The 56071-nt window shown below is 69.1% G+C and carries 63 protein-coding genes (2 of these 63 cut by a window edge); 40 read left to right on the top strand and 23 right to left on the bottom strand.

Annotation, left to right across the window (positions count from 1 at the left end; genetic code table 11):
• The 20 genes from AB0G04_RS01315 to AB0G04_RS01410 all read left to right on the top strand — a co-directional run.
• On the top strand, positions 1-676 hold the 3' portion of the coding sequence (locus tag AB0G04_RS01315) for a CheR family methyltransferase (protein WP_360974420.1). It extends 170 nt beyond the left edge of the window; the window shows 676 of its 846 coding nt (coding positions 171-846); its start codon lies off the left edge, out of view; the stop codon is at positions 674-676.
• Between the two features lie 5 nt (positions 677-681).
• The gene (locus AB0G04_RS01320; RefSeq protein ID WP_173476755.1) at positions 682-1068 is read left to right on the top strand and encodes a response regulator; all 387 of its coding nucleotides are present in this window, start codon (positions 682-684) and stop codon (positions 1066-1068) included.
• Positions 1065-1550, top strand: a complete 486-nt coding sequence (locus tag AB0G04_RS01325) for a chemotaxis protein CheX (RefSeq protein ID WP_360974423.1) — start codon at positions 1065-1067, stop codon at positions 1548-1550. The genes AB0G04_RS01320 and AB0G04_RS01325 overlap by 4 nt, the downstream gene beginning before the upstream one ends.
• Positions 1511-1909 (top strand): response regulator, encoded by a 399-nt coding sequence (locus AB0G04_RS01330; protein ID WP_360974426.1) that lies wholly within the window; start codon positions 1511-1513, stop codon positions 1907-1909. Before AB0G04_RS01325 ends, AB0G04_RS01330 begins: the two co-directional genes overlap by 40 nt.
• Before the next feature lie 7 nt (positions 1910-1916).
• Positions 1917-2405, top strand: coding sequence for a hypothetical protein (locus AB0G04_RS01335; protein ID WP_360974429.1), 489 nt, complete (start codon positions 1917-1919; stop codon positions 2403-2405).
• 144 nt (positions 2406-2549) lie between these two features.
• The gene (locus tag AB0G04_RS01340; protein WP_360974432.1) at positions 2550-2984 is read left to right on the top strand and encodes a flagellar hook capping FlgD N-terminal domain-containing protein; all 435 of its coding nucleotides are present in this window, start codon (positions 2550-2552) and stop codon (positions 2982-2984) included.
• 86 nt (positions 2985-3070) lie between these two features.
• Positions 3071-4393, top strand: a complete 1323-nt coding sequence (locus AB0G04_RS01345; RefSeq protein ID WP_360974435.1) for a flagellar hook protein FlgE — start codon at positions 3071-3073, stop codon at positions 4391-4393.
• Between the two features lie 194 nt (positions 4394-4587).
• Positions 4588-4875 (top strand): flagellar FlbD family protein, encoded by a 288-nt coding sequence (locus AB0G04_RS01350; protein ID WP_360974438.1) that lies wholly within the window; start codon positions 4588-4590, stop codon positions 4873-4875.
• The gene (locus tag AB0G04_RS01355; protein ID WP_360974441.1) at positions 4875-5666 is read left to right on the top strand and encodes a MotA/TolQ/ExbB proton channel family protein; all 792 of its coding nucleotides are present in this window, start codon (positions 4875-4877) and stop codon (positions 5664-5666) included. Before AB0G04_RS01350 ends, AB0G04_RS01355 begins: the two co-directional genes overlap by 1 nt.
• A gap of 5 nt (positions 5667-5671) precedes the next feature.
• The gene (locus AB0G04_RS01360; RefSeq protein ID WP_360974444.1) at positions 5672-6712 is read left to right on the top strand and encodes a flagellar motor protein MotB; all 1041 of its coding nucleotides are present in this window, start codon (positions 5672-5674) and stop codon (positions 6710-6712) included.
• 17 nt (positions 6713-6729) lie between these two features.
• The gene (locus AB0G04_RS01365) at positions 6730-7188 is read left to right on the top strand and encodes a flagellar basal body-associated FliL family protein (protein ID WP_360974447.1); all 459 of its coding nucleotides are present in this window, start codon (positions 6730-6732) and stop codon (positions 7186-7188) included.
• Positions 7189-7298: 110 nt separating this feature from the next.
• Positions 7299-8249, top strand: coding sequence for a flagellar motor switch protein FliM (locus AB0G04_RS01370; RefSeq protein ID WP_360974450.1), 951 nt, complete (start codon positions 7299-7301; stop codon positions 8247-8249).
• A complete protein-coding gene (fliN, locus tag AB0G04_RS01375) occupies positions 8246-8995 on the top strand; it encodes a flagellar motor switch protein FliN (protein WP_360974453.1) in 750 nt (249 codons plus the stop codon). Before AB0G04_RS01370 ends, fliN begins: the two co-directional genes overlap by 4 nt.
• 5 nt (positions 8996-9000) lie before the next feature.
• A complete protein-coding gene (locus AB0G04_RS01380; RefSeq protein ID WP_360974456.1) occupies positions 9001-9423 on the top strand; it encodes a flagellar biosynthetic protein FliO in 423 nt (140 codons plus the stop codon).
• Positions 9424-9428: 5 nt separating this feature from the next.
• Positions 9429-10187: a flagellar type III secretion system pore protein FliP gene (gene fliP / locus AB0G04_RS01385; protein WP_360974459.1), complete on the top strand. Its 759-nt coding sequence runs from the start codon at positions 9429-9431 to the stop codon at positions 10185-10187.
• A gap of 4 nt (positions 10188-10191) precedes the next feature.
• Positions 10192-10956: a flagellar biosynthetic protein FliR gene (gene fliR / locus AB0G04_RS01390; protein ID WP_360974462.1), complete on the top strand. Its 765-nt coding sequence runs from the start codon at positions 10192-10194 to the stop codon at positions 10954-10956.
• Positions 10957-11045: 89 nt separating this feature from the next.
• Positions 11046-12137: an EscU/YscU/HrcU family type III secretion system export apparatus switch protein gene (locus AB0G04_RS01395; RefSeq protein WP_360974465.1), complete on the top strand. Its 1092-nt coding sequence runs from the start codon at positions 11046-11048 to the stop codon at positions 12135-12137.
• Positions 12138-12367: 230 nt separating this feature from the next.
• Positions 12368-14359, top strand: coding sequence for a flagellar biosynthesis protein FlhA (locus AB0G04_RS01400; RefSeq protein WP_360974468.1), 1992 nt, complete (start codon positions 12368-12370; stop codon positions 14357-14359).
• Positions 14337-15887 (top strand): hypothetical protein, encoded by a 1551-nt coding sequence (locus AB0G04_RS01405; protein ID WP_360974471.1) that lies wholly within the window; start codon positions 14337-14339, stop codon positions 15885-15887. The genes AB0G04_RS01400 and AB0G04_RS01405 overlap by 23 nt, the downstream gene beginning before the upstream one ends.
• Before the next feature lie 12 nt (positions 15888-15899).
• Complete coding sequence (locus AB0G04_RS01410) at positions 15900-16148, top strand: hypothetical protein (RefSeq protein ID WP_360974474.1); 249 nt, start codon at positions 15900-15902, stop codon at positions 16146-16148.
• 48 nt (positions 16149-16196) lie between these two features.
• Here AB0G04_RS01410 and AB0G04_RS01415 read toward each other — a convergent pair whose 3' ends face one another.
• The 14 genes from AB0G04_RS01415 to AB0G04_RS01480 all read right to left on the bottom strand — a co-directional run bounded on the left by AB0G04_RS01415 (position 16197) and on the right by AB0G04_RS01480 (position 29746).
• A complete protein-coding gene (locus AB0G04_RS01415; protein WP_360974477.1) occupies positions 16197-18488 on the bottom strand; it encodes a flagellar hook-length control protein FliK in 2292 nt (763 codons plus the stop codon).
• Between the two features lie 40 nt (positions 18489-18528).
• Entirely contained in the window at positions 18529-19506 is a 978-nt protein-coding gene (locus AB0G04_RS01420; RefSeq protein WP_360974480.1) for a transglycosylase SLT domain-containing protein, read from the bottom strand.
• Entirely contained in the window at positions 19503-19961 is a 459-nt protein-coding gene (locus tag AB0G04_RS01425; protein WP_360974483.1) for a cell envelope biogenesis protein TolA, read from the bottom strand. The genes AB0G04_RS01420 and AB0G04_RS01425 overlap by 4 nt, the downstream gene beginning before the upstream one ends.
• Positions 19962-20275: 314 nt before the next feature.
• Positions 20276-21583, bottom strand: coding sequence for a FliI/YscN family ATPase (locus AB0G04_RS01430; protein WP_360974486.1), 1308 nt, complete (start codon positions 21581-21583; stop codon positions 20276-20278).
• Between the two features lie 10 nt (positions 21584-21593).
• Entirely contained in the window at positions 21594-22262 is a 669-nt protein-coding gene (locus tag AB0G04_RS01435; protein WP_360974489.1) for a FliH/SctL family protein, read from the bottom strand.
• A complete protein-coding gene (gene fliG / locus AB0G04_RS01440; RefSeq protein ID WP_360974491.1) occupies positions 22246-23271 on the bottom strand; it encodes a flagellar motor switch protein FliG in 1026 nt (341 codons plus the stop codon). Before fliG ends, AB0G04_RS01435 begins: the two co-directional genes overlap by 17 nt.
• A gap of 16 nt (positions 23272-23287) precedes the next feature.
• Complete coding sequence (gene fliF, locus AB0G04_RS01445; RefSeq protein ID WP_360974493.1) at positions 23288-24898, bottom strand: flagellar basal-body MS-ring/collar protein FliF; 1611 nt, start codon at positions 24896-24898, stop codon at positions 23288-23290.
• Between the two features lies 1 nt (position 24899).
• Positions 24900-25262, bottom strand: coding sequence for a flagellar hook-basal body complex protein FliE (locus AB0G04_RS01450; protein WP_360974496.1), 363 nt, complete (start codon positions 25260-25262; stop codon positions 24900-24902).
• The gene (locus tag AB0G04_RS01455; protein WP_360974499.1) at positions 25259-25651 is read right to left on the bottom strand and encodes a flagellar basal body rod C-terminal domain-containing protein; all 393 of its coding nucleotides are present in this window, start codon (positions 25649-25651) and stop codon (positions 25259-25261) included. Before AB0G04_RS01455 ends, AB0G04_RS01450 begins: the two co-directional genes overlap by 4 nt.
• A 2-nt stretch (positions 25652-25653) precedes the next feature.
• Positions 25654-26001, bottom strand: a complete 348-nt coding sequence (locus AB0G04_RS01460; protein WP_360974502.1) for a flagellar basal body protein — start codon at positions 25999-26001, stop codon at positions 25654-25656.
• 184 nt (positions 26002-26185) lie between these two features.
• Positions 26186-26524 (bottom strand): hypothetical protein, encoded by a 339-nt coding sequence (locus AB0G04_RS01465; RefSeq protein WP_360974505.1) that lies wholly within the window; start codon positions 26522-26524, stop codon positions 26186-26188.
• Entirely contained in the window at positions 26521-26895 is a 375-nt protein-coding gene (gene fliS, locus AB0G04_RS01470) for a flagellar export chaperone FliS (protein ID WP_360974508.1), read from the bottom strand. Before fliS ends, AB0G04_RS01465 begins: the two co-directional genes overlap by 4 nt.
• A 47-nt stretch (positions 26896-26942) precedes the next feature.
• Complete coding sequence (gene fliD, locus AB0G04_RS01475) at positions 26943-28379, bottom strand: flagellar filament capping protein FliD (RefSeq protein ID WP_360974511.1); 1437 nt, start codon at positions 28377-28379, stop codon at positions 26943-26945.
• 152 nt (positions 28380-28531) lie between these two features.
• Positions 28532-29746, bottom strand: coding sequence for a flagellin (locus tag AB0G04_RS01480; RefSeq protein WP_360974515.1), 1215 nt, complete (start codon positions 29744-29746; stop codon positions 28532-28534).
• A gap of 279 nt (positions 29747-30025) precedes the next feature.
• On the opposite strand from AB0G04_RS01480, the gene AB0G04_RS01485 reads away from it, so the two are divergent.
• From AB0G04_RS01485 to AB0G04_RS01515, 7 genes are all read left to right on the top strand, one after another.
• Positions 30026-30511, top strand: coding sequence for a flagellar protein FlgN (locus AB0G04_RS01485; protein WP_360974518.1), 486 nt, complete (start codon positions 30026-30028; stop codon positions 30509-30511).
• Positions 30511-31998, top strand: coding sequence for a flagellar hook-associated protein FlgK (flgK, locus tag AB0G04_RS01490; RefSeq protein ID WP_360974521.1), 1488 nt, complete (start codon positions 30511-30513; stop codon positions 31996-31998). Before AB0G04_RS01485 ends, flgK begins: the two co-directional genes overlap by 1 nt.
• A gap of 60 nt (positions 31999-32058) precedes the next feature.
• Positions 32059-32970 carry a flagellin gene (locus AB0G04_RS01495; protein ID WP_360974524.1) on the top strand — a complete coding sequence of 304 codons (912 nt, stop codon included), beginning with the start codon at positions 32059-32061 and terminating at the stop codon, positions 32968-32970.
• 41 nt (positions 32971-33011) lie between these two features.
• On the top strand, positions 33012-33410 hold the full coding sequence (locus AB0G04_RS01500; protein ID WP_360974527.1) for a flagellar assembly protein FliW: 399 nt from the start codon (positions 33012-33014) through the stop codon (positions 33408-33410).
• A gap of 76 nt (positions 33411-33486) precedes the next feature.
• The gene (gene csrA / locus AB0G04_RS01505) at positions 33487-33729 is read left to right on the top strand and encodes a carbon storage regulator CsrA (RefSeq protein ID WP_360974530.1); all 243 of its coding nucleotides are present in this window, start codon (positions 33487-33489) and stop codon (positions 33727-33729) included.
• A 137-nt stretch (positions 33730-33866) separates the two neighbouring features.
• A complete protein-coding gene (locus tag AB0G04_RS01510; RefSeq protein ID WP_360974533.1) occupies positions 33867-34616 on the top strand; it encodes a hydrolase in 750 nt (249 codons plus the stop codon).
• 81 nt (positions 34617-34697) lie between these two features.
• On the top strand, positions 34698-35369 hold the full coding sequence (locus AB0G04_RS01515) for an SRPBCC family protein (RefSeq protein WP_360974536.1): 672 nt from the start codon (positions 34698-34700) through the stop codon (positions 35367-35369).
• Positions 35370-35422: 53 nt separating this feature from the next.
• Here AB0G04_RS01515 and AB0G04_RS01520 read toward each other — a convergent pair whose 3' ends face one another.
• Positions 35423-37183, bottom strand: coding sequence for an ATP-binding protein (locus AB0G04_RS01520; protein ID WP_360974539.1), 1761 nt, complete (start codon positions 37181-37183; stop codon positions 35423-35425).
• Between the two features lie 76 nt (positions 37184-37259).
• A complete protein-coding gene (locus AB0G04_RS01525) occupies positions 37260-37472 on the bottom strand; it encodes a hypothetical protein (protein ID WP_360974542.1) in 213 nt (70 codons plus the stop codon).
• A 256-nt stretch (positions 37473-37728) separates the two neighbouring features.
• Between AB0G04_RS01525 and AB0G04_RS01530 the strand changes: the two genes are divergently transcribed.
• Positions 37729-38946, top strand: a complete 1218-nt coding sequence (locus AB0G04_RS01530) for a S8 family serine peptidase (protein WP_360974545.1) — start codon at positions 37729-37731, stop codon at positions 38944-38946.
• A 138-nt stretch (positions 38947-39084) separates the two neighbouring features.
• Positions 39085-39489 carry a response regulator gene (locus tag AB0G04_RS01535; RefSeq protein WP_360974548.1) on the top strand — a complete coding sequence of 135 codons (405 nt, stop codon included), beginning with the start codon at positions 39085-39087 and terminating at the stop codon, positions 39487-39489.
• Here AB0G04_RS01535 and AB0G04_RS01540 read toward each other — a convergent pair.
• Together AB0G04_RS01540 and AB0G04_RS01545 are read right to left on the bottom strand one after the other, a co-directional pair.
• Complete coding sequence (locus AB0G04_RS01540; protein ID WP_360974551.1) at positions 39486-40241, bottom strand: class I SAM-dependent methyltransferase; 756 nt, start codon at positions 40239-40241, stop codon at positions 39486-39488. The genes AB0G04_RS01535 and AB0G04_RS01540 overlap by 4 nt on opposite strands.
• 2 nt (positions 40242-40243) lie before the next feature.
• Entirely contained in the window at positions 40244-40999 is a 756-nt protein-coding gene (locus AB0G04_RS01545) for an SDR family NAD(P)-dependent oxidoreductase (RefSeq protein WP_360976198.1), read from the bottom strand.
• 153 nt (positions 41000-41152) lie between these two features.
• Between AB0G04_RS01545 and mshA the strand changes: the two genes are divergently transcribed.
• Positions 41153-42448 carry a D-inositol-3-phosphate glycosyltransferase gene (gene mshA / locus AB0G04_RS01550; protein ID WP_360974554.1) on the top strand — a complete coding sequence of 432 codons (1296 nt, stop codon included), beginning with the start codon at positions 41153-41155 and terminating at the stop codon, positions 42446-42448.
• Positions 42442-42924: a YbjN domain-containing protein gene (locus AB0G04_RS01555; protein ID WP_360974557.1), complete on the top strand. Its 483-nt coding sequence runs from the start codon at positions 42442-42444 to the stop codon at positions 42922-42924. The genes mshA and AB0G04_RS01555 overlap by 7 nt, the downstream gene beginning before the upstream one ends.
• A 757-nt stretch (positions 42925-43681) precedes the next feature.
• On the opposite strand, the gene AB0G04_RS01560 is transcribed toward AB0G04_RS01555, so the two are convergent.
• Complete coding sequence (locus AB0G04_RS01560) at positions 43682-44923, bottom strand: MFS transporter (RefSeq protein WP_360974560.1); 1242 nt, start codon at positions 44921-44923, stop codon at positions 43682-43684.
• Between the two features lie 136 nt (positions 44924-45059).
• Between AB0G04_RS01560 and AB0G04_RS01565 the strand changes: the two genes are divergently transcribed.
• Positions 45060-45809: a phosphoglyceromutase gene (locus AB0G04_RS01565; RefSeq protein WP_360974563.1), complete on the top strand. Its 750-nt coding sequence runs from the start codon at positions 45060-45062 to the stop codon at positions 45807-45809.
• Between the two features lie 81 nt (positions 45810-45890).
• Here AB0G04_RS01565 and phoU read toward each other — a convergent pair whose 3' ends face one another.
• A complete protein-coding gene (phoU, locus tag AB0G04_RS01570; RefSeq protein WP_360974566.1) occupies positions 45891-46544 on the bottom strand; it encodes a phosphate signaling complex protein PhoU in 654 nt (217 codons plus the stop codon).
• A gap of 206 nt (positions 46545-46750) precedes the next feature.
• Between phoU and AB0G04_RS01575 the strand changes: the two genes are divergently transcribed.
• Both AB0G04_RS01575 and AB0G04_RS01580 read left to right on the top strand, forming a co-directional pair.
• On the top strand, positions 46751-48007 hold the full coding sequence (locus tag AB0G04_RS01575; protein WP_360976201.1) for an ATP-binding protein: 1257 nt from the start codon (positions 46751-46753) through the stop codon (positions 48005-48007).
• A 73-nt stretch (positions 48008-48080) separates the two neighbouring features.
• Positions 48081-48764, top strand: a complete 684-nt coding sequence (locus AB0G04_RS01580; RefSeq protein WP_360974569.1) for a response regulator transcription factor — start codon at positions 48081-48083, stop codon at positions 48762-48764.
• A 33-nt stretch (positions 48765-48797) separates the two neighbouring features.
• On the opposite strand, the gene AB0G04_RS01585 is transcribed toward AB0G04_RS01580, so the two are convergent.
• Complete coding sequence (locus AB0G04_RS01585) at positions 48798-49625, bottom strand: hypothetical protein (protein ID WP_360974572.1); 828 nt, start codon at positions 49623-49625, stop codon at positions 48798-48800.
• A gap of 85 nt (positions 49626-49710) precedes the next feature.
• On the opposite strand from AB0G04_RS01585, the gene AB0G04_RS01590 reads away from it, so the two are divergent.
• Positions 49711-50520, top strand: a complete 810-nt coding sequence (locus AB0G04_RS01590) for a sugar phosphate isomerase/epimerase (protein WP_360974575.1) — start codon at positions 49711-49713, stop codon at positions 50518-50520.
• Here AB0G04_RS01590 and AB0G04_RS01595 read toward each other — a convergent pair.
• Complete coding sequence (locus AB0G04_RS01595) at positions 50507-51046, bottom strand: CGNR zinc finger domain-containing protein (RefSeq protein ID WP_360974578.1); 540 nt, start codon at positions 51044-51046, stop codon at positions 50507-50509. The two genes, AB0G04_RS01590 and AB0G04_RS01595, sit on opposite strands and share 14 nt — an antisense overlap.
• Positions 51047-51131: 85 nt before the next feature.
• On the opposite strand from AB0G04_RS01595, the gene AB0G04_RS01600 reads away from it, so the two are divergent.
• The 5 genes from AB0G04_RS01600 (at position 51132) to AB0G04_RS01620 (ending at position 54868) form a co-directional block, all read left to right on the top strand.
• Positions 51132-52052: a proline dehydrogenase family protein gene (locus tag AB0G04_RS01600; RefSeq protein ID WP_360974581.1), complete on the top strand. Its 921-nt coding sequence runs from the start codon at positions 51132-51134 to the stop codon at positions 52050-52052.
• Positions 52053-52232: 180 nt separating this feature from the next.
• Positions 52233-52445 (top strand): helix-turn-helix domain-containing protein, encoded by a 213-nt coding sequence (locus AB0G04_RS01605; RefSeq protein ID WP_014447695.1) that lies wholly within the window; start codon positions 52233-52235, stop codon positions 52443-52445.
• 167 nt (positions 52446-52612) lie between these two features.
• On the top strand, positions 52613-52714 hold the full coding sequence (locus AB0G04_RS01610) for an AURKAIP1/COX24 domain-containing protein (RefSeq protein WP_007465623.1): 102 nt from the start codon (positions 52613-52615) through the stop codon (positions 52712-52714).
• A gap of 76 nt (positions 52715-52790) precedes the next feature.
• Entirely contained in the window at positions 52791-53873 is a 1083-nt protein-coding gene (locus tag AB0G04_RS01615) for an NAD-dependent epimerase/dehydratase family protein (RefSeq protein ID WP_360974584.1), read from the top strand.
• Entirely contained in the window at positions 53870-54868 is a 999-nt protein-coding gene (locus AB0G04_RS01620; protein ID WP_360974587.1) for a lysophospholipid acyltransferase family protein, read from the top strand. Before AB0G04_RS01615 ends, AB0G04_RS01620 begins: the two co-directional genes overlap by 4 nt.
• 125 nt (positions 54869-54993) lie before the next feature.
• Here AB0G04_RS01620 and AB0G04_RS01625 read toward each other — a convergent pair whose 3' ends face one another.
• Positions 54994-56071, bottom strand: the 3' portion of a protein-coding gene (locus tag AB0G04_RS01625) for a DUF5667 domain-containing protein (protein ID WP_360974590.1). The gene runs 71 nt beyond the window's last position; only the last 1078 of its 1149 coding nucleotides appear in the window; the start codon falls outside the window, past its right edge; its stop codon occupies positions 54994-54996.

Raw genomic sequence — 56071 nt, forward strand, 5'->3', positions numbered from 1 at the left:
TCCCAACCCCACGCACCAACGCAAGATCATCGACGCGCTGACCACCAACGAGACGTCGTTCTTCCGGGACCGCGAGCCGTTCTCGGCGCTCACTGACGTCGTCCTGCCCGAACTGATCAAGTCTCGGGCGAGCGTACGCAAGTTGCGCTTCTGGTCGGCCGCCAGTTCCAGTGGGCAAGAGGCGTACAGCCTGGCCATCACGCTGCAGGAGACACTGCCGGCCGGATGGTCGTACGAGATCGTCGGCACTGACATCTCCACCGCGATGGTCGAGCGGGCGCAGAAGGCCGAATACAGCCAGGTCGAGGTGAACCGCGGTCTGGCCGCCACCCAGCTCGTGCAGTACTTCGAGCGGGCCGGTGCGCACTGGCGGATCGTCCCGTCGCTGCGCAAGAACGTCACGTTCAAGCACATGAGTCTGACCGCGCCGTTCCCGCCGATGCAGCCCTTCGACGTGATCTTTCTGCGCAACGTCCTCATCTACTTCGATGTGGCCACCAAGCGTCAGGTGCTGCAGAACGCCGCCAGGATCCTGCGCCCGGACGGATTGCTCTTCCTCGGAGCGGCCGAGACGACGATCGGTATCGACGACAACTACGAGCGGGTGGCCGCCGGCCGCACCTCCGCCTACCGGACTCGCAACGCGGCGCCCGTCGGTGCCGCGAGAAGGGGATGACGCCGATGCGCGCCATGGTGATCGACGACTCGCGTGCGATGCGCATGATCCTCAAGCGCATTGTCACGAAGCTCAACTTCGAGGCGGTGGAGGCGGGGGACGGCAAGGAGGCGATGGACCTTCTCGCCGATATGACCGAGGTGCCGGAACTGGCCCTCATCGACTGGAACATGCCGAACATGAACGGGCTCGAGTTCGTCACCAAGGTCCGGGCCGATCCACGGCTGCGGGAGATGACTCTCGTCATGGTCACCACCGAGAGCGAACAGAGCCAGATCGTACGGGCGCTCGCTGCGGGCGCCCACGAGTACGTGATCAAGCCCTTCACCGAGGGCGCCATGATCGAAAAGCTGGCCCTGCTGGGCCTCGTCCCGACCGGAGCAAACTCATGAGCGTCGAAGTCGAGGTCGACGAGAGCGACCTCGCCGAGATGGTGGAACAGGTGTGGGAGTCATACCTGGATCCCGAGGGCGTCAGCCCGCTGATCCCCACGTACGACGAGAACCAGCCGTCCGAGGTGCATTCCTCGGTCTCCATCACCGGGTCCTGGAACGGGCATGTCGTCTACGCCTCATCCCGTGCCGCCGCCCAGCGCGCCGCGGCCGCCTTCCTCGCCATGGAGCTTGAGGAAGTGAGCGACGACGACATCTCCGACACGCTCGGCGAACTGGCCAACATCGTCGGCGGCAACGTCAAGGCGATGTTGCCGCCGGGGGCACATTTGTCGCTCCCCCAGGTGAATCTCGCGCCGGAGTCGTCGGCGCGTTTCCCGAACACCCAGCGGATCACCGGGGTGTACGGGGTGTGGGAAGGGGAACCGGTGTCCATTTCGATGTGGCAGAGCAGCACCGACAACAAGGAGGAGGGTGCATGAAGATCCTCATCGCCGACGACAGCCGGGTGATGCGGCAGATCGTCGTCCGGACCCTGCGGCAGGCCGGTTTCGGAGACCATGACCTGATCGAGGCGGCGGACGGCCAGGAAGCCTTCGACAAGGCCACCACGGAGAATCCCGATCTGGTCATCTCGGACTGGAACATGCCGCACCTGACTGGGATCGAGGTGTTGCGGCAGCTCCGTGCCGCCGGCAACAACGTCAAGTTCGGCTTCGTGACCTCGGAGTGCACGCCGGAGATGAAGACGGCGGCCGAGGCGTCCGGATCCGCGTTCTTCATCGTCAAACCCTTCACTGCTGAGCGATTCGATGAAGTGTTCGCTCCTATTTTGGGATGATTAAGACATGTCAGACGTCTCGGTTCTTCCCGGCTCTCTAGCCGTACGCAACCTGTTCGAGGACCTCCTCGGGCGAGAGGTGACCGTCAGTCCCGGCGACCCCATCGGCGCGCCGGAGGTACCTCTCACGACATGCGCGATCTTCACCGACAACAGCCAGAAGATCTACGCGGTCATGGGCATGACGCTCAGCCTCGCCGCCAACGCGGGAGCCGCGCTCGGCCTGCTGCCGGCCGGCGCCGCCGAGGACAGCATCGACGAGAAGCAGCTCTTCCCGAACCTGGCGGAGAACGTCTTCGAGCTGTGCAACGTGTTCACCAGCCTCCTCAACCGTGAGGGTGCCCCGCACGTGAAGCTGTACCAGGTGATCTACCCGAACCAGGAGCTGCCGGGTGACGCTCGCGCGGTCCTGCTCGCTCTGGGGCGCCGCCTGGACCTGAGCGTCGAGGTCAACCGCTACGGAAAGGGCAAGCTGAGCCTGTCCCTCGCACCCTGACCCTGCAGAGCATTAGGCGTACCAAATTGAAGATCTTCCGTTGCGGGCCCGCCGAGTCATCGGCGGGCCCGCAAATTTGTCTCTAAGTAATCCGGGGCCCGGGCCGAAGCTTAGGTTGAGCCTGATACGGGACAGGAGAAGTCGATGACCTCACCGATGTCCGGACCAACCGGAGCCGATGCCGCCAAGGCCTTGGCCGCGGCCAAAGCCTCTGAGGCCAAGAGCAAGTCGCTCGGCGACAAGGACACCTTCATGAAGCTCCTCGTCGCGCAGCTGAAATACCAGGATCCCACCAAGCCCGCCGACTCGACCGCGTTCCTTGCGCAGACCGCGCAGTTCACGCAGGTCGAGAAGCTTGAAGACATGATCGACATGCTGCAGTCGCAGCGGATGATCGGGGCCAGCTCGCTGGTCGGCAAGACCGTCACGTACCAGGACGCCCTCGGCGCCCTGCAGACCGGCGTGATCACCTCGGCGAAGCTCAACGGAGACAGCGAACCGACGCTCAGGGTCGGGAACACGGATGTGCAGCTGTCAAAGGTCACGGAAATCTCGACGACCGAGAACAAGACCGCATGATCTCCCATCCGACCGCCGCCCTGCCCGCCACCCGAAAAGCGGAAGCAGGGCTCGTTGTTCCTCCCACCGCGAAGGATTCCGTCTAAATGCTGCGTTCTCTCTACTCCGGTATCAGCGGCCTCAATGCCCACCAGCGGATGATCGACGTCACCGGTAACAACATCGCGAACGTCAATACCACCGGTTACAAGTCGTCGCAGGTGCAGTTCAACGACACCATGAGCCAGATGCTCGGTGCGGGCGGTGCGCCGCAGAACGGGATGGCCGGTACGAACCCGGCCCAGGTCGGCCTCGGCGTGCGCGTCGGTGGCATCACCGCGAACTTCAGCCAGGGCTCGGCGCAGACCACCGGCAAGTCCGGCGACATGATGATCCAGGGCGACGGCTTCTTCATCACCCGCAGCGGCAACGAGAACCTGTACACGCGTGCCGGCTCGTTCTTCTTCGACGCGAACGGGACGCTGGCCACCGCCACCGGCGAGCCGGTGCAGGGCTGGACCGCGGACGCCAACGGCGTCGTCAACTCGGGTGTGCAGCCGGGCGACATCAGGATGCCTCTCGGCGCGACCATCCCGCCGAAGCAGACCACCGAGGTCACCCTCAAGGGCAACCTGACGAGCGACTACCCGGCCGACCCGCTGGCGCTCAAGGACGTGGTCACCATCCCGGTAAAGATCTTCGACGACAAGGGTGCGACCCGCACGGTCACCGCCGTGTACAGCCGCAACGTCCCGGACCGGACGACCGTGGTGACCGACTGGACCATCGACCTGTACGAGCACTACGACCCCACCGGCCTCACCGCGAACGTCCCGGTCGCCGGTACGAGCCAGATGGCCCTCGACATGTCGAAGGGCAAGCCGACGATCGAGCAGACCGACACGCCGGCAGCCGGAAACCTGGACTCCGACGGCAACATGGTCTTCCGTCCGGCCAACCCCAACGCCACTCCTCCGGACCCCGGCCTGAAGATCAACATGGCTGACCTGACCATGTACTCGGGCCTCACCGACGCGCGGGTCTTCAACGTCGACGGCCAGACGGCCGGCGCTCTCACCTCGCTCTCCTACACCGTGTCCGACAGCGGGGAGATCATCGGCGTCTACAGCAACGGCCTGAAGCAAACGCTGGGCCAAGTCGCCATGGCAACCTTCAAGAACGTCGCCGGCCTGGAGAAGGTGGGCAACTCCCTGTTCCGGACCACGGTCAACTCCGGGTACCCACAGGTCGGCGAACCCGGCAGTGCCGGCATGGGTCAGGTCGTCTCCGGCGCGCTGGAGATGTCCAACGTCGACCTCGCGCAGGAGTTCACCAACCTGGTCGTCGCCCAGCGCGGTTTCCAGGCCAACAGCCGCATCATCACCACCTCTGACGAGATCCTTCAGGAGCTCGTCAGCATGAAGCGCTGACCCTAGCTGTACCCGGACGGCCGGGACAGGCATACGTGCCTGTCCCGGCCGTTCTGTGATCTCTCCGGGTGATCGCAGTCGCACCCGAACAGCGACCACCTCGATCTCATCGGCAACCGGGATCGGGCCGAAGTAACAGGCGAAGGGCCACGGACGGCCCCACCAGCCAAGGACGACCCAAGGACGGAACTGTCTTGATCCTCGTAACTCGTATCAACGGCGCCGTGTTCGCTCTGAACCCGGACCTGGTCGAGCGCGTCGACTGCACGCCCGACACGGTCGTCACCCTGGTGGACGGCACCAAGTACATCATCGCCGAGTCCGTGCCCGAATTCATCGACTCGGTGCGTCACTACCGCGCCTCGCTGATCGCCCAGGCGAGTCGCATGGAGCCCGAGCCCTCGGCCCTCACCACTTCCTCGTCCTCCTCGGATGACGAGCTCGATGCCAAGGTGCTCCCGCTGCACCGGAAGGAACGCTGATGGACCTCGCTACGATTATCGGTGTCGCCGCCGGCCTGGCCGTCGTCTTCCTGGTCCAGATCGTGGAGGGCGGCTCACCTCTCTCCATCATGCTGTGGCCGTCGATGCTGCTGGTCTTCGGTGGCGGCTTCTTCGCCGCCATGGCGGGTGGCGTCATGAAGGACACGAAGGCTTTCGGCGATCAGCTCAAGAAGGGCTTCACCAAGAAGGTCATCCCGCCCGCCGAGCTGCTCGACAGCGTCGTGAAGCTGGCTGAGCGGGCGCGCCGCGAGGGCCTGCTGGCCCTCGAGGACGCCGTCAAGACCGTCCAGCATCCCTTCCTCAAGCGGGGTCTGCAGCTGGCCATCGACGGCACCGACCCGGACGAGCTGCACGACATCCTGCACGCCGAGGTCGGTGCCAAGAAGAAGGCCGACAAGGCCGGTGTGAAGTTCTTCGAGTCCTGGGGCGGTTACGCCCCGACGATCGGCATCATCGGCACGGTCATGGGTCTGGTGCTCGTCATGGAGAACCTGGACAAGCCCGAGACGCTCGGCCACTCGATCGCCGCGGCGTTCTGCGCCACCCTCTGGGGCGTGCTCAGCGCCAACATGATCCTCCTCCCGATGGGCGCTCGCCTGGCTCGGCTGAGCGCGATCGAGGCCGAGGAGATGGAACTGGTCATCGACGGTGTCCTGGCCATCCAGGCCGGCTCGAACCCGCGTCTGGTCGCCCAGAAGCTGCGCAGCCTGCTGCCGCCCGACGAGATGAAGAAGGCCGAAGCTGCGGCCTCGAGCAAGAAGGCGGCCTGACCTAGATGAGTTCCGGCGGGGGCAAGCGTAAGCAGAAGCACGAGGAGCACGAGGAGCACGCCAATCACGAGCGCTGGCTCGTGTCGTATGCCGACATGATGACCCTGCTGTTCGTTCTCTTCGTGGTGCTCTTCTCCATGAGCGACGTCAACAACAAGAAGTTCGCCCAGCTGGCGGCCGGTCTCTCGGCGGGGTTCGGAGCTCCTAGCCCGGCCTTCCAGGGCAACAGCGCTCCGCTTGACGGATCGGCCAACAACGCGCAGGTGGTGCAGATCGACCCGGGTTCCAACCCGGGGGACGGCACCTCCGGCACCGAGGGCCTGAACCAGAAGCAGAAGGAAGCGGTCGAGCGGGCCATCGTGGCGGAGAACCGCAAGAAGGCTTCGGCCAACGCGGAGAAGGCCGCCAAGGAGGTCGAGGATCTGAAGGCCATCGAGCGGAAGATCGCCGACGCGCTCCTGGCGCAGAAGATGCTCAACAGCGCCAAGTTCACCATCGATCAGCGCGGTCTGGTGGTCACCATCGTCACCAACGAGGTGGTCTTCGCCGGCAACCGGGCCGAGCTCCAGGAAGGCGGCGAGAAGATCCTCAAGGCGATCTCACCGACCCTGGCCGGGCTGCCGAACAACATCGAGGTGGACGGGCACACCAACCAGCTCAAGGCGCGGACCACGTACTACCCGAGCGGCTGGGAACTGTCCGCGGCGCGTGCGTCGACCACGGTCCGGTTCTTCACCGACCACGGTCTGGCGAAGAAGCGGCTCAGCGCGGTGGGCTTCTCCGACACCAAGCCGCTGATCGATCCGAAGGACCCGCGCTCGGTCCAGATGAACCGCCGGGTGGACGTCGTCGTCCTGACCCAGCTCACCGCGGACCAGGCGGCGCTGCTGCCCTCCGCGGCAGGCAAGGACGGGCAGCTGCACACCGGCCAGACCACGGCCGAGTACCTGGCCGAGCAGAAGGCCGCGGCCACGAAGGCCGGCACCGGCGCGACTGCCCCGGCCACCACGACCAAGACCACGACCAGCACCACCGACCACGACTGAACTGAGGGGGAGTTCTGATGGCTGACGAGAAGGAAACGGCTGAGGCGCCGAAGAAGTCGAAAAAGATGCTCATGATCGTCATCGCGATGACACTTGTCGTCCTCGGTGGCGGTGGAGCGGGGGCGTTCTTCATGCTCCGCGGCGACTCGGCCTCGGCGGCCGAGGAGAAGCCGGTCAAGGGCGCGGTTGTCGCGATCGACAGCACGCTGACGGTCAACCTCGCGGACGGGCACTACCTGAAGTTCGGGTTCTCCCTCCAGATGACCGAGGCGGCCGGCCACGAGGAGATCGACGCCTCCCAGGCGCTGAACCTCGCGATCGAGCAGTACACCGGCCGTCCGATCGCCGAGCTCTCCACCGAGGAGGGCCGCAACAAGCTCAAGGCCGAGCTGCTCGAGAAGATCGAGAAGGCCTACGAGCACGACGGGACGCCGATGGTGATGGACCTGTACTTCACGTCCTTCGTCACCCAGTAAGGCACTGCCGCCGGGCGGGTCTCCCCAGGGAGATCCGCCCTTCGGCGCGAGAACTGGATGAAAACGCCGCCACGGCTCAGCGGTTCGGTAACTGAGCCGATGAGGACGACGTGACCACCGCACAACGATCCCCCGGCAGGATTTCACGTCGCGGCCAAGGCGGAGGCCCGACCGCGTACGACTTCCGGCGCCCCATCAAGCTCTCCCGCGAGCACGTCCGTACGCTGCAGATGGTCTTCGAGTCGTACGCACGGAGTTGCGGCACCCTGCTGACCACCCGTCTCCGGGTGGTCAGCAACGTTTCCCTGATCTCCATCGAGCAGCTGAACTACGACGAGTACGTCGCCGCGCTCGCCAACCCGACGATCATCGGTGTGGTCACACTGGACCCGTTGCCCGGCACGGTCCTGCTGGAGATCGCCCAGTCGGCAGTGATGACCGCGATTGATCACATGCTCGGCGGCCCCGGAGGCACCCAGCCGGAGCGGCCGTTGACCGAGGTCGAGATGCCGCTGCTGCGTGGTCTGATCGAGCGGATGCTCGGCGAGCTGCGCTACGGCTTCGAGAGCATGGTCGACCTCACGCCCAAGCTCAAGGAGATCGAGTACAACGCGCAGTTCCTGCGTGCGCATGCGCCCGGTGACGCGGTCGTGGTGGCCTCGTTCGAGACCAAGATCGGCGCCGAGGAGTGCATCTCCACCATCTGCCTGCCGTTCAACACCATTCTGCCGGTGCTGTCGCGCACCGAGACGATCGTGCTGAGCGCGGCCGAACGGCAGGTGAAGGACACCGCCCTGCGGAACCTGACCGCCGGACTTTCCGCCGCTCCGATCGACGTAGCAGTGCGATTCCAGCCCATTCGGATGCGCACCGATGACATCGTGGATCTACGCCCCGGTGACGTCGTCCCGCTCGGACATATGACCAGCCGGCCGCTCGAGGTGACCGTAAACGACATCGTTTTCGCTCATGCAGTTCCCGGTAATCAAGGCGCCCGGCTCGCGTGTCTCGTCGTGCCGTCGCCCAACGAGAGCTCGTCCAAGGAGTCTGGCCGCCCATGACCGCGCCCACCATGACCGCGCCTCAGCTCGCACTGGCCCGGAACGCGGCCGAGGCCGCGCTGGCCGTCCTGCCCACCAGCCGTGCCCTGGTGGCCGCCGACCCGGTCATACCGGACGCCGGGACGGTGATCGAGGGCCAGGCGATCACGGCGCGGTTCACCGGCGCGGCCTCCGGTGAGGTTCTCGTGGTGGTCGGGCAGGACCTGGCGGACGCCCTCCGGGAGAGCCCGCTCGGCGAACTGGACCTCACGGCGGCGGTCCGGCCGGCTCTCGAGGCGGCCGCCCGGGTCTTCGGTCCGGTGGTGCTCGATCCCGGCCAGCTGATGGAGCCGGAGGTCGCGCTCAGCGCGCTGGCCGCGAAGGAGGGCGCGATAGCGGTCCCGCTCCGCGACGAGTCGGCGGTACGAGCCGTGCTCGCTCTCGCCCTGAGCCAGTGGCCGGGCGACGACCCGGGGGCGGTGAACATCTCTCAACGGGCGGCTCCCGCGCGTTCCGGAGGCCGGGGCGGACTGGACATGTTGCACGACGTCGAGATGGAGGTCTCGGCCGAACTCGGCCGGACCCGGATGAGCGTGCGGGAACTGCTGTCGCTCACGCCCGGCGCGATCGTGGAACTGGACCGGGCCGCCGGCAGCCCCGCCGACCTGCTCGTCAACGGCCGGCTGATCGCCCGGGGCGAGGTTGTCGTGGTGGACGAGAACTTCGGCATCCGGATCACCGAGATCGTCGCGCCAGGAGCGGAGTAACGATCTTGATTCCGCTCGTCCTCCGGGTAGCCCTCGCCCTCCTGGCCGTCCTCCTGCTGATGTGGCTGCTGGCCAAGGCGGTGCGCCGGCCGTACGTCATGCGCCGTCACGGTCCGCTGGCGGTGCTCAACCGCCAGCAGCTGGGCCGCGGCTCGGCCGTTGCCGTGGTCCGGGTGGCGGACCGGGCGTTCGTGCTCGGAGTAACCGAACAGCAGGTCAACCTGCTCGGCGAGGCCGACATCGAGGCGTTCGAGACCGAGCCGGAGGAGCATCGCGACCACCTCGAGGTGGAGCCGGACGGCCTGCACGCGAAGGTGCCCGGCCGGCATCCCTCGCGCCTCGGCGAGCGGCTGGAGGGCTCCCTGCTCTCTCCCCGCACCTGGGGCTCCACACTCGAATTCCTGCGCGAGCGAACCACAAGGCGATGATTCCGATGAGGCGCGCTTTCCCGTTGCTCATGCTGGCGGCCATCGTGGTCCTGCTGCCGGCGGCCGCCGACGCGGCTCCCGCGCCTCCCTCGCCACCGAGCATCGACATCCAGATCAACGGTACGAACCCGGACGGCAGCCGGCCGGCCTCGTCCCTCGTGATCGTCCTCGGTCTGACCCTGCTCTCGGTGGCGCCGGCCCTGTTGCTGCTCTGCACGTCTTTCACCAAGGTCTTCATGGTCCTCGGCATCACGCGCAACGCGCTCGGGCTGACCAGCATGCCGCCGAACCAGGTGCTGGCCGGACTGGCCCTGTTCCTGAGCATGTTCATCATGGGCCCGACCGTGTCCGCCATCAACGATCTGGGTGTGCAGCCCTATCTGAACGGCGACAAGACCCAGTCGCAGGCGTTCAAGGACGGGGTCGAGCCGCTGCGGCAGTTCATGTACGAGGTGACCCGTGAGGACGAGATCGCCCTGCTGACCAAGGTGTCCGGCGACGAGCGGCCGGCCAACATCGAGTCGGTTCCGCTGACCACCCTGATCCCGGCGTTCGTGCTGTCCGAGCTGCGGGCCGCCTTCATCATCGGGTTCGTCATCTTCATCCCGTTCCTGATCATCGACCTCGTGGTGTCCGCGTCGCTGATGTCACTGGGCATGATGATGCTGCCACCCGTCACGGTGGCGCTGCCGTTCAAGTTGCTGCTGTTCGTGCTGGTCAACGGCTGGGCTCTGATCATCACGGCGCTGGTCGGCTCGTACTGAAGCGATGAACTTCGACATCGCCATCGCGGAGTTCCTGGCGGTCATGCTGGGAGCGGTCCGGACCGGCGCGTGGATGATGCTGTGCCCCCCGTTCAACTCCCGGCTCATCCCGGGACAGGTGAAGGCGCTGCTCTCGGTGGGTCTGACCATCCCGATGGCGCCGTACCTGACCAGCACCGTCCCGTCCCTGGAGACCAAGGATCTGATCGCCACCGCCGCTCTGCAGGTCCTCGTCGGCGCGGCGCTCGGCTTCTTCACGGCACTGCTGTTCGCGGCCCTGCAGGCGGCGGGTGACCTGCTCGACCTGTTCAGCGGTTTCACGCTGGCCGCGACGTACGACCCGTTCTCGCAGAGCAGCGCCTCGATCTTCGGGCGGTTCTACAACCTGGTGGCGCTCACCCTGCTCTTCGCCAGCGACGGCCACCAGATGATCCTCCGTGGCTTCCTGCAGAGCTTCCGTACGCTGCCGCTGGATGCCTCGTTCTCGATGGAGATCTTCAGCCGGCTGCTGCTGAAGGGCATCGGCGAGATGTTCCTGGCCGCGATCCAGATCGCCGGTCCGCTGATCGCGGTGCTGTTCCTGGCCGACGTGGCGCTGGGCCTGCTGAACCGGGTGGCGCCCGCGCTCAACGCGTTCCAGCTCGGCTTCCCCATCAAGATCTTCCTGGTGGTGACCCTCTCCGGGCTCGCCGTCGCGATGCTGCCGACGGTGCTCGACACGCTCGTCGAGAAGGCCGTCACCGCGGTGGTCCGGCTCAGCGGCGGCTGAACCAGGCCGTCACCGCGGTGGTCCGGCTCAGCGGCGGCTGAACCACGCCGAAAAGCGTGAGGAAGGCCGCGAGCGCGAGGAGGTGAGAGATGTCGGGCGAGAAGACCGAGGAACCCACTGAACAAAAACTGAAGAAGGCCCGCCAGGAGGGCCAGATCGGCCGGAGCCAGGACATCGGCGCCTGGGTCGGCATGCTCGCCGCAAGCATCATGCTGCCGCGCACCCTGAGCCAGGCCATGGAGCACGCCCAGGACCTGATGGCGAAGATCCCGGACACGATCGCCGAGCCGGATCCCGGCAAGACCCTCGCGATCTTCAAGGACGCGCTGCTCAGTGCCGGCTGGGCGGTCCTGCCGCTGGCACTGACCATGATGGCGGTCGGCGTCGTCGCGGCCGGCGCGCAGGGCGGCATCCGGGTCGCCACGAAGCTGTTCATCCCCAAGTTCAACCGGCTCAACCCGTTCAGCGGCCTCAAGCGCATGTTCGGCCCGCAGGCGCTCTGGGAGGGCTTCAAGGCCCTGATCAAGACGGCCGTGCTGGCCATCGTGCTGTACATGACGATGCAGGACATCGTGCCGGTGCTGATGGACGCCGGGCAGCTGCCGCTCATGACGCTGCTCGGGGTCGTCGACGACGCGGCGATCCAGCTGATCCGGGCCGCGGCGGTGGCCGGCATCGTGATGGCGGCGGCCGACTACTTCGTGGTGCGCCGGCGTACCCAGAAGCAACTGCGGATGAGCAAGGAGGAGGTCAAGCAAGAGCACAAGAACACCGAGGGCGACCCGCTGATCAAGGCCCAGATCCGGGCCAAGCAGCACGCCATGGCACGGAACCGGCAGATGGCCGACGTGCCGACCGCGGATGTGGTCGTGGTCAACCCGGTGCACGTCGCGGTCGCTCTGCGGTACGAGCCGGAGAAGGGCGCGCCGCGGATCGTGGCGAAGGGCAAGGGCCCGATGGCCGCGAAGATCCGCGAGCTGGCCACCGAGAACCGGATCCCGATGGTGCAGGACATCGCGCTGGCCCGGGCGCTGAACCAGAACTGCGAGGTCGGGCAGGAGATTCCGGCGGAGTTCTTCGGCGCGGTGGCGAAGGTGCTGGCGTTCGTGATGAGTCTCAAGGCACGTGGTGCGGCAGCCGGTTTCCACCGCAACCCGAACCCGACCCCAGCCATGGCATAACTACCGATTCCGGAGATTTCCTCACAACGCGGTGCAAGAGCAGGGAAGATCGAGACGTGGCGGTGCCACAGCGGCCTCAGTGACGGCGACGGAACGCCGAACAGAACAACGCCAGGACGGCGACGGCTGGGCTCGGATGGCCATCGAACTGCCCATGCTCGGAAGGTGCCGTGAAGAAACGAAACCTAGGCAGGTATGCCGTACCCATAGGGGTCGTCGGCATCATCCTCATGATGGTCGTGCCCCTGCCGACCTTCCTGCTGGACCTGCTGATCGCCGTGAACATCACGGCCGCCCTGCTGGTCCTGCTGATCTCGATGTTCGTCCAGAGGCCGCTCGACTTCGCGGTCTTCCCGGCGTTGCTGCTGGTCATGACACTATTCCGGCTGGCCCTCAACATCAGTGCGACACGCCTGGTGCTCCGGGACGGCGATGCCGGCAAAGTGATCCACGCCTTCGGGAGCTTCGTGGTCGGCGGCAACCTGATCATCGGTCTGGTGATCTTCTCGATCCTGGTGATCGTCCAGATGATCGTGGTGACCAAGGGGGCCGAACGCGTCGCCGAGGTCGGCGCCCGCTTCACCCTCGACGCCATGCCGGGTAAGCAGATGGCGATCGACGCCGACCTCAACGCCGGCCTGATCGACGATGCCGAGGCCAAGACGCGCCGCGCGGATGTGGCCGCGGAGGCCGACTTCTACGGCGCCATGGACGGTGGCTCCAAGTTCGTCAAGGGCGACGCCATCGCGGCCATCATCATCACGCTGATCAACCTGGTCGGCGGTTTCGCCATCGGCGTCGCCCAAGCCGGGATGGCCCCGGCCGACGCGATGAACCACTACAGCCTGCTGAGCATCGGCGACGGGCTCGTCTCGCAGATCCCCGCGCTGCTGCTGTCGGTCGCCACCGGTCTGATCGTGACCCGCTCCGCCACCTCCGGCGACATGGGCCAGACGGTCACCACCCAGCTCAGTCAGAACAAGCTGGCCCTGCGGATCGGCGGCGGGGCGGCGATGGCCCTCTGCATCATCCCGGGTCTGCCGCCGTTGCCGTTCCTGCTGGTCGGCGGGGCCGTCCTGCTGATCGCCCAGCGGGTCAAGGATCCCATTCCCGAGCCGATCGAGAAGGCGGGCGCCGCCGCCGAGGCGGTCGACCTGCCCGCGCCGGACTCGCCCGAACAGCTGCTCGGCGAGATGCGCATCGACCCGCTCGAACTCGCGCTCGCCCCGGACCTGGTCGACCTGGTCGACGCCAGCAGCGGGGACCTGCTCGACCGGGTGCGTGCCCTGCGCCGCAAGATGGCCATGGAACTCGGCGTGATCATGCCGCCGGTCCGCACCCGGGACGACCTGGATCTGCCGCTCTCCTCGTACGCGATCCGGATCTCCGGGGTCGACGCCGGCACCGGTCAGGCGCCGCCGGGCACCGTTCTCGCCATCGGTGAGGGACTGCAGGCACTCCCCGGCCGGGCCGGGGTCGAACCGGTCTTCGGGCTGGCCGGCAAGTGGGTGCCGGCCGAGATGCACTACCAGGCCGAGATCTCCGGGGCGACGGTCGTCGACCGGGCCTCGGTGATCATCACGCATCTGGCCGAGATCGTCCGGACCAACGCGAGCCGCCTGCTCGGCCGCGAGGACGTCCGCGCCCTCAGCGAGATGGTCAAGCGGACCCACCCCGTGGTGGTGGAGGAGCTGACCCCCTCGCTGCTCAGCCTGGGCCAGGTCCAGAAGGTGCTGCAGGCCCTGCTCGACGAGGGCGTGCCGATCCGCGACCTGGTCCGGATCTTCGAGGCGCTGTCGCTGCGGGCCAAGGTATCGGTCGACCACGACGGCCTGGTCGAGGCGGCGCGCGCCGCCCTCGGCCCGGCCATCGCCGCCCAGTACGCGACCGGCGGCCGGCTCACCGTCATCACGCTGGACCCGATGCTCGAGCAGAGCCTGCTCGAATCGCTACGGCCCAGCGACACCGGCGCCTTCATGGCTATCGACGGCATGCGTGCCGAGGCGATCGTCAGCGAGACGAGCCGGCTCTCCGAAGCCGCCGAGCAGCAGGGACTCAATCCGGTCCTGGCCTGCTCACCACAACTGCGGCTGCCACTGATGCGGCTGCTGCGAGCCGGCTCCCGCCGGGTCCAGGTGCTGTCGTACAGCGAAATCTCTGGTTCCACCGCACAGATCGAGACGATAGGGGTGGTGAACGGTGCCTACGCGGGTGCTGCTTGAGGGACCGGCCATCGAGCCGCTTCTGGCTCAGGTACATGACGAGTACGGCTCGGGCGTCCGGATCATCTCCGCCGACAAGGTACGAAGCGGTGGTATCGGGGGCTTCTTCGCGAAGCAGCACTACGAGCTCTCCGTCGAGGTACCGGATTCAACCGAGGAAAGTGACGACATGGCGCAACAGACCGTCGCCGGCAACGGCACACACAACTTCGAGCGGCTGCTCGAGCAGGCCGAAGCCCAGGACCGGGTGACCGCCGACCGGCCGGCCGCCCCCGAACGGCGCAGCCGCCAGGAGGGCCGGCAGGCTGCCATCGGCGACACCGGAGCGGCGTTCGCCGAACTGATGGCCGGACTGGACGTGGCCGGTCACCTCGGTGAGGGCCGGGCCCCGGGTCGTCCCCGCGCTACCGAGCCGAAGGGCGCGGAGTCCCGCGAGGAGACGCCCACCGTGCGTCCGTTCCGCCCGGCCACCGCCAGCGGCTCGGCGGTCAACGCGGGCCAGCGGCCGCTGCCCGCGGCGCTGCCGACCGTACCCAGCTTCGGCGATCGTCCGGCCTTCGGCGATCGGCCGGCCGGCAAGGACCGGGAGACCCCGGAGCCGCGCGAGACCATGACACCGATCCGGGCCGCCGCATCCATGCCCCGGTCGGTCTCACCGGCACCGCTGCGGACCGCCGAACCCACTCCGGCGCCACCCCGTGCCGCATTCGCCCAGGCGCCCGCTCCGGCACCGCTGCGTTCCGCGGCCGATGTGTACGGGCTCGACGAGTCGATTCCGGTCTCGCCGTCCCCCGCGGCGCCCGCCCCGGTGGCACTGCGCTCCGGCGATCTCGACCCGGTGCAACGCAACCTGATCACGGTCGGGATGCCCGAGCCGATGGCCCGCAAGATCACTGGCGGGGACACGTACGCCGGAGTGCTCAGCGTGCTCGCCGCCCGCCCCGCCGCCCCCGGCATCCCGGACGGTCCCGGAGAGATCCTGGTACTGGCCGGCGAGGTGCACACCGCGGTGCCGATCGCCAAGCAGATCCTGGAACAGCTGCACGTGGACCAGACCCACCTGCTGCTCGCCGGGCCCTCCACGGCCGGTACCGGGCTGCACTCGTCCCGGCTCATCTCCAGCCGCAGCTCAGCCGAGTCGCGTACCGAGAAGCTGCAGGCCTCCGAGCACCCATGGGTGGTGGTGATCGACGCACCGGTCGGCGGCACCGACCCGTTCTGGGTCAACGACATGTGCGACGCGCTCGGCGCCACCGCGCTCTGGGCCGTCGTCGACGCCACCCGCAAGACCGCGGACACCGCCCGTCACCTGCGCAACCTCGGTGACGTCGAGGCGCTCGTGGTGCACAGCGTGGAACTCACCGCAGATCCGGCATCGGTGCTCGGCCTGGACGTCCCGATCTTCTCCCTGGACGGCAAGCCGGCCACACCGCACGCCTGGGCCGCGATGCTCTGCGCCCGGATCGCGGCCGAGGTCATGCCGTCGGCGGTGGCTCCGCGCCGGGTGACCCGCTCCGGCCGCCGCTGACCTCCCTAGCCGATGATCAAGCCATCGGTTCTGCTGTTCGCGCTGCTGATCAGCGCGCCGGCGTGGTACCGGCTGCTCCACGACGAGGTCGACCTGATCCAGGTGCTGATCCGGTTCCTCGTCGCGGTGCCGATCGCCGCCGTGCTGCTGGCCGGGCTCCGCTTCATCCTGGCCGGATACCGCAAGGCCGACGAGGAGCCGCCGCTGCCCACCGTGGTGCCCGAGCCGTACGAGAGCGCCCCGGAGCGTAAGTCGACCTGATCGGCGCCGGCCCCGCACATCGCGGGAGCCGGCGCCGATCTCGTCGTATCAGGCGTGGATGTCCAGCCGGCCGCTTCCGGGGTCGACCCGGCGAGTCGCGGTCGGGGCCGGTTCGGCACCCACGTCCGGGCCACCGCGGTTCCCGTCACCGGACCGGCGGCCCGGTCCCTCGCCGAACTGCTGCCGGCCCTGCTGCGCGTTGCCCTGCCGCAGGTCGAGCGTGCAGTTGTCGAACCCGGAACTCTCCAGCTCACGCCGCAGGTCGTCGAGTGACTGCCGGAGTGCATCGGTGCCGGCCTCGGTGCCGCCGGTCAGCTGCACGCTGATGTCACCGTTCCTGATCTCCGCCACCACCTGTACCGGGCCCAGGTCGGCCGGGTGCAGGTGCACGGTCAGCCGGTGCACGCCGTCGGCGTCCAGACGAAGCGGGACGATCCGGGTGGCGAGCTGCGCGGCCGGAGGAGCCGGCGTGGCCGGAGCTGCCGGCGGCGCGGCCTGCGCCTCCGCGACCGGTGCGGCCGGTGCGGTGGCCTGCGGGCCGGTCATCCCGGCGAGCCCGGCCACCTGGGGAGCCGGGATCCCGCCTTCGGCCGGTCCGGCGGTGGGCTGGGGAAAGCCTGTGGAGAACGCGGTGGCGTCCTCCGGCGAGGTCCGGCCCGCGGTGGCCGGCAGATCGGTTCCGGTGCCCTGCCCACCTTGGCGGGCCTGGTCGCCCTGACCCGATGCGCCCTGCTCCGAGCCGGCGCCCGTTCCCGTGCCCGGTGCGGGGTCGCCTGCCGGTGCCGTCCCGGCTGCCGGGTCCGGCGTGGTGACGGCTCCGGTGGGCTCGGTGGTGGCCGGGGCTGCCGTCTCCGCCGTGGCCGCGGTACCGCGCAGGCTTTCCGGACGTAGCGTGGCGGCGGTCTCGGCAGCGACGGGAAGCGCCGGTCCCTGTACCGCAGCAGGCGCGCCCGGTGCGGTGGCCGGTGCGACCCCGGGTGCCTGACCCGGTGCCGTGACCTGCGCGGCTGCCTGAGTCTGGGCGGTTCCGGCCGTCGCGGCGGCGGCCGGTGCCGCCTGTCCGGTTGCGTCGAGCGTGCCGGCACCGGCGGCGGCCGGCGGCGTGGAAGCCGGCTGTGCGGCGGACGGTGCGGTGGTGGCGGCGGTCTGGTCGGGGGCCGCTACGGCGCCGGTCTGTGTGGTGGCGGTCTGTGTGGTGGCGGTCTGAGCGGTGCCGGTCTGTGCGGTGGGGTTCTGGGCGGTGCCGGTCTGCGCAGCGGCGTTCTGGGCGGTGGCGGCCGACGCGACGGCGGTGCCCGCCGGCACCGTGGATGCCGTGCCGGGCTGGAGCCCCGTCTGCTCCTCCGCGGCCGGGACCTCGCCGGCACCCGCCTGCGGAGCGACTCCCGTGAGCGCCGTCGTGGCTGTCTCGGCGTTCGCGTCGGTTCCGGTCGTCGGAGCCGGCGCGACCGGCACGGCGGTCATGACACCGGCAAAGGCGTTGACGGCGGCGTCGGCCGGAGTCTTCTCCTTCTCCCGGCCGTCCTCCGACACCTGCTCGGCCACGACCGTGGTCTTCTCTTCGGCGGCCGGGGCGGGCCGGCCGGCGGCATCGGCCCGGGTCCCGATGGGGCGCTGGGCGGCGAGCCCGGCGGCCTTGGCGGTGACGGGCGCGGTGACCGGTCGCTTCATCGGGCGCACGTTCTCGTCCCGGACGGCGTCGCGCTCGGTGGCCCGGTCGGTCGGCGGCCGCTCCGCGGTCCGCTGCTCAGCCCGGTCGCCGGCCCGCAGGGACGCGGTCCGGGCCGTAGCGGCGCGGTGGGCGTCGGCCCTGTTCGAGTCGGCCCGGTTCGAGTCAGCCCGGTTCGAGTCAGCCCGGTACGAGTCAGCCCGGTACGAGTCAGCCCGGTTCGAGCCGGCCCGGTTCGAGTCAGCCCGGTTCGCGTCGGTGCGGGCGGAGTCGGCCCTTGCGGCACCGGCTCGGCCGCCGATGGCCGCTCGCGAGATCGCGGCCCGCTCGGCGGCAGCACGCGATGCGGCCTCCCGCGATGCGGCCTCCCGCGATGCCGCTTCCCGCGATGCCGCTTCCCGCGACCTGGCCTCGCGCGATGTGGCCTCGCGCCCGCTCGTGTCCTTGACGGCAGCGGGGCCGTTGCCGCCGGCCACCGGCCGGGGGGCGGCCGAGCCGGCCCGCTCACCGGCACGCCGGTCTGATTCGTCCTTGCCGGTGGGCCGGCCGACCTCGGCGGAGAGCGCCGACCCGAAGTTCGATCCACCCTCCTCGCGTCGCCCGCCCGGCCGCTTGGTCGTCTCGTTGCCCGGCCGCCGATCCGGACCCGTCACTGAACTCGACGTCGTCATGCGGTCTCCCCCTGCTCTCGACTGCTCATCCGGATCAACCTCAGCCGCCGAGCGCGGCCAGGGCCTTCTGCACCTTCGGGACGTACGCCTGGGTCTCGGCGAACGGCGGAATGCCGTCGTACCTGTGCACCGCCCCGCCGCCCGCGTTGTAGGCGGCCAGCGCCAGCGGTACCGACTTGAACTCACGCAGGTGGGAGGCGAGCAGCTTCGCCGCGCCGTTCACCGCCTGTGCCGGGTCGAAGGCGTCCTTCACCCCGAGGCCGCGTGCGGTCGCCGGCATCAACTGCATGAGGCCCTGGGCCCCGGCCTTGCTGACGGCCCGCGGGTCGTAGCCGGACTCCACCTTCGCGACCGCGGCGAGCAGCTTCGGCGAGACGCCGTGCTTGGCACCGGCCTGCTCGAACAGGTTGGCGTACGGCACACCGGCCAGCCCGCCACCGGTACCCCGCAAGCCGGCCGGACGCAGCGACGACATGTCCTGCACGGCGGCGGCCGGCACGGTGTCGAGGACCCGCCGGATGGCGCTGGGTGTCTCGTAGACGTTCTGGATCTTGACTCGGTCGCCCGGCTTCGGTGCCGCGATCATCCGGTTGTCACCCAGGTAGATCGCCACGTGGTCGACCGGCGAGTTGAAGGCGAGGATGTCGCCCGGCTTGGCGTCGGACAGGCTCGCGACCGGGCGGCCGGCCTTGGCCTGCTGCCACGAGTTGCGCGGCAGCTCGACGCCGAGGTCACGGTAGGCGCGCTGGACCAGGGCCGAGCAGTCCAGCCCCTTGGCCGGGTCGTCACCGCCGAAGACGTACGGCGTACCCAGGTACTTCTTGGCCGCCGCGACGATGTCGCCGCCGGTCGGCCCGGTGGCCGTGCTGCCGCCGGTCCTCGTGCCCGTGGCGCCGGCCAGCGCCGAGGCGAACTTCGCGCCGGACGTGCCGCCGGCCGCCGCCGGGGCCGGCTTCAGGCCGAGCTGGTCCTGCAGCTCGGCCATGCGGGACAGGACTCCGGTGACACCCAGCATCATGCTTCGCTCCGCTTCGGGTCGTTGACGGTTCCGGCGGCGTTCCGCGCTTTGGCGGTGACGGCGAGTTCGTCCAGTGAGGCCTGATCGGTTCGCAAGTCGTGAGCCTTGACAGTGGCGGCGTGACGTTCGGCCATCATCTCCACGGCCCGGCGCCGCTTGGCGGCGTCGGCGAGGGCGGACAGTTTCTCCTGTTCGATCTCCTCGGCGCTGGTCACCATCCGCTGGGCGTCGAAGAGCCCCGCCGCGAGCGACTGCCGGGCGACCAGCGCCGCGACCATGGCCCGGGCCGAACCCTCGGACGGTGCGTCCGCGCCGACGAGGTCCAGCTTGCGACGCTTGACGAGGGCCTCGGCGGCACGGGTCTCGGCGCGGGACTGAATCACGGCGCCACGGGCGGCGTCCTCCTGTGCCTTGCGGGCGCGCAGCACGGGTGCCAGTCGGAACAGGCGGTTCAACGTTGGCCTCCTAGCGGGGCCGGTGGGCCCTCACCTAGCCGCTTCGGTCCGCCCGCCGAACCCCTGAGGCCTGCACCGACTTCGCTACCGACCTGCCAGGGCCGCTTTTCTCAAGGCCGCCGTTCGCTGCCGCCCGCTGCTTCTCCGGCGCCGCCTGCGGTGTTCGGGCCCGCACACGGCCGCTGCGCCCTCCGCGCCGCCGTGGCCCCGGCCGCGACGGGTGGGCGCGGTGCACGATTCGCTCCCGCTCAACCCCAGCCGGCGCGTACGGCTGTCTCGGGCGCTTTGAGGCAGCGGTGTGGTCCAGCTCGGGGTCAGCAGGTTGCTATCAGCGCTCTTAGGGCGGCCCAGGCCGAGTCTGCGGTGGTGCGGTCGTCGAGGCCCTGGCGGAGGAAGGCGCTGATCTGCGGCCACGCGGCGTTGGCCCGGTCGGCGTCGTGGTTCGTGCCGGGCACGTAGGCGCCGATCTCGACGAGTTCGCGCACGTCGCGGTGCGCGGCCATCAGACGGCGCAGCTCGGTGGCGTCGGCCCGCTGCTGCGGTGTGGTGATCTTGTTGGCGACCCGGGAGATCGAGTCCAGCGCCTGGATCGCCGGGAAGTGCCCGGCAGTGGCCAGCTTGCGGTCCAGCACGATGTGACCGTCCAGGATGGACCGGGCCGCGTCGGCGATCGGCTCGTTGTGGTCGTCGCCCTCGACCAGCACCGTGTAGAGGCCGGTGATGCTGCCCCGGGCGCCCGGCCCGGCCCGTTCCAGCAGCGAGGCGAGCATCGCGAAGACCGACGGCGGATAGCCGCGGGTGGCCGGCGGCTCGCCGACCGACAGTCCGACCTCACGCTGCGCCATGGCCGCACGGGTCACACTGTCCATCATCAGCAACACGTCGGCGCCCTCGTCGCGGTAGTACTCGGCGATCCTGGTGGCCACCGCACCGGCCCGCAGCCGGACCAGCGGTGGGGTGTCCGAGGTGGCGATCACCAGCACTGAACGGGCCAGACCCTCCGGTCCGAGGTCGTGCTCGATGAACTCGCGTACCTCCCGGCCGCGCTCGCCGACCAGGGCGACCACGTTCAGTTCGGCCGCGGTACCCCGGGTGATCTGGCTCATCAGGGTCGACTTGCCGACGCCGGAACCGGCGAAGATGCCGATCCGCTGGCCCTTGCCGCACGGGACGAGGGTGTCGAGAACGCGTACCCCGAGAGACATCTGCTCGCCCACGAGCTGCCGTTCCATCGCCGAGGGCGGTGCCGCGTCGATCGGGACCATCTGGCCGCGCAGCGGCGGCCCGCCGTCCATCGGGCGGCCCAGCCCGTCCAGGATGCGTCCGCGCAGGTCGGGGCCGACAGAGACGCGCAGCGGGCCGCCGGTGCTGAAGGCCGGGGTCCCGGCGCCCATGCCGGCGATCGGGCCGAGCGGCATGCAGGACAGTCGTTCCCCGTCGAGCGCGGCCACCTCGGCCAGGACGGTGCCCGGCCCGGTACCGATCCGCAGCAGGTCGCCGACGTTGGCCTTCAGACCGCTCACCGTCACCCGCAGTCCGACAGCGCCGGTGACCCGCCCACTGACAAGTGGGCGGGCCGCCTCGATCGCGTTGTGCAGACGGTGCTGGAAGAGATCGGTCATGGGTTGTCCTCTACAGGCGCAGCGCCTCGCGGGCCCGCTCCACCGCCGCGGCGATGGTGGCGTCGACGGTCGCGGTGCCGGTCTCGGCGACCGCGTCCCCAGGCTGCAGCCCGGGGTCGGGGCGCAGCGTGATCCTGCGGCCCTCGAAGTCGAAGTCCTGGCCGGAACCCTCACCGACCAGGTTGCGGTAGTCCTCCGGGTGCAGACTGACCGTCACGTCACCGTGCTCGGGCGCGGCGGTCATCGCCCGGCGCAGCGCGTCCGCACCCCGTTCCGGGTCCTCGCGCATGCTCCGGCCGATGATCGCCTCGGCCAGGTCCCAGGCGCTCGCCAGCACGACTTCCTGCAGCTCGGTGAAGGTCGGCATGAGCTGGTCCTCCAGGCCGGTCACCGCACGGCCGAGGGCGTTCACCGCGCTGGCCAGGGCGGCTGCGCGGCGCTGCTCGTACGCCTCGGCGGAGGCGGTGGCACGCACCGCGGCCGCCTCGTTGGCCTCCGCGGCCTCGCGCTTGCCCTGCGCCCATCCCTCGGCGTAACCGGTGGTCCGGGCCTGTTGCCGGGCCCGTGCCACGACCTCCTCGTCGACCGGCGTTTCCTGCCGCAGGTCGATGCCGAACCGTGCGGCGACGATGTTCTCCGCCGCCACCCCGCGGATCACCCGATCAGGCGATGAGCTCATCGGCCTCGCCGCCACGCTGGATCTCGATCTGTCCGGAGTCCTCCAGGGTGCGGATGACACTGACGATCTTGGCCTGGGACTCCTCGACCATCTTCACCTTGACCGGGCCGAGCAGGTCCATCTCCTCGAGCAGGTTCTCCCGGCCGCGTTCGGACAGGTTCTTGGTGACCTTGTCCCGTACGCCCTCGGGCACGCCCTTGAGAGCGGTGGCCAGGTCGGCCGGCTCCACCTGGCGCAGGATGAGCTGCACCGCGCGGTCCTCGAGGTTGATGATGTCCTCGAACATGAACATCCGGCGGCGGATCTCCTCGGCCAGTTCCGGGCTGCGAGCGTCGAGCGCCTCCAGGATGAGCCGCTCGGTGGTGCGGTCGGCGCGGTTGATGATGTCCACCAGTGGCTGCAGGCCGCCGACCGTGGACAGCTCGTCCGGCTGGAGCACGCTGGACAGCTTGCGCTGCAGGGCGCTCTCCACCTGGCGGATGATGTCCGGCGAGGTACGGTCCATGATCGCGATACGGTGCGCGACCTCGGTCTGCACCTCGAGCGGCAGCCCGGCCAGGATCGACGAGGCCAGCCCGGACGGGATGTGGGCCAGCACCAGCGCGATGGTCTGCGGGTGCTCGTACTGGACGTAGGAGAGCAGCTGCCGCGGGTCGGCGTGGCTCAGGAAGTTGAACGGGATGTCGTTCATGGACGCCTCGAGCCGCTCCAGGATGAGCGCCGCCCGCTCCTTGCCGAGCGACGCCTCCAACAGCTCACGGGCGTAGTCCATGCCACCCGACCCGGCGTATCGGGTGGTGGCCATGGCGTAGAACTCGTCCATCACGTCGTCGACCTGGGCGGGATCGAGCTTGCCCAGCCGAGCCACCTCGGCGGACACCTGCTCGACCTCTTTGTCGGTCATGTTCGCCATGACCTGGGCCGCGTGTTCCCTTCCGAACTGGACCAGCATGATCGCGGCCTTGCGCACTCCGGTCATGGAGAGCGTGGTGAGCGCCGGTGTAGTCAACTGTTGCTCCTGTGGTTCAGCGGTTGCTCTCGTCGGCGGAGATCCAGCTGCGGATCAGGGACGCCGTCTCGTCCGGCTTCTCCCGGACCAGGTCCTCGATCTCACGATGACGCTCCTCCCGCGCTTCGTCCGTCTTATCGGCGACTTCAGGAAGCTCCAGCATGTGCGCGGTGGTGACGTCGATCTCAGCGGCGCGCTGCGCTTCCAGCGCGGCCTGCATCTCCTCCAGGTGCCGACGCTCCTCCTCGGTGAGCTGCTGCTGCCGCTTCTTGGCGCGGCGGTTGGCCCGCCAGGCCAGCAGGATCAGCATCAGCACCACGAACAGCAGGGCCCCGGTCTGGATCAGTTTGGTCTGCTTGGCCGACTTCTCCGCCGCGGCGGCCGCGGCGAGCTCGTCCTTGACGGCCTGGGCGGCCGAGTTGTCGAACGGCATGGCGGCGACCGCGATGGTGTCACCCCGGGTCGGGTCGATGCCGGCCGCCGCGCTGAGCAGCTGCTGGATCTCCTCCGGGTTGATCTGACCGGCCACCTCGCTGTTCAGCATGACCGCGACGTTGAGCCGCTCGATGCTGCCGGGAGCGTTGCGACGAACTTCCTCGGACTCGTTGAGCTGACGGTTCCGGACCTCGTTCTTGTTCTGGTACTGCCCGGATCCGGCGCCGTTGGGCACCTGGATGTTGTCCGGGCCGAGCACGCCGCCACCGGGGGTACCGCTGCCGGCGTAGGTCTCGGTGCTGAGGCTTTCCGACTGGGCGGGTACGGCCGGGTCGGCGCTGTACTTCTTCTCCCGCACCTCGACCTGGTCGAAGTCGAGCGTGGCGGTCGTGTTGACCACCGCCTGGCCCGGGCCGACGAGGCTGTCGAGCATCCGCTGCAGCGAGGAGTTGAGACGGTTCTGGAACGCGACGGTCTGCTGCTCGGCGCCGCTGTCCGCGCCGGCCGCGCCGATGGCGTTGCCGCCGCCGGTGGAGAGCATCCGCCCGTTCGAGTCGGCGACGGTGACCTGGGTCGGATCGAGACCTTCGACGCTCGAAGCCACCAGATGCACGATCGACTGGACCTGGGCGGTTTCGAGCGGGTTGTTCGACTTCGAGGCGACCAGGACCGACGCGGTCGGCTTGGACTGGTCGTCGGTGAAGACGTCCTCCTTCGGCATGACGAGGTGCACGGTTGCCGCCTCGACGCCGTCGATCGACTTGATCGTCTTGGACAGCTCGCCCTCCAGCGCCCGCTGGTAGTTGGCGTGCTGCATGAACTCGCTGGTGGTGATGCCCTGCTGGTCGAGCAGCGAGTAGCCGGTGCCCTCGTCGTTCGGCAGGCCCTCGCCGGACAGCTGGAGCCGCAGCTGGCTCACCTGCTCGCGCGGCACCAGGATGGTCTGACCGTCGTTGGCCAGCTCGTACGGGGTACCCGCCTTCTGCAACGACTCGACGATCGCGCCCGCGTCCTTGGTGGACAGGTTGTTGAACAGGATCTGGTAGGACGGCTTGGCCGCCCAGGTGGCGAAGAAGTAGCCACCGACAGCAAGAGCGAGAACCGCGAAGATCGTGACAGCCTTCTGTCCCGGCGTGAAGGACTTGAAGGTGTCCGTGATGCGGCGTACCGGAGCGGGAAGGCGATCGGTCATGTCAGGCCTGCATCCTCATGATCTCTTGGAAGGCCTCGACGGCCTTGTTGCGGATCGCCATGGTCAGCTGCAGTCCGAGGGCCGCCTCGGTGGAGGCCATCGTGTACTGCGCCGGGTCGGACAGCCGGCCGTCGGCCACCTGTACGGCCAGGTCGGCCGCCTTCGTCTGGTTGGCCTGGACGTTCTCGATGCCCTTGGCGAGCATCCCGGCGAAGTCGGCGTTCGGTCCCTGCGGCGCGGCCGGCTCGGACGCGCCGAGCATGCTGCCCAGGCCGTTGAGGCCGCCAAGTCCGCCGCCGTTGCTGAGTCCGCTGATGGCGGAGAAGCCGCCGATGGGGCTGATCGGTGAGGTCAAGGTGATCACTTCCCGAGGTTGATCGCGGCGGTGTACGACTCGCGGGCGCGATCCACGACCGAGAGGTTGGCCTGGTAGGAACGCTGCGCCATCATGAGCTGGGCCATCTGGTCGCCCATGTCGATGTCCGGGCGGCGGACGTAGCCCTCGGCGTCGGCGAGGGGGTTGCCCGGCTCGTGCGCCAGGATGCCCTCGGCACTGCCGTAGTGGATGCCGGCGACCTCGGCGCCGTTGCCGTCCTGCGCCGCGCGGGCTGCGACGTAGCGCGCCTGGAAGGCGTTCTCGCTGGTCCGCGTCGTGGTGTTGATGTTGGCGAGGTTGTCGGACACCGCGTCGAGCCACTTGCGGTACACGGTGACGCCGCTGCCGGCGATTCCGATCGCGTTGAAGGTACTCATCGTCAGGCCCCCTTGATGGCTTCGCGCAGCAGGCTGTACTTGCCGTCCAGTGCCCGGATGGCGAGGTTGTAGCGCATCGTGGTGTCGATGTGCGACAGCGTCTCCTGGTCGAGGTTGACGTTGTTGCCGTTGAGCCGTGTCGGCTCCAGCGACGTCAGCACACTCGGGGTGACCCCGGCCGGTGAGCGGCCCTGGGTGACGGCGCTCTGCAGCGCCTCCTCGAACTTGACCTTACGGGCCCGGTAGCCGGGGGTCTCGATGTTGGCGATGTTGTTGGCGATGGCCTGCTGGCGGGCGGCGAGCCCGGCAACGGCGACGCGCAGTGAAGACGACGAGCGGTCGTCGAACAAGGTTTTCTCCCCAGTCGATCCGTTCAGGTCGCCGATCCTTGGCTTCTGAAGTTGAGCAATCCGTGCTCGTACCCTGCAGTTCGGCGAGCTCGCCGATCCGCTGAGTACCAACCGGTTGCCGGAGGGTTGCACGCGAAAAGGTCCCGGACCCCCCTCGGGGATCCGGGACCTTCGAGTCTCGGGACTACATGGCGCAATCCAAATAAACCGGACGTTTTACCGCCTCGCCGGTCTCGATCCGCGACGTCATCGCCATCTGCTGACGATTCGCGGTGAGCCGGCGGGCGATCTCCTCGGCCACCGCCAGCTGGCGGGTGAGGATCTCGTCGGCACGCGGCTTGAGCTCCAGCGGAAGCGCGCCGAGCTCGGTCGGCGGCCGCCACAGGTTCGACGGCGGGGTCTCCGCCATCCGGCGCTCGTCGGCGAGCATCGTCTCGACCGCGCAGACGTCCATCTCCAGGTCGTCGAGCGCCGCGGTCCAGGCGGCCCGCCAGTCGACGGCGTTCGACGTCGCAGTGCTCATGTCGAGGCCGAGGCGGCGTCGCGCCACGCGTCGCGCAGCGGCTCCAGCAGCGTGCGACAGGAGGCGACCCGGTCGGCGTCCCGCTTGATGTTCGCACCGATCAGCTCGGTCAGGACGAAGCCGTACAGACTCGCCAGGCCGGGCGCGCCCTCCCAGGCGTCCATGTCGAGAGTGACCCGGAGCTCCAGGACGATCTCCTGAGCGTGGGTGATCTTCTCGTGGGCGAGGTTCCGGTCGTCGTTGCGGAGCGCTTCCTCACCGTGCATGAGGTCGAGGATCAACCGGTCGTACAGCATGATCAGCAGCCGGGCCGGCGAGGCCGTGTTGATCGATTCCTGCAGGTAGCGTTCGCGGAGGTTCGGTGCGCTCATGAGTGTCCCTCGGTCGGTGGCAGTCGGCTGGGGGCGGATGGCGGCGGTCAGCCCAGGCTCGCGATCTGGCCGGAGAGCCAGCTCGACTGGTTGTTCAGGTTGCCGAGGGCCGTCTCCAGGGCTGCGTACTGCCGCTGCAGCGCCTGTCGCCGGGTGGCCAGCCGGGTGTCCCAGTTGTCGATCTGGTCGTTGAGCGACTTGATCTCGGTCTTGCGGCCGGTGACGACACGGGTGATCGTGAGCTGCTGCCCGTCGGTGAGCTTCCCCACCTGTTTGCCGAACGCCATGCCGGCTTCCTGGATGGCGGCCGGGTCCTTGGCGTACGCATCGATGAGGGTGCTCGCCTTGAACTCGAGCTGCGAGCCGTCCTTGCTCAGCGTGATGCCGAGCTGCTTGAGCGAGCCGAAGTTCACCGTCGTGGTGTCCTTCGCCCCGTCGTTGTCCGCGTCGGTGTTCAGCGTCCTGGTGAACGACAGGCCGTTGCTGACCATGCCGAGCACGGCCTGGGTCATCTGCCGGACGGTGAAGTCACCGGTCAGCGGTGACCCCTTCTTCGCCTCCAGGTCGTACTTGGTCTGCGCGGTGATCTCGGTGAGGGCCTCGTTGGCCGCGGTGACCAGCGCCTGGAACTTGTCGGCGATCGCGGTGGCGTCGGTGGTCGCGTTGACGGTGACGCCGAGCTCCTCCTTGGTGACGGCGAGGCTCACGCCCGGCATCAGGGAGGCGAACGTGTTCGTCGTGCTGTTGACCTTGTACTCGGAGGTGGTGCCCGGGTTCACGGTCAGCGTCGCGTCCTTGGCGGACGTCGTCTTCGTGCCGCTGCCGTTCTTGCCGTACCCCTCCAGCCCGGTGATCTGGAAGCCGTTGGCGGCGCCGCTCTTCATTCCGCTGAACTGCAGCACACCCTCGTTACCCGAGGTGTTGACCGCATAGGCGCGGATGCCGAGGCTCTTGCCGTCCGCGTCGGTCGCCGAGTTGACCGCGGCGGTGAGCTTGGCCGCGGTCCGCGGCTCCGGAACGGTGACCTCGACCGGATCGCCGACCGGCGTGAACTCGTCGACGCCGTCGTTGTTGGCGTCCGCGCTCCACGTACCCGGCTGGATCGTGATCTTGTCCGGGAGGGCCTGCTCCGCGGTGGTGTCACTGATCTCGAGGATCGAGGACTGCCCGCGGGCCACCGAGGTGACGTCGAAGGTCAGGCTGCCCGCCATGCCGGTGACACCACCGGTGGCGGTGGCCGTGACGCCCGTCGAGCTGGAGGTGGTCTTCAGGGAACGCCACGGGTCGAGCGAGCCCAGCGCGTCCGCGGCCGACTCGACGGCCTTGAGCTTCGCGTTGACCGACATGTACGAGGAGATGGCGGTCTCGGCGGTCGTGACCTTGGTCTTGAGCTTGGTTTGTGGGGCAGCCTCGACCTGCATCATCTGGCTGATCATCGAGGAGGTGCTGAGACCGCTGACGAGGCCGTCGACGGAGCTGGTCACGGGAGCCTGCCTTTCGTACCGGAGTACTTCGTACCGAGGACAAGAGCGGAGTGGGGGCAGCCGGCTGGGCGTGCCGGTCTACCCCCACTCTTCGGTCATTCGCTGATCGGATTCAGTTGTCTTCGGTCGCTATTCGGTTGTCAGCCGGTGCGTCAGCGCAGCAGCGACAGCACGTTCTGCGAGGACTGGTTGGCCTGCGACAGCATCGAGGTGCCGGCCTGGGTCAGGATCTGGTTGCGCGTGAACTGCACCATCTCCTGCGCCATGTCGGTGTCACGGATCCGGGACTCCGACGCGGACAGGTTCTCGACCGCCACGTTGAGGTTGTTGATGGTGTGCTCGAAGCGGTTCTGGTGAGCACCCAGCTTGGCCCGGGTGTCGGAGACCGACTTGATGGCCGCGTCGAGCGCCTCCATCGCCTTCGCGGCGCCCGACGGGATCGGGCCGCCAACGGCGTCCGGGTCGGCGGCGGTGGTCAGGTCGAGGTTGTTCAGGCCGAGCGTCTTCGCGTTGACCGCGCCGATCCCGACGTCGAGCGTCTCGCCCGCGTTGGCGCCGATCTGGAACGAGCCGGGCGTCGACGGCTGCGTGTTCGCGTCACCGGTCAGGCCCATCTCCGTGCTCTCCAGGGTGAAGGCCGTCGAGCCCGCCGCCTTGAAGGTGATCTCGTCGCCGCCGGCGCCCTGGTTGACCTCGGCGGTGAGGGACACCTCGTCACCGTTGTAGCCGGCTGCCTTCAGCGCCGCGGACAGCTTGTCGTTGACGGCGGTGGCGGCGTCCTGTGCGCTCGCACCGGTAGGCACCGTGATGGCGATGCCCTGGAGGCCGGCGACACCGCTGACATCCTTGCCACCGAGGTCGGTCAGCGACACGTTGATGGTGCCCGGGACGCCGGTGGTGATGGGCGAGGCGTCCGGCGTCTTGCTGACGTGCGTCCGGCCGAAGGTGCCGTCGAGCAGCTTCGACTTGCCGAACGACGTCGTCTCGGCGATCCGGTCGATTTCCGCGGAGAGCTGCTGGAACTCGCCGTTCGCGGCCTGCTTCGCCTCGTCGTCGAGGGAGGCGTTGTTCGACTGGACCGACAGGTCACGCATGCGCTGGAGCATGCTGGTGACCTCGTTCAGCGCGCCCTCGGCGGTCTGCACGACGCTGATCGCGTCCTGGGCGTTGCGAACCGCGACCTTGAGGCCGCCGGTCTGCGCGCGCAGGCCCTCGGAGATCGAGAGGCCGGCCGCGTCGTCGGCCGCCCGGTTGATGCGGAAACCGCTGGAGAGCTTCTCGAGCGACTTCGACATCTGGTTGTCGGTGACCGACAGGTTCCGGTAGGCGTTCTGAGCGGCGATGTTCTGGTTGATACGGAGACCCATGTGAAAATTCCTCCTTGACTGGGGTCTGTGCCGGCCCGTCCATGAGCCGTGGTCGTACGCCACATCCCATCGGCGGGTCGCCGAGAGGCCATGAGGATTCTCCGAGATTTTTTCGGGCTTTTAGGGCGAACCAGGGAAGCCGGCTTTATTCCGTCTTCGGGGCGGGCGGGTGGGGCGATCGGGGGAAACCGCTCAGCGGCACGGCGGATGTGCCGACCTGTCCGAATGAGCGGGTCCGCCGAGGGGGTGTGCCCGACCAGCCATACGACGGAGGACCGGGTGAGCCTGACCGATCTGGCCAGTGTCCTCTGGCGCTCACGCGAGCTGCTGGAGATGCTGCTGTTCAAGCTTGAGGAGGAGCAGTTGCTCCTCGCGTCCAACCGGTCCCGATGGCTCAGCCACGCCACCCGCGAGGTGGAGGTGGTCCTGGATCAGATCAGGCAGACGGAGGTCATCCGCGCGGCGTACTCCCAGGAGGTCGCCATCGAACTGGGCCTGCCGCCGGACGCGTCGCTCGGCGAACTGGCCGACACCGCGCCGGACCCCTGGTCGGAGCTGTTGCATCAGCACCGCAAAGCCTTCCTGATGTTGACGTCGGAGATCCGGGCCCTGGCCGACGTCAACCGTGATCTGCTCACCGCAGGCCAGCGCGCGGCTCGCGAAACCATGCTCGCGTTCGCTGAGACTGTGGAAACGTACGGACCACAGGGCCAGACCGTCAGCGGCGCCGTACGGCGCCCCACCCTGGTTGATGAGGCGATCTGATGGGCAGCACATTCAGCGGACTCAACACGGCACTCACGTCTCTTTACGCGCAGCGCCGGGGCCTGGACGTCACGGGTCAGAACATCGCGAACGCCAACACCGAGGGGTACACCCGCCAGCGGGTCGTGATGCACGCCCAGAACGCCAACCTGGTGCCGGGTATCTACGCCACCACCGACGCGATCGGCAACGGGGTCACCGTCTCGTCGGTCGAACGCCTGCGGAACACGGCGCTCGATCAGCGCAGTTTCACCGAGCACGCGAATTCGGCGTACCACAACGAGCGGGCCGGGGCGCATGCGCTGATCGAGGACGTCTTCGGGGAACCGAGCGACACCGCACTGCAGGCCCGGCTCCAGGACATGTGGGACGGCTTCAACGCGGTCGCCGCCAATCCGTCCCAGAAGGCGCCGAAGGCTGCCGTGCTCGAACAGGCGACGACGGTCGCGGCCTCGCTCAACGACGCGGCCGGCTCATTGAACAGTCAGTACATGTCGACCCGGGCCGGACTCGAGACCTACGTCGGTGAGGTCAACAAGACCGCGGCTTCGATCGCCCGGCTGAACCAGGAGATCGTGGTGGCCACCCAGGCCGGCCTTCAGGCGAACGAACTGATGGACCAGCGTGGACAGCAGATCCTCAAACTCGCCGAGCTGGCCGGCGCCACCGCCACCGACATGCCCAACGGCGCCACCAGCGTCTACATCGGAAACGCCCAGGTGGTCAGCGAGTTCAACGCACGCGAGATCGCCGTCGCCAAGCCCGCCGCGAACCGGCTCGAGGACCTGACGGACTACAACGTCAGTCTGCGGTGGACGGACCTTCCGGCCGAGGTGCCGGTGAACGTCGGCGGAACCATGGGGGCGCAGGTCGAACTGCTCGCCAGGGGCGGCACCCTGGACACCTGGTCCAAGCGGCTGGACGACGTCGCCACGAAGCTGGCGGCCAACGTCAACAGTGTGCACAACGGCACCGCACTGGACGCCGACGGCAACCCGCTTCCCGCGTACGGCATGGACGGCAGTTCCGGCCTCGATCTCTTCGAGCCCCGTAAACCGGACACCGTGCTGTCCGCCCGGAACATCACCGTGAACAGCGAGATCCTCGACAACGTCGACAAGCTCGCCGTCTCCTCGGGCGATCCGACCGGGGTCGCCTCCGGTGGCGTCAAGGTGCTGGACGGCAGCCGGGCGGACGCGCTGTCCGACCTGGCCGACTCCCGTAACGGTGCCGACGCGACGTACCAGCAGCTGATCGGTGACCTCGGGGTGGCGTCGCAGTCCTCGATCCGCCGCCGCGACATCCAGAACGCGGTGACCGATCAGGTCGACGCCGCGCGCGACTCGGAGTCCGGGGTGAACCTCGACGAGGAGATGACCAACCTGCTGACCTACCAGCGGGGATACGAGGCTGCCTCGCGCGTGCTGACCACGATCGACTCGATGCTCGACCAGCTCATCAACCGCACCGGTCTGGTCGGCAGGTAAGGGGGAGACCTGATGAGTATGAGCCCGCGAGTCACCGAGAGCAGTACTCGTACCCGGACGATGGCGAGCCTGCAACGCAGCCTGGGCCGGACGCAGGAGGCGATGGACCAGATCTCCAGCGGAAAGCAGCTGCGCCGGCCGTCGGACTCGCCGACCGGCACGGTGACGGCGCTGCAGTTGCGCGGCGAGGTGCGTGCGAACAAGAAGTACTCGGCCAACGCGGACGATGCGGTCGGACGGCTCGGCACGATGCAGGACACCCTCCAGAGCGTCACGGACCGTCTCCAGAAGGTGCGTCAGCTGACGCTCGAGGCCGCCAACGCCGGTGGTGGCAGCACCCCGGAGGCGAACCGGGCCCGCGCCGAGGAGATCGATCAGATCAAGGGCACCCTGGTTCAGTACGCGAACACGAAGTACCTGGACCGGCCGGTGTTCGGCGGGTCCACACCGGACTCCACCGCGTACACCGGCGGCGGCAAGTACGAGGGTGAGCAGGCCGGCCAGACGCTGCGCGCCATCGGCCCGAACGCCAAGGTCCGGGTGGATGTGCGCGGTCCCGAGGTCTTCGGCACGGACGCGGCCCTGGACGCCAACGGGGATCCGGTCCTGGACGGGGACGGTGAGCCGGTGCCGAACGAGCAGCAGTTGTTTCGTGTCCTCGACCGCCTCTCGAGGGCCATGCGGGACGGAGATGCCGGGGGCATCAAGACTGGCCTGGAAAACCTTGATATAGCCACTGAAAAAGTGAAGTCAACCCTTTCCGACGTAGGCGCCCGATATAATCGGGTTACGCAGATGAAGCAGTCCGCAGAGGATCGCTTGATGTCCGTGTCGTCGCAGCTGTCCGATATCGAGGATGTCGACCTGCCCAAGGCGATCATGGAATTGCAACTCCAGCAGACCTCGTATCAGGCCGCCCTGGCCGCCACGGCCAAGGTGATCCAGCCCTCGCTCATCGATTTCCTGAGGTGACCATGACTACTCGCACCGCGTCCCGACCGATTGAGGCCACCATGTCCGACCCGTCGCTGGGGTTGCCGACCATCTCGATGGCGGTCCCAATGCCGGGTTTCCCGGCGCACCGGGAATTCGTTCTGGTGCGACTCAACGACGACGGTCTGCTGTACGCGTTCACGTCCATCGAGAACCCGGAGCTCCGCTTCCTGGTCGCCCCGCCGGAGCCGTTCTTCCCGGACTACGCGCCGGAGATCGACAACGCGGTGTTCGCGGCCCTGAACACCAAGGACCCGGACCGGCTCCTGCTGCTCACGGTCATCACCGCGAGCGAGAACGAGACCACCGCCAATCTGCTGGCGCCGATCGTGGTGGACCGCGACAGCATGCGGGCCATGCAGGTGGTGCTCTCCGGATCCGGCTATCCGGTCCGGGCCATCATGAACCGGAACTACTGACCCTCCAGAAGCGGGCGCGGTCGCGTTTACCCAGCGGCCGCGCCTTTGCTGTCCGTTCCATGGATGGAGGACCCCGATGCTTGTGCTGACACGGCGGGCGGGGGAGAGCGTGATGATCGGCGACGACGTCGTCATCACGGTGCTCGAGGCGCGCGGTGACGTCATCCGGCTGGGAATCCAGGCTCCGCGGGACGTGCAGGTGCACCGCGAGGAGGTCTACCGCGAACTGCAGGAGGCCAATCGGGCGGCTGCGTCGCCCACCGAGGATGCCGTCAACGCGCTTGCCAAGATGTTCGAGAAGCCGGACACGCCGGATTGAGAAACGCCCGCCGCGACCCTACGCGGCGGGCGTTTCTAGCTCCTGACCTGCACCGGCCACTGACCCCGCAGACAACGTCCAGGCCGCACTCTCAACATCGGCGGGAGAGACCCGTCCCTGTCAGCCGGGGAGAGAGTGTGGGCGCAGAGCGCGAATCAGTGATCGGTGGCGGTGCGGTCGGCACGGCCTGCGCACTGGATCTGGCGGTGGACGCGCACGTGCACACCGGGTTCGCCGCCGGCCGGGATGCCGTCGGTGTGGTGGTCTCGGCCGCCGACCAGGTGGGGCTGTCCGCCCTGACCTTCGCGGACCAGGCCGGTCCGGACACCACCTGGCTGCCGGCGTACGCCGACGCGGTTCGCCGCGCCCGGCACCGTACCGAGATGACCCTGCGGGTCGCCGCCGAGGTGGAGGTGGTCCGCCCGGACGGCTGGCTGGCCCTGCCGCCGGACCTGGCCCCGCTCGATGCTCTCTCGGTCGCGGTCTCCGGCCTGCCGGTCGAGGGTGAGGTGCTCACCCCGCGCGAGGTGCGCCACCGTCTGGACACGGGCCGGCTGGTCGCCGGTCAGGTGGCGGAGCTGCTGGTGGCGGCGACCGTGAAGGGCCTGGAACGAGCATCCCGGTACGTGCCGGCCCAGCTGGCCCGTCCGCTGACGCTGCTCGGTCAGGCCGGACTGGACGACTCCGCGGTCACGCCGGAGCTGATCGCCGAACTGGCCTCCGCGTGCCGGACGACCGGATCGGTCGTCGAGGTCAGCGAGGCCTGGCGCAGTCCCTCCCCGCGAGTGGTGGAGATGCTGCTCGACGCGGCCGTACCGGTGGTGCCGGCGAGCGATGCCCGTTACGCCGTCGAGGTGGGCCGCTGGCACTACCTGCGACGTGTCTGAGTAGAACAGGAAAACCGAACACGATCTGCACTCGTCTCCGTACTCTCTGTCATGCCAGCACTTCAGCATGGGAGAGTTGCGATGAGTATGGTTCAGCAGGCTATCGAAGTCAGTGCACCGGTCCACACGGTGTACGAGCAGCTCGCAGCGTTCGAGAACTACCCGCGTTTCATGACCGGCGTGCGGCAGGTGACGTCGACCGGCGCCGACCAGACCCACTGGATCATGGATGTCGATGGGAAGCGCCGCGAGTTCGACGCCCAGATCATCGAACGGTCGCCGGACGAACGAGTCTCCTGGTCGACCATGGAGGGGCCCCTGCTCGCGGAGACGATCACGCTGCGTCCCATGGGTGAGACGAAGACCCAGATCGTCGCCCAGCTGGAGGCGGACATCGCCTTCCTCATGCCCAGCGACCGGCACGGCCAGGAATCCCTGAACCGCCGCCTCAAAGCCGACCTGACCACGTTCAAGGGTCTGGTGGAGAGCGGCGTGCTGGGAGGCCGGCCGATCCCGCACAGCGGCGTGAGCACCAAGACGCTCGCCGGACGGCAGCACACGCTGATCCCCGGCATCAGCGCCGACACCCCGTCACCCGCCGCGGTGGCCGCACGCATCCGCAACCGGAACACCGGACACGGGCCGGGCGCCGGATGGGACAACGGTGCCGTCGGCACCGCCCGGATGGGCGGCCACAGCACCGACAACGACATGTGGGGCAACGGCATGATCAACGAGGAGGAGCGGGGCTGAGCGAGCTCCGAGAACCTCGCGGGGCCCGGTGACGTTCGCGTCACCGGGCCCCTTCAGCTGGTGGCGGCTTCCAGGGTGACGACCAGCCGGGCGCCGCGGGGTTCGGCGTGCTCGTAGCGGACCGATCCGCCGTTCGCCTCGACCAGGTGGCGTGCGATGAACAGTCCCAGCCCGGCGCCCCGGATGAAGCGCCCGAACAGGTTGGGCAGCAGGTCGGAGGGAATGCCGGTGCCGCTGTCCTGCACCGCCAGCCGTACCGTGCCGCCCGTCTCCCGGCCGGCCCGGATGTGGATCGGCGGCGCCCCGTGGGTGAGGGCGTTCTTGAGCAGGTTCTCCACGACGACGGTGAGGTGGCCGCGGTCGGCGAGCGCGGCCACCTCCTCGTCGATGACTATCTCGACATCGCCGGTGGCGCTGGCGTCGCCGCAGACCGCCTCGACCACCTCGAGCAGCGGCACCGGTACGCGCCGCGCGGTCACCGTCCCGGTGTCCAGCCGGAAGAGCAGCTGGAGGTCGTTCATCATCTTGATGAGCCGCCGGGTGTTCTTGTCGATCTTCGTGGCCAGCTCGAGCCGGATGTCCTCGGGCAGATCGTGCCAGTCGGCGCAGAGCAGTTCGGCCAGACTGGCGATCGAGCTGATCGGCTGTGCCACGTCATGGGTCAGCATCGAGGTCAGGTCGTTCTTGAAGGCCAGGGCCGCGGCCAGTTCGGCGTTGCCGCGCTCCAGTTCGGCGGCGTGCTCGGTGAGCGCCTCCTCGGCCTGTTTGCGCTCGGCGATGTCGATGTAGGTGGCCACGTACCCGCGCGGAGCTCCGGCCGCGTCCGGGATGGCGGCCATGGTGGCGAGTACCGGCACATCGGTGCCGTCGGCGCGGGGGAGCAGCCAGTCGCCGCCGGTGCCGGGTGGTGGCAGTGGCGGCGATACCTCGGGTGGGTGGTCGTGGCCGGTCAGCTCCCGCCAGCGGCGGTTCACGTCGATCACCCGGTAGTTGGCGTCGAGGACCATGACGGCTTCGTTCATCGACTGCAGCAGGGTCTGTGCGAAGTCCTGCCGTTCCTTCAGTTCGGCCACCAGGTGCCGTTGCCGCTGGTCGGCGTCGTCGAGGGTGCGGACCAGATAGGCCAGCAGGGCGAGCAGCGCCAGCGCGGCCAGGATCACACCGGTGCTCACCGCGGCCACCGGGCGGCTCGAGCCGGTCCGCGCGGCGAATGCGCTGACCAGGGCGGCGACGATGGGGGCGGCGATCAGGGCGGGGGCCAGGCGGCGGATGGCGGCGCGCGGCCCGGAGTCGTCGAGGGTGTGCAGCGGTCCCGTCTCGGGCCGGGCCAGGATGGTGCCGATGGCGAGCAGAAGCAGTGCGCCGGCCAGGTAGGGCGGCATCACGCTGTCCGGTCCGCGGCCGGGCGGGAAGGCCGGTTCGAAGAGGCGGGGCACCAGGGCGACCAGGGCGATGATGGCGGCGCCCAGCAGGAGCGGGTCGGCGACCCGGAACGCGATCCCGCCGTTGCGGCGGGGCACGCGCAGGTCCAGGCATGCGAGGGCCAGCCCGGAGAGGGCGGTGGCGACCGCCGCGGCCGGATGACTGTCCAGTGCGGTGGCGCCCGCACCGGTGGCGGCCAGCGCGAGCAGCGCGGCCGCCGCGGCGCGTAGCGGACCGGTTCGAACGCCTGCGACCGGGATCACCTGGAGTGTCAGGGCGACCCCGGCCGGGATCAGGGCCGGCGCGGGCCCGGGTTCGGACGTGTGCAGGGCGCCGAAAACGGCGACCGCGACTCCGGCACACCCGGCGGTCAGCCGGGACAGCCTGCCCACGTCATGCGCCGCGATATGCACAAATACCCCCAAGACGTGAGGGAAAGAGCATAACGCGGGCCACCCGGGCGAGCGGTTACTTGCCCGCCCAGTCGAAGCCGTCCTCGAGGCGGATCCTGCTGGCCACCCGGGTGATGTCGGTCCGGTGCCGGTTCGCGTGGTGCCCGCAGAAGGCAAGATCCCCGCCACTGGCGAGGACGACCTCCAGCTTGGCGGCCGCCCCACAACGATCGCAGCGCTCGGTCATCTCACCGACGGTGTCGATCTCGGGCGACAGCAGTGCGGTCATATCGCTCTCCTTGCTCGGTAACGGTGGTCGGTAGCGGTGCAGCGGTCCTGACAGCGAGAAGTTCGGCCCTCGGCACGGTCGGCTTAGAGGTTCGAGGTGTGATCCGGCCGCCTGAATCGTGCAACCGAGCCACAACGCAGGCGAACCCGTGGGTGCTACCGGCCCTCTCCAACATTTCCCTCAGCTGCTTTCGGCATGCCCCCCAGGCCGAATTGAAAAGTCGACCTGAGAACACCACCGAGAGGACCCACTTCATATGTTCGGTAACGACGCCCGCCTGGCCATCCGACTGACCGTTGCCGCGAGCGCCGCCACCGCCACCCTCTGGGGCCTGACCGGACCGGCCGTCGCCGCGCCGGCCGCGCCCGCCGTGGGAACCATCTCCGGGGCCGGTGTCGAGGGCGCCATCCCGGGCAGCTACATCGTCGTCCTGAAGTCCGGCGCCACGTCTTCGGCCGAACTGGTTCGCGAGTACGGCGGCCGGGTCGCCGGCAACTACGTGTCCGCCGTGCGCGGCTTCCACCTGGAGGCCACCGTCGGCGAGGCTCGCCGCCTCGCCGCCGACCCGTCGGTGGAGTACGTCGAGCAGGACGCCGTCATCACCACCGCGGCCGCGCCGGCCTCCGTCTCGGTCACCCGGGCCAACCCCACCTGGGGCCTGGACCGCGTCGATCAGCGCAAGCTGCCGCTGTCGAAGTCCTACACCTACAAGTCCGCCTCCGCGGTCACCGCGTACGTGATCGACACCGGTGTCCGGGTCGGCCACAAGGAGTTCGGTGGCCGGGCCACCAACGGCTGGGACTTCGTCGACGGTGACGCGGTCGCCAACGACTGCCACGGCCACGGCACGCACGTCGCCGGTACGGTCGGCGGCGCCACGTACGGTGTGGCCAAGGACGCCAAGATCGTCGGTCTGCGGGTTCTCGGCTGCAACGGCTCCGGCTCGTTCTCCAACTTCATCGCGGCCGTCGACTGGGTGACCGCGAACGCCAAACGTCCCGCCGTGGCGAACATGAGCCTGGGTGGCCCGCTCAGCAAGGCGCTCGACGCCGCGGTCAAGCGTTCGGTCGACAGCGGCGTCACGTACGCCATCGCCGCCGGCAACGAGAGCAAGAACGCCTGCAAGGGCTCGCCCGCCGCGGCTCCGGACGCGATCACGGTCGGCGCGGTGGACTCGGCCGACGCCCGGCCCGCCTTCTCCAACTACGGCAAGTGCCTGGACATCTTCGCTCCCGGCGCGAACATCAAGTCGGCCGGCAAGGCCTCGAACACCGCGGTGCAGACGATGAGCGGTACCTCGATGGCGGCGCCGCACGTGGCCGGCGCGGCCGCGCTGGTCCTCGCCACGCACCCGGACTGGACGCCCCGCCAGGTTCGTGACGACCTGGTCGCCAACGCCGGCGTCAACCTGGTCCGCAACCCGGGCAAGGGATCGCCGAACCGCCTGCTCTACACCGGCCACCTGAACAGGTAAGACCCGGCTGGACGCCACCGCTGTCTCAGCGTCGCTGAGACAGCGGTGAGAGCCGGCCCGGTTTCGTCGGCGAACCGCCGTACGCCGGGCCACCTTGGCGGATAGCGTGAGAGCGACCCCAGCCCGAGGAGGACCGAGATGTCCGAGGCGCCGGTCGCCGAGAGGCCGACAGTCCTGGTCGTCGACGACGAGGAGGATCTGCGCGACATCATGCGCCGTATGCTGGAGCGCCGCGGGTACACCACGTCAGCGGCCGGTGATCAGGACGAGGCCATCTCGATCTGCCGCGATCACCCCGGCAAGATCGACGCACTGATCACCGACCTGACCCTGCCCGGTGCCTCCGGCGGGGATCTGGCGAAAACCATCCGCGATTTGCGTCCGGGCATCGGCGTCGTCTTCGTCTCCGGCCTGCCGAAGGACATCGCGGTCAGCAAGGGCGAGATCGGCGAGGACGACGTGCTGGTGAAGAAGCCGTTCACCGCCGACGCCCTGCTCCAGGCCCTGAGGTCCGCCCTCGGCGAGAAGGGGGGCGAGAACTAGACGGGCCAGGGCAGAGTCAGCTCGCCGAGCCGCCAGCGGGCCGGACCGTCCAGCACCGGCCAGCCCTCGGCGCGCATCCGCCGGACCGTGGCCAGCCAGCGCTGCCGTGGCCCGAACGGGGTCGCCTCGGTCTCCCACGCCCGCCCCAGCGCCCGCAGCAACTCGTGCACCGGATGTCCGGGCACGTTGTGGTGGATCAGCGCCTTCGGCAGCCGTTCGGCGAAGACCGCCGGATGCTCGAACGCGGGCAGCCGGGCCGACAGGGTCAGGGTCGACGGCACACCGTGCTCGACGACCGTCCAGGTGGCGATCCGGCCGAGTTCGTCGCAGGTGCCCTCGACCAGCAGCGCGCCGGTCGCGGTCATCGCCCGCCAGGCCGCCGCCACCTCGTCCTCGGCGTACTGCCGCAGCACGTTGAACGCGCGCACCACCACCGGTGTCAGCCCGGCCAGCTCGAACCCGCCGCGCCGGAACTCCAGCCACGGCGGGTCCGCGAACGGCAGCGCGTCGCTCACCCGTACCGGATCGATCTCCAGACCGACCACCGCGACGTCGGCGCGTACCGAGGCGGCGAGACGGCCCCGCAGTTCCACCGCCGTCACCGGAGTGGCGCCGTAGCCCAGATCGACCACGAGCGGCTGCGCCGCTTCCTTCAAGAGCCCGCCGCATCGGTACGAGATGAAGTTGTCCACCCGCCGGAGCCGGTTGGGATTGGTCGTCCCCCGGGTGATCGCACCGATCGGCCTGCTCACCGTTACCGCTCCCGGTGCACCTTGTGCTGCGCGGCCTGCGCGACCGGCCGGACCACCAGCCGATCGACGTTGACGTGCTGCGGGCGGGTGGCAGCCCAGGCGATGCAGTCGGCGATGTCGTCGGCGACCAGCGGCTCGCTCACCCCGGCGTAGACGGAGTCGGCGCGGTCCTGGTCGCCGCCGAAGCGGTTGAGCGCGAACTCGTCGGTGCGCACCATGCCGGGGTCGATCTCGATCACCCGGACCGGACGGCCGCAGAGCTCCAGCCGGAGCGTGCCGACCAGCGCGGTTTCGGCGTGCTTGGCCGCGACGTAGCCGCCACCGCCCTCGTAGGGCGTGAAGGCCGCCGTCGACCCGACCGTCACGATCGTGCCGCGGCCGCTCGCCTCGAGTGCCGGGAGCAGCGCCTGGGTGACCCGCAGGGTGCCGAGCACGTTCACGTCGTACATCCATTGCCAGTCGCCGGCCGACCCGGACTCGACCGGATCGGCGCCGCGCGCGCCACCGGCGTTGTTGACCAGCAGGGTGACCGGGCCGCCGAGTCCGGTGACCGCCGCGGCCAAAGCGGCGACCGACTCGTCGGAGGTGACGTCGCACGCGACGGCGGTGGCGTTCGCGCCGATCTCCTTGACCAGCGACTCCAGGCGGTCGGCGCGCCGTGCCGCGACGACGACGTGGTATCCCTCCCCGGCCAGCCGCCGGGCGGTCGCCGCCCCGATCCCGCTCGATGCCCCCGTGATCACTGCGATGTTCTGCATGTCCCGATTCTTGTCCATGAGGAGATTCCTGCCGCGCGTTGCATGACTTGGATCACGCCGGGTCGGCTGTGTAGTGGTTCGGCACAGGCCGATGGGGAAGATGAACCTTGGCGTAACAACTTTTCTGGATGGCCGACACACGAGGGAGTCAGCGTGGCTGAGCTACGGGCCGGCGGATGGCCGACTCCCCGCCGGATCGCCACCCTCTCCGTGCACACCTCGCCGCTGGAGCAACCGGGAACCGGCGATGCGGGCGGCATGAACGTGTACATCGTCGAGATCGCCAAGCGGCTCGCCGAGCGGGGTGTCGAGGTGGAGATCTTCACCCGGGCCACCGCCGGTGACCTGCCGCCGGTCGTCGAGATGGCGCCGGGTGTGCACGTGCGGCACGTCACCGCGGGGCCGTACGAGGGCCTGGCCAAGGAGGAGCTGCCGGCCCAGCTGTGCGCGTTCACCAACGGCGTGCTGCAGGCCGAGGCCGCGCACCCGCCCGGCCACTACGACCTGATCCACTCGCACTACTGGCTGTCCGGGCAGGTCGGCTGGCTGGCCCGGGAGCGCTGGGGCGTGCCGCACGTGCACACCGCGCACACCCTCGCCAAGGTCAAGAACAGGTTCATCGCGGCCGGCGACCGGCCCGAGCCGAAGGCACGCGTCATCGGCGAGGAGCAGGTGGTCGCCGCGTCGGACCGGCTGGTGGCCAACACCGACTTCGAGGCGCGGGACCTGATGACCCACTACGACGCCGATCCGGCCCTGGTCAGTGTCGTGCAGCCGGGTGTTGACCTGCGACGGTTCCGGCCGGGCGCGGTGGACCGGGCCCGGTTCGGCCTGCCCGAGCACGGCCGGATCATCGCCTTCGTCGGCCGGATCCAGCCGCTCAAGGCACCGGACGTGCTGATCGCCGCGCTGGCCGAGATGCGGGCCGCCGGTTCCGGCGCCACCCTGGTGATCTGCGGTGGTCCGAGTGGCAGCGGCCTGGACCGGCCGTCCTCGCTGATCGAGCTGGCCGCGACGCTGGGGGTGACCGGCTCGGTGGTGTTCCTGCCCCCGCAGACCGGTGACGATCTGGCCGCTCTGTACCGGGCCGCCGACCTGGTCGCGGTTCCGTCCTACAACGAGTCGTTCGGCCTGGTCGCACTGGAGGCACAGGCCTGCGGGACGCCGGTGGTGGCGGCCGCGGTCGGCGGTCTGGTCACCGCGGTACGGGACGGGGTCAGCGGCGTGCTGGTCGACGGTCACGACCCGCGGGACTGGGCGAAGGTCCTGGACCGGCTGCTCGACGCGCCGGCGTACCGGCATCGGCTGGCCGCCGGCGCGGTGGCCCATGCGTCGCAGTTCTCCTGGGACCGCACGGCGGACACGCTGCTCCGGGTCTACCGTGACGCGGTGAGCGAGCATCGGGCTCTGATCACGGCGCGACTCGAAAGGGCCTCCTGCGGATGGTGACCGAACTGATCGAACGGGTGCTTGCCGAACGCGAGCTGGACTGGGAGCCGACCGGCAACGGGTCCTATGTGGTCACGCTGCCCGGTACGCACAAGTTGAAGACCGCCTGCAATCTGATCGTCGGCGAGCACTCGCTGCGGGTCGAGGCGTTCGTGATGCGCCGGCCGGACGAGCGGCACGAGGAACTGTGGGCGTGGCTGCTGCGCCGCAACGCCCGGATGTACGGCGTCGCCTTCTCCATCGACGCGGCCGGCGACGTCTACCTCACCGGCCGGGTGTCGCTCAAGGGGCTGGACGCCGACGAACTCGACCGGTTGCTCGGTTCGGTGCTCACCTACGCGGACGAGTCGTTCGACACCATGCTGGAGATCGGCTTCGGTTCGTCGATCCGCCGCGAATGGGACTGGCGTGTCAAACGCGGCGAGTCGACGGCCAACCTGCAGGCGTTCCGTCATCTGGTGGACGACGCCGACTGACCCGGGACACGCCTTTTGATCATCAGGCGCGTCTATCCGTACCGCCGGTCCATTGTGGTGCGGTGGTGGGTAATCGCCATCCGATCGTGTTCTTCACCGATCGTGCCGGTGACCGATGTGTAGATCGAGACTTCCTGGGTACTGGCAGTCTCCTGGCGATGCCCTGAGGATTCCCTGGAGATGCGGGAGTCTGGTTCGACGGCCGTCTAGACTTGCGCGCCATTTGCCGAGGCGGGGTTGGCGAACGGTAGTTGTCGGGATTTCTTCCCATCCGAGAAACCCGGAAGAGTGATTGGCTGCTCCTCCGATCGGTTGGTCCTTGGTGAATGTGACGGTTGAGACAGATGTCGACACGAAATCGGGTTGTATGGCTTGACCGCCCCAACTAGCGTGGTCGATGGACGCCGAGCCGTCAGTTCGGGGAACGGGTCGATCAGCAATGATCGCCACGGTTCGGCGTTTGGGGACGGGTGGCATGAGCCGTTGGGGGACGGCGCGACCCGAGACCGGCGGTAAGTGCGGGCGGCGCCTATGGGGATGGGTGTCGCCCGCCGCCGCCGGCGCTTTTGTTTCCGGCTTGTTTCTGCCGTTCATCTGTTAGACACGCCGGGATCATTCGCCACCCATCTGATACCGGCTGAATGCGTTACGGCGCTATGGGTAATCCCGTCGCCGGTTTCCCGCACCCAAAGATCCGGCTGTGCTCCACCGTTGCCTCAGGCCGCCTGAGACAGCGGTAGTGCGCAGCCGTGCGTCGTCACGCGGTGGCCTGCGCGGGTGCCGACTCCTCCTCCTGTGCGAGTCGCAGCCGCATCGCGCGCCGGGCGCGGGCCGGTCCGGCCAGCAGGTGACCCACCGCGGCCACGACGCAGAGGACGAAGCAGCCGCCCCACAGCACGGCGCCGCCGGCCCGCTGCAGGACCAGACCGCCGAGAATCGGGGCGAGGGCCGTCCCGGCCGACCAGGAGAGCGAGTTGAGGCCCTGGTAACGGCCGCGCAGACTCGGCGGGGCCAGGGCCGCCACGGTGGCCGCGTTGCTGGGTGACTGCAGCATCTCGCCGAGCGTCCAGATGATCACCGTCAAGGCGTACACGACGGGGGTCTCGGCGAGGGCGACCAGCCCGAAACCGGAACCCATCAGCAGGGCCGCGACCGCCAGGACCTTGGCGCTGTCCCGGCCCTCGATCAGCTTCGGGACGAAGAGCTGACCGAAGACGATGAGAACCCCGTTCACCGCGATGACCATGCCGTAGGTGGCGGCCGTGTGCCCGTCGGCCAGCATGCTGATCGGCAGCGTCGACAGGTGCTGCAGGACGACCAGCACCACGATGAAGGTGAGCAGCAGGTAGACCACGAAGTTGCCGTCACGCAGCGCGGCGCCGAGGCCGCCGTGCCCGGCCTTGCGTCCCGCCGTCCGGGCCGGGCGGGTCTCGGTCAGGAAGATCGCCGTGATGGTCGCGGTGATCAGGGTGGTGGCCGCGTCACCGGCGAACAGCAGCAGGTAGTCCACCTTCGCGGCGAAACCCGCGATGACCGCCGCCAGCGCGAAGCCCAGGTTGATCGCCCAGTAGTTGAGCGAGAACGCGCGGACGCGGTCCCGCTCCGGCACGATGTCGATCATCATGGCCGAGAAGGCCGGACGGACCGCCTCGGCGAACAGTCCGAGGAGAAACGTCGCCACGGCGATCTGCGGGTACGTCGTGACCAGGCCGAGTGCCAGCATCAGCGCGGCCGAGCCGAACTGGGCGACGAGCATCGTCGGGCGGCGGCCCCAGCGGTCGGCCAGGACACCGCCGCCGAGCGTGCCGATCGCGCCACCGACGCCGTAGATGCCCAGGATCAGACCGGCCTGACTCTGCGAGAACCCCCGCTCAGCGGTCAGGTAGATGCTCAGGAAGAGCACCGCGAACGAGCCGACCCGGTTGATCAGGGTGCCGGCCCACAGGAACCAGAACTGCCGGGGCAGCCCGCCGGCGGCCTGCCGTAACCAACCTCGCACGTTCGTCTCCCCGTAAGTAGTCCGCGGGGTTTATTCCCTTACATCTCAGGTTGTCGCGCAAGCGAGTTCCGGTGTGGTGGCGGACACGTGCCGGGTGGCCCGTACACACGGCCGGGCCTCGGGGCAAGATGTCCTCATGACTGGAACCCTGGTGCTGCTGCGGCATGGCAACAGCGAGTGGAACGCCAAGAACCTCTTCACCGGCTGGGTCGACGTGGACCTGGACGCCAAGGGTGAGAACGAGGCCCGGCGTGGCGGCGAGCTTCTCAAGGAGCAGGGGGTGCTGCCCGACGTGGTGCACACCAGCCTTCTTCGGCGTGCGATCCGGACCAGTGAGATCGCGCTGCACATCTCCGACCGGCACTGGATCCCGGTGAAGCGTCACTGGCGGCTCAACGAGCGCCACTACGGCGCCCTGCAGGGCAAGGACAAGAAGCAGACCCTCGAGACGTACGGCGAGGAGCAGTTCATGCTCTGGCGCCGGTCGTACGACGTGCCCCCGCCGCCGATCGAGGACGGTGCGGAGTACTCCCAGGCCGGCGACCCGCGCTACGCGGACCTCCCCCCGGAGGTCCTGCCGAAGGCGGAGTGCCTGAAGGACGTGCTGGAGCGGGCCCTGCCCTACTGGTACGACGCGATCGTCCCCGACCTGCGCGCCGGCAAGACGGTCCTGGTCGCGGCGCACGGCAACTCGCTGCGCGCGATCGTGAAGCACCTCGACGACATCTCCGACGAGGCGATCGCCAAGCTGAACATCCCGACCGGCATCCCGCTGCGTTACGACCTCGACGAGAACCTGCGCCCGACCAACAGGGGCGGCACCTACCTCGACCCGGTCGCCGCGAAGGAGGCCGCCGAGGCGGTGGCCAACCAGGGCAAGAAGTAACCGGAGAACAGACGACGGAGGCCGGGACACCCCCGTGGTATCCCGGCCTCCGGATCTCTGAGCTCGCGCTGGAGATCGACCTCAGTCCTCGCTCGTCACCGTTTCGCCGGTGACGAGGTAGATCAGGTGCTCGCCGATGTTGACGGCGTGGTCGGCGTACCGCTCGTAGAAGCGGCCCAGCAGGGCGCCGTCGATCGCGGTCTCCGCGCCGTACGGCCAGTCGTCGGCCAGCATGATCTTGAACAGGGCGCGCTCGAGGTCGTCGATCGCGTCGTCGTCCTTCTCCAGCTGTGCCGCGCCCTCGGCGTTCGGCTTGGCGATCAGTGCGGTGATCTTCTCGGCCATCTGGTCGGCGACCTCGGCCATCCCCTTGAAGGTCGGCCGCAGTTCGGCCGGCACAGCCGGGGACGGGTGGCGCCGGGCGGCGGTCTTGGCCACGTGCTCAGCCAGGTCGCCCATCCGCTCCAGGTCGGCGCCGATGTGCAGCGCCGTGATGACGCGCCGCAGGTCGGACGCGACCGGCGCCTGCCGGGCGATGGTGTCCGCGACCTTCACCTCCACCTGCTCATAGATCGCATCGACGTCCGAGTCGCGCTCGATGACCGCCTGGGCGGCCTGCAGATCGGCGGTGAGCAGCGCCGACGTCGCCCTGCGCAGCGCCGCGCGGACCGACTCCGCCATCGTCACCAGCAGGCGGCTCACCTCGACCAGATCGGCCTGGTACTCCTCGCGCATGTCCTCAAGTCCTCTTTCCCTGGCGGCGGCCGTTGTGCGCTGACCAGGCTATGGGCGTGGGACAGCCGCAACATGAACACCGGTGAACGACGGCGGGCCTGGTGGTGAACATTATTCGACGTGCGCCCGATTTGCCGTAATGGCCCTGTGGTTCAGGTAAACAATGACCCTACGATCGCAGCGTGGAGTGGGAATACGCCGTCGGCATGGTTTCTGCCGCGCTCGCCGTCGGTGTGGGAGCGGGGCTGGTCCTTGCCCGGATTCGCCGACCGGGTGGATCGACCGTGGGCGGGACCCCGGAGGGGAGAACCGCCATCGAACCGGACGACGACCGCCCGGCGGGTAAGCACGGCCTGAAAGGGCTCGGACGCAAGAGTCTCGACTCGCTACGGGTGGGTGTCGTCGTTCTCGACGCGGACGACCATCCGGTTCTGGTCAACCCGGCGGCCCGCGCGATGGGTCTGCTCCGGTCGGGAGGCGCGCCGGGCACCATCGCCGCCCACCCGATCCTGCGCACCCTGGCCGGCCAGGTCCGGCGTACCGGTGTGCGCCGGGAGGTCGAGCTGGATCTCCCGCGCGGCCGGGCCGGCGGCGGGCACGCCCCGCTCGGGCTGCATCTGCGGGCCGTGGCGCTGAACGCGACACACGTCGCGGTCGAGGCCGCGGACGTGACCGAGGCGCACCGGCTGGCCCGGGTCCGCCGTGACTTCGTGGCCAACGTCAGCCACGAGCTCAAGACCCCGATCGGCGCCTTGCAGCTGCTGGCCGAGGCGCTGCTGGACGCCACGCAGATACCTGAGGCTGCGCTCGAGTCGCAGTCCGAGGACCTGCTGGCGGCGCGTCGTTTCGCCGAGCGGATCCATCACGAGTCGGCCCGGATGGGCCGTCTGGTCAACGAACTTCTCGAGCTGACCCGGCTGCAGGGCGCCGAGCCGCTGCCGAACCCGGAGCCGGTCGCACTGGACTGGGTGATCGCCGAGGTGATCGACCGCACCAGGACGACGTCCTCGGCGAAGGGCATCGAGGTCACCTACGACGGGGCCAAGGGCACCATGGCGTACGGCAACGACAGCCAGATCGCCACCGCGGTCACCAACCTGGTGGAGAACGCGATCGCGTACTCGGGCGAGGACACCAAGGTCTCCATCACCATGCGCAACAGCGACGACTGGATCGAGATCGACGTCACCGACCAGGGCATCGGTATCGCCCCGCAGGACGTCGAACGGGTCTTCGAGCGGTTCTACCGCGCTGATCAGGCCCGCTCCCGATCCACCGGCGGCACCGGGCTCGGCCTGGCCATCGTCAAGCACATCGCCACCAACCACGGCGGCCGCGTCGACGTGACCAGTTCACTCGGCGACGGTTCTACGTTCACCCTGCGCCTACCGGCGCGACCCCCGGAAGCCCCCTCGTCGTCACCGACGGCGATTGAGATCGAGTCCGGTGTGGCCGGGCGCTGAGTCTTCCAGGCAGCTCCGCCGCAAGACCGTAAAACAGCGCTGAAACCGCCCGCCGACGACGGAAGGAACTTCATTGGCCCGCGTGCTCGTGGTCGAAGACGAGGAGTCGTTCTCCGACGCCCTGTCGTACATGCTGCGCAAAGAGGGTTTCGAGGTGTCGGTCGCCGCGACCGGAACCTCCGCCCTCACGCAGTTCGACCGGACCGGCGCCGACATCGTGCTGCTCGACCTCATGCTGCCGGAGATGTCCGGTACCGAGGTGTGCCGGCAGCTGCGGCAGCGTTCGGCGGTACCGATCATCATGGTGACCGCCCGGGACAGCGAGATCGACAAGGTCGTCGGTCTGGAGATCGGTGCGGACGACTACGTCACGAAGCCGTACTCGCCTCGTGAACTGGTCGCCCGGATCCGTGCGGTGCTCCGCCGGCAGGGCACCGAGGCTGCCGAGGTCACCGCGCCGACCCTGGCCGCCGGCCCGGTCCGGATGGATGTCGAACGCCATGTCGTCACGGTCGACGGCTCTGGCGTGCAGTTGCCCCTCAAGGAGTTCGAGCTGCTCGAGCTGCTGCTGCGCAATGCCGGCCGGGTGCTCACCAGGGGCCAGCTGATCGACCGGGTGTGGGGTGCCGATTACGTCGGCGACACCAAGACGCTGGACGTACACGTCAAGCGGCTGCGTTCCAAGGTGGAACCGGAGCCGTCGGCGCCTCGTTACATCGTCACCGTGCGAGGACTCGGCTACAAGTTCGAGCCGTGATCCCTCCTTGTCCGATGACACCATGTCATGGGACTATGGGGTGGTCGGGTGGCCCGCCCGTGATCGGGTCACCCGGCGCCCTGCGGCGGCCGCTGTGGTCGCCGGGTGCACGGCGATCAGGCCGGACCTGATCCGGGCAGCGCAGAGCCCGGCCAGCTGGTCGTATGCCGCCTGGCCGATCAGCTCGGTGAGCTCCGGCGCATACGTGACGTACATCGGCTCGGTCCCCACGTGGGCGTCCGGCGACGAAGTGCACCACCAGGCCAGATCGTGCCCGCCGGCTCCCCAGCCGCGCCGGTCGAACTCGCTCAGGGTGGACTGGAGCAGTTTCGTGCCGTCCGGCCGGGTGATCCAGTCCTGCTCGCGGCGGACCGGGAGCTGCCAGCACACGTCCGGCTTGTACTTGAGCGGATGCACGCCGTCCCGCAGAGCCTGGCCGTGCAGGGCGCAACCGCCGCCGCCGGGGAAGTCGGCCTCGTTGAGGAAGACGCACGGGCCGTCGGCGGAGCGGGTGGCCGTACGCCGTGCGGGTTTGCTTCCGTCGACGGTGTCCACCTCGGTGTAATTCTTGAAGCCCCGCCGATAGTGCTGCCACGTCTGCGGGGTGAGCCGGGCGGCGGCCGCCTTCACCCGGTTCTCGTCGTCCGCGTCGGTGAAGAACGCACCGTGCGAGCAGCAGCCGTCCTCGGCGCGCCCGGGCAGGATGCCCCGGCACGCCGAGCCGAACACGCAGGTCCAGCGGGAGAGCAGCCAGGTCAGGTCGGCCCGGATCAGATGCTGGTCGTCGGCGGGGTCGAGGAACTCGATCCACTCGCGAGGGAAGTCGAGCGGTACTTCCCGGGGCGGCGTCGCGCGGCTCATCCGGCTCAGCGTACGCCCATCGGTGGATCATGACCGTTTAGAGCTGATATATCCAGCCCTGTTGCGCGCGGCTACGCTGGAGGGCGTGACTTCCCGCGTACCCGTGCTTCTCTCCAGCTCCTCGGTCTTTCCGGAGCCGACCGCGGCGGCGTTCGAGATGGCGGCCACGGTCGGCTACGACGGGCTGGAGGTCATGGTGTGGACCGACGCCGTCAGCCAGGACTCCGGCGCCCTCAAGGGGCTGGCCGACCACTACGGCGTGCCGGTGCTCTCGGTCCACGCCCCCTGCCTGCTCGTCACCCAGCGGGTGTGGAGCTCCGACCCCTGGGAGCGGCTCGCCCGCGCCGCCCAGCTCGCCGAGGCGCTGGGCGCGCCGACCGTGGTGGTGCATCCGCCGTTCCGCTGGCAGGGCGACTACGCGCGGAACTTCGCCGAGGGCCTCGCCAGGATCCGTGACCGGCACCCGGACCTGATCTTCGCGGTCGAGAACATGTTCCCGGTCAAGATGGCCGGCCGGTGGGTGGTGCCCTACAACCCCGGCTGGGACCCGACCGAGACCGGCTTCGACGCGTACACGCTTGATCTCTCGCACTGTGCCGCCAGCCGCATCGACGCGCTGGAGATGGCCGACCGGATGGGCACCGGCCTGCGGCACGTGCATCTCGGCGACGGGACCGGCGAGGGCCGGGACGAACACCTGGTGCCGGGCCGCGGCAATCAGCCGTGCGCCGAGCTGTTGCGGTCGCTGGCCGGCCGTGGGTTCACCGGGTCGGTGGCACTGGAGATCAACACCCGCAAGGCGGCGAGCCGGCCGGCCCGGGAGGCCGACCTGCGGGAGGCACTCGAGTTCGCCCGGCGCCACCTCGAGCCGAGCAAGGCCGTCACGCAGGGGTGAGGTTCTCCGCGGCGCGTTTGCGGGCGCGGTGCGCGGCCACGTGCGACCGGGTGGCGCAGCGCTCCGAGCAGAAGCGGCGGCAGTTGTTCGACGACGTGTCGAGGTAGACGTTGCCGCAACGCTCGTCGGCGCAGATGCCGAAGCGTGCGCTGCCGTACTCGCAGAGCCAGACGGCCAGGCCCCACACGGCGCCGGCGAGGTACTCGGCGCTGACCGACGAGCCGCGGCTGGCGACGTGCATGTGCCAGTCGCTCGCGTCGTGACCGGAGATGCGTGGCTGCACGGGGTGGGCCTCGAGCAGGGTGTTCAACTCCCGCACGGCCTCGTTGTCCTGCCCGGAGGTGCCGAACTCGAAGACCTCACGCAGCCGGCGCTGGGCGCGGCGGAACGGCACCAGGTCCTTCTCGGCGACCTGGTCGCGCATGTATGCCTGCTCGCCGGAGAACAGGGCCCGCAACCCGGCGAGATCGTCCAGCCCCGCGTTGACGAGGTCGATCGCGGTCCGGGCGTACGCATCGAAGTTCACCCGACAACGGTAGCCGCACCGGGCCCCATGGAGCACGTATGTGTTGCCCGGCGTCCGGACCGGGTCCGGACGTTACGCTCGGCGCATGCTCCGTTCCCTGTTTCTCGCCGCGGCCGGCTCCTCCCGGATCGGGCGGCTGGTCGAGTCCGCCCCGGTCAGCCGGGGAATCGTGCAGCGCTTCGTCGCCGGGCACAGTGCCGACGAGGTTCTGCAGGTCAGCCGCGAACTGGCCGACGACGGCCTGGCGGTCAGCCTCGACCATCTGGGTGAGGACACCCGGACCATAGAGCAGGCGGTGGCCGCCCGCGACGAGTACCTCTCGGTCGTCGGCCGCCTCAAGGGCGCCGGGCTCACTCCGGCGGTCGAGGTCAGCGTGAAACTCTCGGCCCTCGGGCAGCGGATGGACGAGAAACTGGCGTACGAGCACGCGCGCGCGATCTGTGCCGCGGCCGCCGAGGCCGGCACCACCGTGACGCTGGACGCCGAGGACCACGGCTCCACGGACGCGACCCTGGAGACCCTGGTGGAGCTGCGGCGGGACTTCCCGTCGACCGGCGCGGCGCTGCAGGCGCACCTGCGCCGGACCGAGGGTGACTGCCGGGAGTTGTCCACGGCCGGCTCGCGGGTGCGGCTGTGCAAGGGCGCCTACGCGGAGCCGGAGTCGGTGGCCTTCCAGTCCGCGCTGGACGTGGACAAGTCCTTCGTGCGCTGCCTGAACATCCTGATGTCGGGTGAGGGCTACCCGATGGTGGCCACCCACGACCCCCGGCTGATCGCGATCGCCGAGGACCGGGCCCGCTGGTTCGACCGCTCGACCTCGGAGTACGAGTTCCAGATGCTCTACGGTGTCCGCGCCGAGGAGCAGTCCAGGCTGGTCGGCAGCGGTCACACGGTGCGCGTCTACCTGCCGTACGGCGCCGAGTGGTACGGGTACGTGATGCGCCGCCTCGCCGACCGCCCGGCCAACATGGCCTTCCTGGCACGGGCCGTGACGTCTCGGAATTAAGGGGCGATATCACCACGGATCCGGTGTGTCGGGCTTGACTTTTTCTGGGCATTTCACGGAACGTATCGCGTTGGTCACAGCCGTATCGATACCGTTCTGATGACACGCACGTCGTCCCCGCGGCGTCCGGGAGCCACCGGCCGCGGCGGATCGTGCCAGTGAAAGGATCGGTGCGACGAGATGACGGGTCCAGCCCAGACCGAGGAACGACTCTCAGAGGTTCGGTTTCTGACCGTGGCCGAGGTGGCCGCGCTGATGCGGGTTTCCAAGATGACCGTCTACCGGCTCGTGCACGGCGGTGACCTCACCGCGGTCCGGGTCGGCCGTTCGTTCCGGGTACCCGAGCACGCGGTGCACGAATATCTTCGCGGCGCCTTCTCGCAGAGCGCCTGACGACCGGGGTCGTGTTGGCCCGGCGAGGGCGTGCCGGTACGCTGGACCGGTTGGTTCCCGGGTCTTCGCGTGCCGTGCACATGGCGCCGCTGCTCCGGGCGCCGTCCCAGTCCGGTTCCGGCCGTGTGCCGGGCCCACCCAACATGGTTTCTCGAGAGGCTTTTCGTATGGGCTCCGTGGTCAAGAAGCGCCGCAAGCGTATGGCGAAGAAGAAGCACCGCAAGCTGCTGCGCAAGACCCGCGTCCAGCGTCGCCGTCTCGGCAAGTGACCGCCGGCCGGGCTGAGTTCCCGGCTGTCGGCGGCACTTGCCCTCTGTTCGAGGCCGCGCATCGAAGGGTGCACCCGTGGTGACCTCACCGCCCAGCGTTGTCGTGGTCACCGGAGTCAGCCGTTATCTCGGCGCTCGGGTGGCCGCACGCCTCGCCGCAGATCCTCGTATCGACCGTGTCGTCGGTCTGGATCCGCACGACCCGCCAGCACGCCTCCTGGGGCTGCTCGACGGGGTGGAGCGGATCCGGGCCGACGCGCGTGCGGCCACCGAGGCCATCGCTGATCTCGGTGCCGAAGCCGTCGTGCATCTGGCTGTGACCAGCGTGCCCGACGCGAAACACGGCGGTCGCGCGGCGATGAAGGAACAGAACGTCATCGGCACCATGCAGGTGCTCGCGGCTGCCCAGGGTGCGCCCGGGCTGCGCAAACTGGTGGTGCGTTCGTCCACCGCCGCCTACGGTGCCTCCTTCCGCGATCCGGCGGTCTTCACCGAGGACACCGAGCCGCGCGCGGTGCCGCGAGGTGCGTTCGCACGCGACATCCTCGACATCGAGGGGTACGTCCGCGGTTTCCGCCGCCGCCGTCCCGAGGTCGCGGCGACCGTCCTGCGTTTCGCCCCCATGCTCAGCTCGTCCGCGGAGACGTCGCTGACCCGCTACTTCGCTCAGCCGGTGGTGCCCACCGTGCTCGGCCGGGACGCCCGCCTGCAGTTCGTCCATGTGGAGGACGCGCTGGAGGTCCTGCACCGCGCCGTGGCCGAGGACCACCCGGGCACCTTCAACGTGGCCGGATCCGGTGTCCTGATGCTCTCCCAGGCCGTCCGCCGGGCCGGCCGGATCTCGCTGCCACTGCCCGAACCGGCGCTCTCCACCGGCGCGGCCCTGCTCCGCAACCTCGGCGTCGAGCAGATCGGGATGGACCAGATCGACCTCTTCGTCCACGGCCGGGTGGTCGACACGACCCGGCTGGTGCAGGAGTTCGGCTTCACGCCGCGCACCACGGTCGAGGCGTTCGAGGAATTCATCAAGACACACGCGGACGGTTCCACACTGACCGCGGACCGGCTGGCAGCGGCCGAGACCGCGATCCTGGAGGGCGTCCGCCGGGTCCGGGCCGCGGCGGCCGAACCGTCCCGGGCGGGACGGGAGACGTCGTGAGCCAGGACGAATACCGCGACATGCTGCCCGGCCACACCGATTTCAAGCTGCCCGAGCCGCCCCCGGTGCAGCGGGTCAACGGCCGGCGCCCGATTCCCGAGAAGGGCGAGCCGATGCCGGAGGCGCCCGAGCCCACGACTGCTGCCACCGCTGTGGACGTCTGGGATCAGCGGGTCGCCGCCGGCCTCGCGTTCCTGCGGCGGCGACTCGCCGGGGCGTACGAGGTGGACGAGTTCGGCTTCGACCCGGAGCTGTCCGACGCCCTGTTCCATCCCCTGCTGAAGGTCCTCTACCGCGAGTGGTTCCGGACCGAGGTGTTCGGGATCGAGAACGTGCCGGCCGACGGCAGTGGCCTCGTGGTGGGCAATCACTCGGGCACGATCGCGCTCGACGCGCTGATGCTCACCGTGGCGATCCGTGACAAGCACCCGGACAACCGGCACCTGCGCCTGCTCGGCGCCGACCTGGTCTTCCGGATGCCGGTGATGAGCGAGATGGCCCGGGCCGCCGGTGCCACCGTGGCCTGCAACCCGGACGCCGAGCGCCTGATGAACTCGGGCCACCTGGTCGGCGTCTTCCCAGAAGGCTTCAAGGGGATCGGGAAGCACTTCTCCGAGCGTTACAAACTGCAGCGCTTCGGCCGTGGCGGGTTCGTCTCGGCGGCGCTGCGCACCGGCACCCCGATCGTCCCGGTCGCCATCGTCGGCGGCGAGGAGATCTATCCGATCCTGGCCGACCTGAAGCCGCTGGCCCGGCTGCTCGGGGTTCCGTACTTCCCCATCACCCCGACCTTCCCGCTGCTGGGTCCGCTGGGCATGGTGCCGCTGCCGAGCAAGTGGCTGATCCAGTTCTGCCCGCCGATCCCGACCGCGCACCTCACCGAGTTCGCGGACGACCCGCTGGTCGTCTACAACCTCGCCGATCAGGTCCGCGAGACGATCCAGGCGACCCTGCACGAGCTGCTGGAGAAACGGCCGGATCCGTTCGGACCGTGACGTGAGTAAGTGCCAATCTTCTGGAGCGGCTCACCCGTCCGTCCTATAGTGACGGTTGAGGGGCGGCCCCGGAGTGATGAACTCCGGCACCGCCCCTCGCCACGTTCTCGAGCTGGCCGTCCTGATCAGAAGAGGTCGCCGAGCAGTCCGCCCAGCACACCCCCGTTTTCCTCGGTCGTCCCGTTGTCGGTCGTGCCGAAGGGCTCGGCCGGTGCCGGTGTGTCGATGCCGCCCGTGACGGTCGGGGTCACACCGGGTGCGGTGGACTTGGCCGGCGTGACCGTCTCACCGGTCACCTTCGGCTCCGCCGTGGCACCGGGCTTTGTCGGCTTCGGCGCCGTGGTCTGCCCGTTCTGCTTGTTCCCGGTCTTGCTCTGGCCACCCTGCTGCGGGGTCGCGGCCGTCTCACCGTCACCGGCGGCCGTGCAGTCCCGCAGCTTCGGCCCGAGCGCGTCGGAACCGGCCGGGGTGACCTTGTCGCAGCCCAGCCCGGTTCGCAGGTCCTCGGCCCGGTCGACGACGTCCTCCAGCAGGCCGAGCGACACGGTCGCCCGCTCCCGGTTGGCCGCGGAGAGCTTCTCCAGGGCCGGGGCGAAGGTGCCGCGCTGGTCACCGACGAAGTCGTCCAGTGTGGCCAGCGGCTTGCTGTTCTGCTGGGACACCGCCGACGTGGTCAGCAGCCGGACGCCCTTGCGGGTGTCGGCATCCATGTCGTCCAGGACCAGCGCGAACTCCGGCTCGTCACCGGACATCGCGACCGCCTCGGAGAGCCGGGTCCGTGCGAAGTCAAGCGACAGCTGACCCCGCGTCACATCGGATCCGGCGATCGCCAGCTGGGCGCGTTCGGTCTGGCGTTTGACGCTGTAGAGGGCATCGCCGGGCGACGCGCTCTCGCTCGCCGCGGAGATTCCCGAGACGGCCATCGCACCGGCGGCGACGCCGATGATGATCGCCCCGCGGGCCCGGATCCGGCGGCCGAACAGTGAACGCCGGACGGCGGGCTCGACGACGGGTTCGGGATCGGCCCCGGCGGCGGTCCGCCCGATGCCGTCCCGCTCGGCCGTGGCGACCAGCATGGCGCGCAGGCCGACGCGGAACTCGGAGTCGACCGGTGCGCCGGGCGCGGCCGTGGAGAGCCGGTTGCTTATGGCGACCAGCCGGTTGATCTCCTCGTCGGCCTGTCCACGACTGTGGTGCCGACGG

The organism is Actinoplanes sp. NPDC023801 (genome assembly GCF_040639655.1).
In the GTDB taxonomy this organism is placed as follows: Bacteria; Actinomycetota; Actinomycetes; order Mycobacteriales; family Micromonosporaceae; genus Actinoplanes.

Coding starts and splice junctions, on each gene's coding strand:
- AB0G04_RS01320 (WP_173476755.1), top strand. CDS start 682: ATGCGCGCCATGGTGATCGACGACTCGCGTGCGATGCGCATGATCCTC.
- AB0G04_RS01325 (WP_360974423.1), top strand. CDS start 1,065: ATGAGCGTCGAAGTCGAGGTCGACGAGAGCGACCTCGCCGAGATGGTG.
- AB0G04_RS01335 (WP_360974429.1), top strand. CDS start 1,917: ATGTCAGACGTCTCGGTTCTTCCCGGCTCTCTAGCCGTACGCAACCTG.
- AB0G04_RS01340 (WP_360974432.1), top strand. CDS start 2,550: ATGACCTCACCGATGTCCGGACCAACCGGAGCCGATGCCGCCAAGGCC.
- AB0G04_RS01345 (WP_360974435.1), top strand. CDS start 3,071: ATGCTGCGTTCTCTCTACTCCGGTATCAGCGGCCTCAATGCCCACCAG.
- AB0G04_RS01355 (WP_360974441.1), top strand. CDS start 4,875: ATGGACCTCGCTACGATTATCGGTGTCGCCGCCGGCCTGGCCGTCGTC.
- AB0G04_RS01360 (WP_360974444.1), top strand. CDS start 5,672: ATGAGTTCCGGCGGGGGCAAGCGTAAGCAGAAGCACGAGGAGCACGAG.
- AB0G04_RS01365 (WP_360974447.1), top strand. CDS start 6,730: ATGGCTGACGAGAAGGAAACGGCTGAGGCGCCGAAGAAGTCGAAAAAG.
- fliN (WP_360974453.1), top strand. CDS start 8,246: ATGACCGCGCCCACCATGACCGCGCCTCAGCTCGCACTGGCCCGGAAC.
- fliP (WP_360974459.1), top strand. CDS start 9,429: ATGAGGCGCGCTTTCCCGTTGCTCATGCTGGCGGCCATCGTGGTCCTG.
- fliR (WP_360974462.1), top strand. CDS start 10,192: ATGAACTTCGACATCGCCATCGCGGAGTTCCTGGCGGTCATGCTGGGA.
- AB0G04_RS01395 (WP_360974465.1), top strand. CDS start 11,046: ATGTCGGGCGAGAAGACCGAGGAACCCACTGAACAAAAACTGAAGAAG.
- AB0G04_RS01400 (WP_360974468.1), top strand. CDS start 12,368: ATGATGGTCGTGCCCCTGCCGACCTTCCTGCTGGACCTGCTGATCGCC.
- AB0G04_RS01410 (WP_360974474.1), top strand. CDS start 15,900: ATGATCAAGCCATCGGTTCTGCTGTTCGCGCTGCTGATCAGCGCGCCG.
- AB0G04_RS01415 (WP_360974477.1), bottom strand. CDS start 18,488: ATGACGACGTCGAGTTCAGTGACGGGTCCGGATCGGCGGCCGGGCAAC.
- AB0G04_RS01420 (WP_360974480.1), bottom strand. CDS start 19,506: ATGATGCTGGGTGTCACCGGAGTCCTGTCCCGCATGGCCGAGCTGCAG.
- AB0G04_RS01430 (WP_360974486.1), bottom strand. CDS start 21,583: ATGACCGATCTCTTCCAGCACCGTCTGCACAACGCGATCGAGGCGGCC.
- AB0G04_RS01435 (WP_360974489.1), bottom strand. CDS start 22,262: ATGAGCTCATCGCCTGATCGGGTGATCCGCGGGGTGGCGGCGGAGAAC.
- fliF (WP_360974493.1), bottom strand. CDS start 24,898: ATGACCGATCGCCTTCCCGCTCCGGTACGCCGCATCACGGACACCTTC.
- AB0G04_RS01455 (WP_360974499.1), bottom strand. CDS start 25,651: ATGAGTACCTTCAACGCGATCGGAATCGCCGGCAGCGGCGTCACCGTG.
- AB0G04_RS01465 (WP_360974505.1), bottom strand. CDS start 26,524: ATGAGCACTGCGACGTCGAACGCCGTCGACTGGCGGGCCGCCTGGACC.
- fliS (WP_360974508.1), bottom strand. CDS start 26,895: ATGAGCGCACCGAACCTCCGCGAACGCTACCTGCAGGAATCGATCAAC.
- AB0G04_RS01480 (WP_360974515.1), bottom strand. CDS start 29,746: ATGGGTCTCCGTATCAACCAGAACATCGCCGCTCAGAACGCCTACCGG.
- flgK (WP_360974521.1), top strand. CDS start 30,511: ATGGGCAGCACATTCAGCGGACTCAACACGGCACTCACGTCTCTTTAC.
- AB0G04_RS01495 (WP_360974524.1), top strand. CDS start 32,059: ATGGCGAGCCTGCAACGCAGCCTGGGCCGGACGCAGGAGGCGATGGAC.
- AB0G04_RS01500 (WP_360974527.1), top strand. CDS start 33,012: ATGTCCGACCCGTCGCTGGGGTTGCCGACCATCTCGATGGCGGTCCCA.
- csrA (WP_360974530.1), top strand. CDS start 33,487: ATGCTTGTGCTGACACGGCGGGCGGGGGAGAGCGTGATGATCGGCGAC.
- AB0G04_RS01515 (WP_360974536.1), top strand. CDS start 34,698: ATGAGTATGGTTCAGCAGGCTATCGAAGTCAGTGCACCGGTCCACACG.
- AB0G04_RS01525 (WP_360974542.1), bottom strand. CDS start 37,472: ATGACCGCACTGCTGTCGCCCGAGATCGACACCGTCGGTGAGATGACC.
- AB0G04_RS01530 (WP_360974545.1), top strand. CDS start 37,729: ATGTTCGGTAACGACGCCCGCCTGGCCATCCGACTGACCGTTGCCGCG.
- AB0G04_RS01535 (WP_360974548.1), top strand. CDS start 39,085: ATGTCCGAGGCGCCGGTCGCCGAGAGGCCGACAGTCCTGGTCGTCGAC.
- AB0G04_RS01545 (WP_360976198.1), bottom strand. CDS start 40,999: ATGCAGAACATCGCAGTGATCACGGGGGCATCGAGCGGGATCGGGGCG.
- AB0G04_RS01555 (WP_360974557.1), top strand. CDS start 42,442: ATGGTGACCGAACTGATCGAACGGGTGCTTGCCGAACGCGAGCTGGAC.
- AB0G04_RS01565 (WP_360974563.1), top strand. CDS start 45,060: ATGACTGGAACCCTGGTGCTGCTGCGGCATGGCAACAGCGAGTGGAAC.
- phoU (WP_360974566.1), bottom strand. CDS start 46,544: ATGCGCGAGGAGTACCAGGCCGATCTGGTCGAGGTGAGCCGCCTGCTG.
- AB0G04_RS01575 (WP_360976201.1), top strand. CDS start 46,751: ATGGTTTCTGCCGCGCTCGCCGTCGGTGTGGGAGCGGGGCTGGTCCTT.
- AB0G04_RS01585 (WP_360974572.1), bottom strand. CDS start 49,625: ATGAGCCGCGCGACGCCGCCCCGGGAAGTACCGCTCGACTTCCCTCGC.
- AB0G04_RS01600 (WP_360974581.1), top strand. CDS start 51,132: ATGCTCCGTTCCCTGTTTCTCGCCGCGGCCGGCTCCTCCCGGATCGGG.
- AB0G04_RS01605 (WP_014447695.1), top strand. CDS start 52,233: ATGACGGGTCCAGCCCAGACCGAGGAACGACTCTCAGAGGTTCGGTTT.
- AB0G04_RS01610 (WP_007465623.1), top strand. CDS start 52,613: ATGGGCTCCGTGGTCAAGAAGCGCCGCAAGCGTATGGCGAAGAAGAAG.